The following is a 51,837-nucleotide window of genomic DNA, read 5'->3' on the forward strand; positions in this document are numbered from 1 at the left end:
CAGCGATTTCCGGTAAGCATATCCACATCAACGCAAGGCGGCTTCCTGGCGTCCGGCAATAAAAGGCTACATCACTAAAAAAGGGAACATGTATTGTTTGTCTCCGGCATCCACGCCTGCAGCCGGCAGGGCATGCTGCAGCCATATCCCATTGTCCCTTACCTTTAAATGCAAAACAATAATTATATGAATGTATCTCTTGAACAGGCTCAGAAGGCAATCCAGACAGCAGTTGCAAAGTCATCGGAACTGGGACTAAAAATGAATATTGCGGTGGTAGATGCAGGTGCGAACCTGGTAGGATTTGCCCGCATGGATGGCGCCTGGCTGGGCTCCGTTGACATTGCCATCAAAAAAGCAAAAACAGCGCGCTTTTTTGATATGAATACAGGGGAGATCGGCCAGTTGTCACAACCTGGCGGCGCTTTGTATAATATCGAACATTCCAATAACGGCCTGATCACCTTTCCGGGAGGCATACCCATCAAAAACAGCGAAGGATTAATTATTGGTGCTATTGGCGTCTCCGGAAGCACTGTAGAAAATGACCACACAGTGGCCCAGGCCGGTGTGGCCACCTTTTCATGATGTCATTACCAGTAAATAGCTGTTTGCCAATAACAGTATCGTTCTGAACAGCGAAGCACCAGGTATAACACCATGCTTTTCGTTTGTTCCCTGGTTCCTACGGAATCAGAGCATTTAATTGACACCCTATTTACACCCAAAAAGCCAATCTATGCCCCTTCATAGATTGGCTTTTTTTGCACCCTTACCGGTGTGCTGCAAAGCTTTGTGCAACCAATGTTTCAACAATGCGAAAAGGTTGATTACAATGTAAAGTGCAGAACCGCCACCTGTCCGCACCTATACGGTAAAGTGGGAACAAAGTAGGGATATCCCCGGCTTATACTGGGGATATGGTGGGAACAGGGTGGGAACAGACTGCAGAATAGCATCCTGGATGAAGCCATAAAAACAGGGAGGCATGGTCCCGTGTAAGCTAATACCAATGCCATTTACCCCATTGAGTTTTTCTTTTTGACTTAGGTAAGCTTTTACTCCAAGACAAGCTTTATCTTGACCGCCTACTCTTTTTGTCGGGCACATGCTAAAATTTTCGCTAAATACCCTCCTAACAGCAGCACCAACTTCCCGCCCGACATAATACAATTATTTAATATAGCATATTTATCACATACCTACCTTTGGGCTCCACATCCAAAAACCTTTAGCTCCATACACAACATCCATCCCGTATTCTTTACCATTCAAATACACACATGAGAAAACTTTACACAGCACTTCTGCTGCTTTTTACAGCAGCGGCACCGGCCGCCATGGGCCAGGTGGTCATCAACGAAGTTTATGGTGGCGGCGGCAATAGTGGCGCCGTGCTTCGCAACGACTTTGTTGAATTGTACAACAATAGCACCACCGACCTGCCAATCGGCAACTGGGTGCTTACGTATTATTCAGCCACCGGCACCTCGGCAAACAACTTCACCATTCCCGCCGGTAGCACCATCAAGAGCAAGGGGTATTTCTTGATAGCACTTGCAGGCAGCACCCTTACCACCTTTCCCGCCCTGCCTACACCAGATGCAACCGGGGGAATAAACCTGTCGGGAACTGCGGGAAGGTTAGAATTGAAAAATGCAAACGCAGTAGAAACAGATCGTGTTTCTTATGGATCTTCAGCAAACAATGCCGAAGGCGCCGCACCTGCTCCTGCACCCTCGAACACCACCTCCATACAACGCAGCCCCGAGGGTTTCGACAGCAATGATAATGCTGCAAATTTCGTGATCAACAACCCACCTTCCCCAACCAACTCGGGACAGGCAGCTGCCACCATCACCCTTGCTGCAGTAAACCTTTCTGAGCCAGCTACGGCTGGCCGGTTTACCATCACACTAACAAGTGCTGCCACATCCGACCTCGTGCTTTCGTACCAGTTGGGTGGCACCGCCACACTGGCAACTGACTACTCCGCCACTACAGCAGGTGTACCCCTTGCTGCAAATGGCACCATTACGGTACCGGCAGGAAATACCAGCATTGAAGTATTGTTATCACCGGTTGATGATAAGACGACAGAAGGCACTGAATCCATCACCTTTAGCCTGGGTACCGTAACAGGATACACCCTCGCCAACAACCCTGCTACCGCACAACTGAACGACGATGATGCACCCCTTACCCGGATACATACGGTGCAGGGTTCAGGCACTACGGCCACCGCCGGCCAGTTCCGGTTTGAAGCCATTGTTACCAATGTGCTGCCCACCTGGAGCCCCGCAGGTTTTTTCATCCAGGAAGAAGACGCCGATGCCGATGCCGACCCGCTGACCAGCGAAGGCATTTTTGTGGCCAGTACGGCAACGGTAGCCCCCGGCGACAAGGTGCTGGTGAGCGGCACCGTTCAGGAAAACAGCGCTACACCTTCCTTTGGGCAGGCCGTAGTTACTGCCCCTACTATAACCGTTGTTGCCAGCGGCAATGCCCTACCCAATCCAGTGTCGGTAAGCCTGCCCATTACAGCTCCTACCGACCTGGAACGTTTTGAAGGCATGCGTGTGGCCTTCAACCAAACCCTTACCGTTACCAATAATTTCGAACTGGGCAACCGCGGCTTGCTTACCCTTTCGGCCGATGGCCTGGTGTACCAGCCCACACAAGTGGTAGACCCTAACGATGGCGATGCCAGCGGCACCACATCGGCAGGAACCAGTAATGCTGCGGCGGTAAACGCATTTTCGCTGTCCAACCAATTGCGCTCAATTGTGCTGGACGATGGCCGCAACCCTGCTCCCACTACCCTGCCCTATGTAAACGGTGCAGGCACCCGCACTTTGGGCAGCACCACCACTACCCTTGCAGGCGTGCTGGGTTTTGGCTTCAGCAGCTACCGCGTACTGCCCGAAAACATCGGAGCCATCCAGTTTACCGATGCGCCCCGTCCTTCCTTCCCCGGCTTTGGTGCAGGCGCCAATGTAAAAGTGGCTTCTTTCAACGTGCTCAACTACTTCAACGGCGATGGCCTTGGCGCCGGCTTCCCTACAGCCCGTGGCGCCAACTCGCCGGCGGAATTCAACAGGCAGCGTACCAAGATCATCAATGCACTGGCCGAAATCAATGCCGATGTACTGGGATTGATTGAACTGGAAAATGATGGTACGGGTGCCAACTCTGCCATCCAGGACCTGGTGAATGGCTTAAATGCGAAGCTGGGTGCAGGCACCTATGCTTTTGTAAACGACGGCGCCAGCATCCAACCTTATAATACCGATGCCATCCGCTCCGCTATTTTGTACAAACCCGCTGTAGTAAGCCCCGATGGTGAGGTACTGCTTTCCAATAATACGGTGTTCAACCGCCCACCTATTGCCCAGAACTTCAAAGTAAACGGCAGCGGCAAGGACTTTGTGTTTATCGTTAACCACTTCAAGTCGAAGGGTTGCGGTGGCGCTTCCGGTGCCGATGCCGATCAGAACGATGGCCAGGGTTGCTACAACGCCACCCGGAAAGAGCAGGCTGCGGCTTTGATCGCTTTCATCAACGAAACCATTGCACCGGCAGTGGGCCACGACCGGGTGCTGACCGTGGGCGACTACAACGCCTATTTTGAAGAAGACCCCCTGGATGTGTTGCGTGCCGCAGGCTTCAGCGTACTGGGTTCGGCAAGCAGCAAGTCGTACCAGTTTAGCGGGCAGGTAGGCTCGCTCGACCATGCCATAGCCAGCGCCAGCCTGGCTGCAGATATCACCGCGCTCAACAAGTGGAATATCAACTCACCCGAACCGGTGTACCTCGATTATAACGATGACGTAAGAGATGGCAGTGAAGCCGTTGCCGATGTAAATCCCTGGGCCTCGCTGTACACTACCGAACCTTTCCGCTCTTCGGACCACGACCCTGTGTTGATTGGCATCAACCTGCAAGTGGCCGACCAGGATGGTGATGGCATACCCGATGCGCAGGACAACTGTCCTGCCACAGGCAATGCGGACCAACTGGATACCGATAAAGACGGCATTGGTGATGTGTGCGACACCGACGACGATGGTGATGGCACAACAGATGAAACTGATTGCGCACCACTGGATGCCAGCATTCACCCCGGCGCTACCGAAGTATGTGATGGCAGGGACAATAATTGCGACGGCAAGGTAGACGAAGGTGTGGGCCCTGTTTGGTATAAAGACGCTGACGGCGATGGTTTGGGCGATAAAAATGAAAGCAAGCAAGCCTGTACCCAGCCGGTGGGTTATGTTGCCAACAGCACCGACAATTGCCCCGCTGTAGCTAACCCCGGACAGGAAGATGTGGACGGCGACGGCATCGGCAATGCCTGTGATACGGATAACGACAACGATGGCGTACCGGATGCCCAGGACTGCAAACCCCGTGATGCGGCCATTTACCCCGGTGCTCCCGAACTGTGCGATGGCATCGACAACAACTGCGATGGCCAGGTAGATGAAGGCTGTGCCAGCCTGCCCTTGATCAATATTGCCGATGCGGTGGTGTACGAACGGGAAGGTATCGCCCGCATCACGGTAAGGCTTTCGAAGGTGAGCAACCAAACCATCAAGGTAAACTTTACCACGGTGGATGGTACCGCCAGCAGCCGCAAAACCAAGGCATCGGAAAAGGACTTTACCGCTACCAGCGGCACACTGTCCATCCGCCCGGGTTTGATCAGCACCGTGATAACTGTTCCGGTATCTGCCGACAATACCGGCGAGTTGGATGAATACTTCAGCGTAGCACTCAGCAAAGCTTCCGCCGCCATTATTGGTGATGGCAGCAGCCGGGTAACCATTAAAGATGGTGTACCCCCGCTCAGCAGCATCAAAGCACGCAACGCACATACGCCCGAAGCCCCGCTTTCGGTACAGGTGCTTTCCAACCCCAGCACCAGCAATTTTACCTTGGTACTGTCAAGTGGCAGCGATGCACCGGTACAACTCCGTGTGGCAGATGTAACCGGCCGTTTGCTAGAAAGCCGCGGACAGCTGCGGGCCAATGGCAGCCTGCAAATTGGAGCAGGTTATGGCGCCGGCATTTACTATGTGCAACTGGTACAGAATGGAAAAGCAGTATCGTTGAAACTGGTGAAACAGGGTCGATAGTTGGATACTGTCTAAGGTTAATAAAAAGCGCCCTTTCATTTGAAGGGGCACTTTTTTTGATCCCCTCATGCGTTGGGGACATTTTCAATGAGGGAAAATTCTATTTCACGCAGCGGACGCGGAGGAGCAGAGGGGAATACCAGTCGCAGACAGAATTAAGACTGATACTTTTGCTTCGTGCATTACAGCGCTTGCAGCTATACGCCCGACTCAATATCCCTTGCGCAACATATCGGCAAAATCATTGGGCAAAGGACTTGCTTCAATTGATGCCGCTGCTTTTTCCACATCGTAATCAAAGCGTACAAATTCCACTGTAACATGCTCCTTTTCCCTTGAGGCAACATCAGGGTTGATAGTAAGCAGCACATAACAACCACGCGGGTCGCCATCCTTGGGTTTGCCTACCGAACCGGTATTGATGGCATGCCGCAATCTGCCGTCAGGCGCCTGCATTATGCGGTGATAAGGTTTGTGGGTATGACCAAAACAAAGGATATCGGCCTGTGCATCCTGCAGGATGCGGAGCAGGCTTTTCTCTTCCCGGTCTTCAAACAGGTATTCGTTGATGCGGCGGGGCGAACCATGCACCAGCAGCAGGCTATTCTTTTCGTTATGGAAGGAAAAATCCACCCGGATATGCGCAGGCAAACCACGCAGGTAGCTTCGTTCAGCTGCTCCCACCACTGCATCGGTATAAGCAATAGATTGGCTGCCGTTTTCCTGATCCTTTTCTGTTTTGTAGGCACAGCCACAATCGCCACGCATCAGGCCAATGCCTTCATCATAATTGCCCTTGATGGTGGGAATGCCCCGCTGTCGAATGGCATTGATCACTTCATTAGGCCAGGTATTGTAACCCACCAGGTCACCCAGGCAATAGATAGCATCGGGCTTTTTAGCAGCTACGCTTTCGAAAAAGGCTTCCAGTGCAGGCAGGTTGGCGTGTATATCGCTGAAAAGGGCAATTTTCATTTCGAAACAGTTTGGGGTTGCAGTTGTATGGGCGTATAAAATTTCCGGCGCAGCAAAAAGGCAAGGCGCACCAGTGCGATGAGTGCCGGCACTTCTACCAGCGGGCCAATTACACCCGCAAAGGCCTGTCCGCTATTGATGCCATATACGCCGATGGCTACGGCAATGGCCAGCTCGAAATTATTACCAGCGGCAGTAAAAGCAATGGAAGCATTCTGTGCATAATCGGCACCCATCTTTTTACCCAGGAAAAAAGACAACAGGAACATGATGGCAAAATAGATCACAAGGGGTAATGCAATCCGCAGGACATCCAATGGTATTTGCACGATCAGGTTGCCTTTCAGACTGAACATAACAACGATGGTAAACAGGAGCGCAATAAGGGTGATGGGTGAAACAAAGGGTATGAATTTGTTTTCGTACCAGTCCTTTCCTTTGCTGCGCAGCAGCACTTTCCGCGAGAGCAGTCCTGCCAAAAAAGGCAGTCCCAGGTAGATGGCTACTGTTTGTGCGATATCGCCCATGCTGATGGCGATGTCCAGGCCACGCACACCAAAATATGGCGGCAGTACGGTTACAAAAAGCCAGGCATAAAAACTATACAGCAATACCTGGAAGATGCTGTTGAGTGCCACAAGACCTGCGGCATATTCGCGGCTGCCTTCGGCCAGTTCGTTCCACACGATCACCATGGCAATGCAACGGGCAAGACCAATAAGGATGAGGCCCACCATGTATTCGGGATAATTGTGCAGCAGGGTGATGGCTAATCCAAACATGAGTATGGGACCAATCACCCAATTGAGCAGCAAGGATGCACCCAAAATTTTTGTATTCCGAAACACCTCGCCCAGTTGCTCATACCGCACTTTGGCAAAGGGCGGGTACATCATCAGGATCAGCCCGATGGCTAAAGGAATATTGGTAGTGCCCGTTGAAAAGGAATTGATGAAGGCCGAGGCGCCTGGAAACAAGTAACCAATAGCTACGCCCAATGCCATAGCAATAAATATCCAAAGGGTAAGATAGCGATCAACAAAGCCAAGGGTTTTGCGGTTGGCAGCAGGCGCACAGTTGTTTGCAGACATAATACTGAATATCGTTTTCATAATGGAGATTGGCTGTTAGTTGTTGGCTGTTAGCCATTGCAATGATCCATGCTGATGTACAACAAAAACCAACTGCTAAAGGCCAAAAGCCAATTGACTTCACCGTGCGCCATTTCCTCAATAGGTAACATACTTTTTAGGAACAACAGCCGGCTGCAGGATCGCAGCAGGGTTTTTCGGCATAAACTGTAACGCTGAAAATGCCCGTACCCGAGTGTTTAAACTCCGCCAATTGTTCCTGGTCAAGCAAACCAGATAGGATATCATCCGGGATGGTAATAGCTTTTTCTTTTTGCACCTGGATATTGGTAAAACCATTTTGCTTTACAAGTTCGAGATAGGCCTCCTTTTGAACAGCACCAGACACACAGCCCGCGTACATTTCGGCAGCTTCCTGCAATCCTGCAGGTAATTGACCTTGCAACACCACATCAGCAATACTGAAATGTCCGCCCGGCTTGAGCACGCGGTAAATTTCTTTGAAAACACCATCCTTATTGGGCACCAGGTTCAGCACACAATTGCTTACCACCACATCGGCTTTATTTGCGGCTACAGGCATCTGCTCAATATCACCCTGTCGGAATTCCACATTATTGAAGCCCAGTTTTTCAGCGTTGCCCCTAGCTTTTTCGATCATGGCAGGGGTAAAATCAATACCAATCACTTTACCTGTTGAACCTGTTTCGGCACGGGCAATAAAACAGTCGTTGCCGGCGCCGCTGCCCAGGTCAATTACCGTATCACCTTCCTTGATGCGGGCAAATTGTGTGGGCAGGCCACAACCCAGGCCAAGATCGGCATCCGGGTTATATCCTTCCATTTGCGTGTAGTCATCATTCATAATGTTGTACACTTCCGTGGAGCAGCAACCCGATCCACAACAGGAAGATTCATTAGTGGCCTTGTCCTGCAAGGCAATTTCGCCGTACTTCTGGCGTACCAGTTCTTTGAGTTGGTCAGGGGATTTCATAACCATGCATTGATTGTTTCATTGCAATATTGCGATTAAACGAAGCAAAAAAAATCAGCAACAGCCGCCCTTGGGTTCGTAGGCTACAAAGAACTGCTCCATACGTTTCTTGTACCGACCCCACACTTTTTCATCAATACAATAGCAGATGCTGGTGCCCTCCACGGTGCCTTTCAACAGGCCAACGGCTTTCAATTCTTTCAGGTGTTGCGATATGGTAGCCTGCGCCAGGCCCAACTCCGACACCAGGTCGCCACAGATACAGGTGCGGCTTTTCACCAGGTACTGCAGGATGGCGATGCGGGCAGGATGAGCCAGTGCCTTCAGCATTGCTGCAAGCTCGTTCTGTGCCGGGGTAAATATTTCAGACTTGGTAGCGCCCATACATCGTAATATTACGATTGATTTAATAAAGACCAAACTTTTTCCGCAATTTTTATTGACCCTGTTTCAACGGGGAAAGAAAAGCCTAATGTTTCAAGATTATAAGGCTGATACTATTAAAAAGCTGTAGACCTTCCGGTTCTGGCTCTCCAGACCTATGTCATGGGAACTTGTTTTGGCATCCCCCTCCTTTTTTCCTTTTACAGCTAGAACATGGAGCGATACCGAAACAAGTGCTACTGTGGCCCAGCATTATTGATCATCCATTTGTGTCAATTGAAATACCGGTAGCAATTGCTTTAGGAAGACTTTACGTATTGCAAACGCCAGGTTTGGACTGTAAAAGGAGCATTTCATTTTACATTTTTGCACACCAAGCTTAATGGCTTTATGTTACAGCCTCTTTGCAAAACCGAAAGCCTTGTAAACAAGATTTCCCTTGTTACACGCAACATGGAACTTCACAGCTTTAGGCAAAAGCAAATACCCTTCTTTCAAGAAACTAATTCGGAATTATAAGCATCGTTAATAAATGCAACTTGAACTTCTTGCTTTATTTGACTTTGATAACGAATACTTTTGGAGCAAGGAGTTGCGTATATTTAAGTGTTAGCTGCGATCCACACTTCGCTACAATCCGTAAATATTCACCATATTAAAGTTGTACTTTCGGGCAACTTTCATATTTTTGGCAGGTGAAAGGCTCAAAGCACAGATCAGTTATTTTCTATAAAAACCATTTTGAAGGTTTCTTCCTCCAACAGCGTGAAAAAGTAAAAGCTAAAATCATTTGGACGCTGACGCTCATTGAGGAAGTAGAGCGGATACCTGAATCCTATTTGAAGCACCTGGAAGGTACAGATGGACTTTACGAGATTAGGGTGCAAGCCGCTAGTGACATTTTCCGCATATTCTGCTTTTTCGATGAAGGCAAATTTGTTGTACTAGCAAATGGGTTCCAGAAGAAGACTCAGAAAACACCCAAGCAAGAGATTGAAAGAGCATTGAAAATCAAAAGTGAGTATGAAAGCGAAAAAAAGTAAAGTAACAACACTCGATCAATTCAAGGATAAGCATTTTGGCAAGAGAGGAACTGCCAGCCGTGAACAGTTGGAAGCAGATTATGAAACGTTCAAGCTAGGCGCATTACTGCACGAAGCTAGAATAGAAAAGGGCTTAACACAAGAAGAACTGGCCGAGAAAGTCGGCACAACAAAATCTTATATTTCCAAGATCGAAAATGATGTCAAAGAAGTCCGCTTATCAACACTACAAAAGATTGTTGAACTGGGTCTCGGAGGACGAATACAGCTTTCAATTAAGTTGTAGGGAAAAGGCAACGCACCTAACATGAACTGTGTTAAAAACCAAATGGTTTTTCAAGCTAAGATGCTTTTGTGATTTGGTTGGTACATAGTGGCTTTGGTAGCTATTGCAAATGCTTGTTTGAGCAGCTTGTTGCATACGGCAATCAGTGCCACTTTTCCTCTTTTCCCTTTTGCTTTCAGCCGGTCATACAACTCCTTGCACGCCTCATTGTGTTTGATAGCAGAAAGGCTACACATGTACAGCACATTTCTGAGATAACCATTGCCCATCTTACAAATACCCTTTCTGCCCCGAACCGAGGTGCCGCTGGTATGCTCCCTGGAAGCCAGGCCTGCAAGAGCAATCAGTTGCCGATGACTCTGAACCTTTGTAAAGCCTTCTGTGTAAACGATCAGCAAAGCAACAGCCCTTTTGCCTAGGCCGGGAATGGAACTGATGCACCTGAGCTGCTCACCCTGCCAAACCTGTAACAAATCCTGTAGCTGGTGCTCCAGTTTTCTGATCTCCGCCTTAACTGAGCGCAGGCTCTTTTGCAGGCTCTTGACTACCTCTGTACAAATTACAGGTACCTGCTCCAAGGAGTGCAGTTGGTTTTGGATCATGGTGGCCTGACGGGTATACAGGTCTACCAAACCCATGATCTGAGCGCATTTCAGGCTTTCCGCTGCCGGAAGTTGCCACTGGGCAGCTTCCCGTTCCACACCATAGCGATACAGCCAACGAGCATCTTTCTTATCGCTTTTGTTGCGCTCCAGTTGCATTTGGATAAAGCGTTTTACCCTGGTGGGATTCTCCACTCTGATATCACAACCTGCCTGCTGAAGGGAGAAAGCCAGGCGCAGGTAGTAAGGACCTGAGCTTTCCATTACAAAAGTTCGCTCGGCCCCAAGCTTACCCAGGAGCAGTTTATGCCCTTTGGGTGTGTTTTGAACTTTGAAGTAATGCTCCCGGTTTTGATCGTCATTGAAACAGATATCCAAGGTGTCTTTAGAAACATCGATGCCTGCTACCAGGAAGTGTGATTTCATGGTAAATTTGAATTAAGTAAGTAAATAGGGAATGTGGATTTACTTTCTTTCCAACGATCCTAATTTCATACGAGTTATAGCTCGCAACTATACTCAGTGGAACTGTTCGGAATAAGGAAAGTAAAAGGCAGCAGGGGACTATCATGTTAGACAAGCTCCAAGGCTTTATCGCATTGCAAGTCTTACTCCTGCTGCCCACATTCTTTAGCAGCAAGAAGATACAAAATCAAACATAGGATGGCATTTGCGAAAGCAGGGCTAAAATGCTACTTTTCGGCTTCAGCAAGAAATCAGCATTTCTACATAGGCTCTGCCGATGGAACACGGATTCCCTGCCTTCGCAAATGCCTTATACGTTAGCCGAAATGCAGGATGCACGTAAGAATTGGCATCACAAACGGTTACTTATTGGATAATATCATGGGAAGCATTTGGAAGTGCTTCCATCTTGTGCTAATTTATTGTCAAGATCTCATTAAGTAGAAACAATGAAATATGCACATTTGTATCTATTGTTGTTACTGGTTAATTTTTCTACCTCCGGAAAAGGGCAAGATAAAGCTGACTTACCACCAGATACTATCAAGGCCGTCAATATGGACGTAGTTACTTCCTACGGACCTAAGACATCTGTTCGTGGCATCAGACAAGATAGAAAGGGCAACATCTGGCTCGCATCAGAAGAAGGAATTATACGGTACGATGGAAAATCCTTTGCTAATATCACCAGGGACATAAATTCAGACCGCTATTTTTTTGTTCTGGAAGATAGAAAAGGAAATCACTGGTTCGCTGCTTATGGCACAGGTGTTTATTATTACGATGGGCAGTCCTTTCGACATTATACGACCAACCAAGGGCTTGCCAGTAACCGGATTTCCATCATTTATGAAGATAAAGGTGGCGATATCTGGTTTGGTGTCGATGGAGGAGTAAGCCGCTATGACGGAACTTCTTTTCAAAATTTTCCAACTGAAGGAGGTCAATTCAACAATGATGTCAATGCAATTATGGAAGATAAATCAGGGAAACTATGGTTTGGCACCAGGGGCCATACCTACGTTTATGATGGAAAATCATTTGCCGTTTTCACCTATAACGGCGAGCCCGTCAAGAATGTCTGGTCAATGATCGAAGATAGAAAAGGCAATATTTGGTTTGGTGGCGGCTCTGGGCTTTGGCGCTTTAATGGCAGTACACGCAGCCAATTCACCAAGAGTTTTATCAATAATATCTACGAAGATAAAAAGGGCAACATTTGGACAAGTGGATACAGTAGTAATAGCAACGGGTTTGGTCTTTCCCGTTATGATCATAAGGCCTTGTCCAGTATAAAGCCAACTGTAACTGAAATAGCACAATCACCTCATTTTTTTAGGATTTTAGAAGCTAAGGATGGAAGTATCTGGTATGGTGCAGTAGATGGTGTGTATCGTTATGATGGAAACACCATTACTGATTTTAAGGATAAAGTGGTTCAGAGACAATGAACCTATGGTCTGGTTTGCGGAGGCAGCAATATCTGTTGAAAGTATAAGTTCAGCTAACAGTATGTTTATGAAATAGTGGCTGGATGTCAAGCCTTCAACTTTAAACCGCTATTTGGCTTTTGTGGTTAATTGAACCGCATGTTTTCCAAATGCCACACCTTTCTAAACACTTTTTCCTTACCATTAAATGAAACTTAGCAACTGGTGCAGCAGTGTACCCGTATTCCGCTGTGTAATTTTACTTCGTGAAGAGCAGGGTTGCCAGGAGGTAACTAACTATGAAATGGTGCGGGATAAGGAAGTTATCTACACTTAAGCCCCACCGTGAATTCGTTGCGGGAGATTCCCATGAGAAGAAAGAAGCCCAGTGCTGTGAACCGGGCTCCATGCATTTTGACCTTACCGTGCTTTTTTCTTTGGATTCGCTTTCTTCTGTGCTGAGCTTTTCTTTTTAGTAGGCTTATTCTTCCTGGGTTCAGCTGTCTTGTTCGGCATACAATAAAATTTAAGGTTAGTGAATCATTTACTCCTGGCTGCAGCGTATTTCTTCCCGTTCTTCCATGTTGTACTTTCCGAAGCGGCAACTGTACAGCGAGCATATAAGTAAACAAAGATAGGCTTATAAGGAGTAATAAGATATTTGACCCAGGTGAGCCGCCCGGGCATATTGTAAACCTTTTCACGCCGTTGGTTGTGTGAAATAAGAAATAACTATGAGCTGAGTCCTTTTTTTCCAACAACATGATACCAATAGGACCATTTGTTGGTGAGCAAATCCAGGTGTTAGAGACTTTTAAAAAACAACAACCGCGGCTTTGCAAATAATCAGGGATCAAAATACTGGCGAAATTTCATTGCTTTTTCGAAATACCTCCCCCAATTCAGCAACATAAAATCCTTTTGAGCTACCTGGAAAGCACAAAAAAATACCCCTGCCTCGGCAAGGGTATTCCTTAAAAACTGTTTTGAATTTTATCGAACAGCAGTCTTTTCCATAAAGAGGTAACGGCCCCTGTTTTGTTCGGGTTGCATACGGGTGTTTACATCAATATGCATCACCGGTGCGGGGTTGGCACTTTGCACGGTGGGCCAGTTGGGCAGGCCTGCACCATTGGGGTTGCCGGTCTTTACGAAGTTGGCAAAATAGTCCTGCATCACTTGCGACACTTTCTTGTCTTCGGGTTTCCAGTTATACACTTTATTGAGGTGCAGGTTGCCCATGGCATATTCAATTTCCGCAGAGTGCACGGCACCCTTTGCAGCCGGAGGTTTGGGTGCGCCGGTATTGCGCTGCACCCCACCTGCAAGGCCGGGTGTGGCATCTCCCATTTCGGGAACCATCTCGGGGCGGGGCCTTTCGTAGTAGTACCGGTAAACGGGTTTACCGGTGCGGGCCTGCTCGCTGGTCCACTTCCAGGTGCTGAAGGAAATAAAGCGGTCGCTGGCCAGCTCGGTAGCTATCCGCTCCACATCGGCATCGGTGGCTGGATTGTACAACGCCAGTACTTCATCGGCATTGTTGGGATACATTTTGCGCACAGCGGCACTAAAGCTTTCCCTGGTCATCGGCTGTCCGCCCATCACCGCGCGGCCTCCGCTTTCCTCGCTGTTCCAGCCTGCCAGCAGGGGCACGGCTGCCTGTTCGCCGGCGGCAAAGATCTCGTAGGGACTTTTGGGGAAGAAATAGCCATCCACCACAGGGCTGAAGCGGAAGGGACCAAATTTGGTTGATGCCGCCAGCACGCTATCGGCAGGCAGTGCACGCAGGGCATCGAGTGAACCGGCTTTGAGCGCAGTACCAAAATCAACACCCACCTTTTCGCCGGCTGCCAGCGGAGTAGCGGAGAGGGCGCCCATGATAGAGCCGCTTTCGCCAATGGCGCCGGCAATCAGGTTGCGCGACAAGGGGGATGCCATCTGTGCACTCACCGAAATAGAACCTGCCGATTCACCTGCAATGGTAACGCGTTTGGGGTCGCCGCCAAAGACCGCAATATTTTGCTGCACCCACTTCAGCGCAGCAGCCTGGTCAAGCAGGCCATAGTTGCCCGAAGCTTTATTGGGCGATTCTTTTGTGAGTTCGGGATGGGCCATAAAGCCAAAAGCACCAAGGCGGTAGTTTACAGTAAGGGCCACCATGCCTTTTTTAGCCATACTCTCACCATCGTAGCGGGCTTCGGAGCCATCACCGGCCACAAAGCCGCCGCCATAGAAATATACCAGCACGGGCAGCAGTTCCTTGCCTTTGGATGCGGGTGCCCATACGTTGAGGTAGAGGCAATCTTCGCTCATGCCATTGGAGCGAAAACCCATATCACCAAAGATGGGCGCCTGCATGGCGCGGGGACCAAACTGTGTGGCCTTGCGCACACCAGTCCAGTTGGCAACAGGCTGGGGCTCGCGCCAACGCAGTTTACCCACCGGGGGTGCGGCAAACGGAACCCCCTTGAAGGCACGGATACCGCTTTGCTCAAGGGAGCCTTCCACTACACCGTTGGCAGTTTTTACCTGCAGGGTTTTGTTGGACTGGGCCATAATGGGAGCAATAAACAAAAAGGAAAATAAGGTAAGGGAAAAGAGTTTTTTCATGACCATGCAATTTCTGTGCGTTAGACTGACACAATGTAAAGCATTTTAGGAGTGTGCAGGTCAGGAACGGATTTAATTTTTCGCTTAATTAAAACCACGGAGACGGGGAGGCACTCGGTTGTTTCAGACTTCTTAATGGCAATTTTGATTATTAATTATTAGATTATTGATTATTGGCGTCATACGCAAACAACCAATAATCCATTAACAAAGACCTAGTTTAACCACTACCAAAAGGCAATGGGTTTAGTCGGTTAACCAAACCCATTGAACTTATTGAATCGATTGAACTCTTTAAACCAGCTAAACTAACCCTGTGCACCTCCCTGTCCTCCCTGTTTCCGTGGTTCAAAATCAATCTGCCAGGCTCCTGCTGATGCCCAGCTCCAGCCCGCGCAATTCGGCAAGGCCACGCAGGCGGCCGATGGCGCTATAGCCCGGATAGGTGGTCTTGTCCAGGTCGTCGAGCATCTGGTGTCCATGGTCGGGACGCATGGGGATGGAAACGCCACGACGGCGCATGGTTAGTACGATTTCTTTTACTACGGCATACATGTCCACATCACCAGCCAGGTGGTCGGCTTCAAAAAAATCGCCACCTTCCTCACGCTTGGTGGCCCGCAGGTGGAGGAAGTGTATGTGATCTCCAAAACGGCGGATCATGCTCACCAGGTCATTGTCGGGGCGGGCGCCATACGAGCCGGTACAAAAGCACAGGCCGTTAGCCGGTGAAGGCGCGGCTGCAATCAGTTCGGCGGCGTCCTGCTCGGTGCTCACAATACGCGGCAGGCCCAGGATGGGATAAGGCGGATCGTCGGGGTGAATAGCCAACTGCGCACCCACTTCTTCCGCTACGGGTACCACCTGCTGCAGGAAGTAGAACAGGTGTTCCTTGAGTTTGGCAGCATCGATGTGCTTATAGCTTTCCAGCGCGGCACGAACCATTTCGGGGGTAAACCGCTCATCGGCATTGCCGGGCAATCCCATCAGGGTAACATGGTACAAAGCCTTGTGTTCGGCCTCTGTCATGCCCTCGTATTTTTTGCGGGCGGCCTCCAGTTCTTCGGCAGCATAATCCTTTTCGGCACCGGGGCGTTCCAGTATAAACAGGTCGAATACCACGAAGGCCAGCCGTTCAAAACGGAGCGCCTTGCTGCCATCGGGCATGAGGTAATCCACATCAGTACGCATCCAGTCGAGCACGGGCATAAAGTTGTAGGTAATCACTTTTACGCCACAGGCAGCTACGTTGCGGATGCTCTGCTTATAATTCTCGATATACTGCAGGTAGTTGCCGCTTTGCTTTTTGATGTCTTCGTGTACGGGCAGGCTTTCAATTACATTCCAGCTCATGCCGGCGGCTTCAATTTCCGCTTTGCGTTTGTTGATCTCATCTTCCGGCCACACTTCGCCCACAGGTACGTGGTGTAGTGCCGTTACTACGCCGGTGCAGCCGGCCTGGCGGATATGCGCCAGCGGCACGATATCGTTGGGGCCGTACCAGCGCATGGTTTGTTCCATATGCATCGCTATCCAATTTTTAAGGTTGGTGAAAATAAAGTTTTACAAACAGGTGGAGCCAAAGAGTTGCGCAAACGATTTCGGAAATCACCTGACATCACCTCACAGGTTTTAAAAACCGGGAGGTGTAAAAAACCTGTTTGGGGTTCTGATTCTATTAGGCTTCGCCGAAGATAGTTTTGTGAGCTTTCTATAATGTAACCGATTGCACAATTATTTTTTTCGCAAACCTAATCCTCCTATTTTTAAAGCGTGGCCATGGCCGCAACCGATTGCACCATATTTGCAGAAAACCCTCCTACCCGCCGGAGCCATACCCATACGATGGAAAAAGAAATAACCATTTACGACCTTGCCGAAAAGCTCAACATTTCACCTGCTACCGTTAGCCGCGGGCTACAGGACCATCCTGCCATCAGCAAAAAAACCAAGAAGCGCATCCAGGAACTGGCCGAACAGATCGGCTACCGGTCCAACCATTTTGCCCGCAACCTGCGCAGCAAGCAAACCCATACTTTAGGGGTGATTGTGCCGCGCCTTGACTCCTATTTTGTAAGTACCGTGATTGCAGGTATGGAAGATGCAGCGGTAGGCCATGGCTATAAACTGATCATCAGCCAGTCGTCGGAGCAGGCGGCAAAAGAAGCCACCAGTGCCAAAACCCTGTACGACAGCCGTGTGGACGGCCTGCTGGTATCGCTTGCTGTGGACACCGAAAACCTGGAGCATTTTTATATCTATTTTCAAAAGAAAATACCCCTGGTTTTCTTCGACCGGGTGCTGGCACACGAGCAGTGCCTAGAGGTTTTGATCGATAACCGCAAAGCAGCCTACGAAGCCACCCGCCACCTGATTGACCAGGGCTGCCGCAGGCTGGTGCACATTACGGCACCGCCTAAACGCAATGTATATGCCGACCGCCTGGCAGGATTCAAACAGGCACTGGCTGAAGCAGGGATTCCCTTTTTTGAAGATCAACTCATTATAGGTAACCTGCGCCAGAACGACGGGCACAAAGCGGCGCAAAACATATTATCCCGCACCAGCAGGCCCGATGGTATTTTTGTTGCCAACGACTATTGCGCCGCCGCCTGCCTGGCCTCCCTGAAAAAAACAGGGGTGCGCATCCCGCAGGATATGGCCATCGTAGGTTTCAACAACGACCCCGTATGTACCGTAGTAGAACCCAACCTCTCCACCATCAACTATCCCGGTTATGAAATGGGGCATATCGCCGCCACCAACCTCATACAGGCACTGAACGGGAGCATGGATTTTGGCACTACCAATTCCATCCTGCTGCGGTCAGAGCTGGTGGTACGTGAATCTTCAAAACGAAATTGATTATTACCTATTCACCATTCCCTATTCATCACTCATCACTCATTTCCCGCCTTGCCATGATAAAAAGACTCCTGATCATTCTCCTCCTCAACCTTAGCCTCGCCCTTGCGCATGCCGAAGACGGCTATCGCCTTTGGCTCCGCTTCGACCCTATTGAAGCAGGCCTGCGTACCCGTTATACGCAACAAATCAAAGGGATTCATTTTGCGGGCAACAGTGCGGTACAGCAAACGGCCAAAACCGAACTGCTGCAAGGGCTTCAGGGTATGCTGGGCAAGGCTGTTGGTGAAACTAAAAACATGGCAGAGGGCGTACTGGTTGTAGGCTCGCCGCAGTCTTCGGAGCTGGTTGCTTCCCTCCAGTTACCCCAACTAAAGACTTTAGGCAAAGAAGGATTTGTCCTTACCACCACAACCCGCCAGGGCAGGCGGCTGACCGTTATTGCCGCCAATGATGATGCCGGCGTATTGTACGGCGTTTTCCATTTCCTGCGGCTCCTGCAAACAGGCCAGGATATCGATAAACTGGATTTAGTATCGGCGCCCAGACTACAGCGTAGGGTGCTCAACCACTGGGACAACCTGGACCGCACCGTTGAGCGCGGCTATGCCGGCTTTTCCATCTGGGACTGGCACCGCCTGCCCGGCTACCTCGATCCCCGTTATAAAGATTACGCAAGGGCCAATGCCTCCATCGGCATCAATGGCACCGTACTCACCAATGTGAACGCCAATGCCATGATCCTTACGCCCATGTACCTTGAAAAGGTGCGTGCCCTGGCCGATGTTTTTCGCCCTTATGGCATACGCGTTTACCTTACCGCCCGCTTCAGTGCGCCGGTGGAAATTGGCGGGCTCAAAACTGCCGACCCGCTCGACCCGCAGGTGCAGCAGTGGTGGAAGGACAAAACCAAAGAAGTATACCAGTACGTACCCGATTTTGGCGGCTTTCTGGTAAAAGCAAACTCGGAAGGACAGCCTGGTCCGCAGAACTACGGCCGCAACCATGCCGATGGCGCCAATATGCTGGCCGATGCCGTAGCTCCTTTTGGCGGCATTGTGATGTGGCGGGCTTTTGTGTACAGCAACGAAACACCCGAAGACCGGGTAAAACAAGCGTATACAGATTTCAAGCCCCTCGATGGCAAGTTCCGGCCCAATGTGCTGGTACAGGTAAAGAACGGCCCGCTCGACTTCCAGCCCCGCGAGCCTTTTCACCCCCTGTTTGGCGCCATGCCCCAAACACCCCTCATGATGGAGTACCAGCTGACGCAGGAATACCTGGGACAGGCCACCCACCTGGTGTACGAGGCGCCGCTTTTCAAAGAAATTCAAAACGCCGATACCTGGGCCAAAGGCAAGGGATCGACCGTTGCCAAAGTGATGGACGGCTCGCTGGAAGGGCATACCCTCACCGGCATTGCAGGTGTAGCCAATATCGGCAACGACCGCAACTGGACGGGTCACCTTTTCGGGCAGGCCAACTGGTATGCCTTTGGCCGCCTGGCCTGGGATCATACCCTAACATCTTCCGGCATCGCCACCGAATGGATCGGCCAAACTTTTTCCACCAAGCCGGCTGTTCTTGCCACCGTCCGCAACATCATGCTGCAGTCGCACGAAGCGATGGTAAACTACATGACCCCACTGGGGCTGGCGCATATTATGGGTTATGGCCACCACTACGGGCCCGCACCCTGGTGGGATAAGGCGCCCCGGCAGGACTGGTTGCCCGTGTATTTTCACAAAGCCGATAATATGGGCCTGGGTTTCAACCGCACCGCCACCGGCAGCAATGCACTGGAACAGTACCACCCCGAGGTACGGAGGCAATGGGAAAACCCCGCCACCTGTGACGAGCGTTACCTGCTGTGGTTTCACCATGTAGGCTGGAAGCAACCGCTCCGCTCGGGCCGCAACCTGTGGGAGGAGCTTTGTTTCAAATACAACGAAGGAGTGGACTCGCTGCACGGCATGCAGTCACAATGGGCCGGCCTGCAAAAGGAAATCGACCCCGACCGCTTTGCACATGTACAAATGCTGCTGGGCGTACAGGAGCAGGAAGCTACCTGGTGGCGCGACGCCTGCCTGCTGTATTTCCAGACCTTTTCCAAAATGCCCATACCGGCACGCTACCCGCAACCGGCCAAAACATTGGATTATTACAAAAGCCTGCGCTTTCCCTATGCGCCGGGGAATTGATCCGGAGTTTCAGGGGTTAAAGATTTCATGAGTTTCGGGTAATGGCGTCTTGCGCTGACCCCGGTTTGATAAAATATTGTTTCGCAGCATGCCACCCAACTCAACTATGCCGGTGGCAGCACAACCACTATTTGATTTATGAACGAACAACAAAAAACAGCCATTGTAACCGGGGGCGGCTCGGGCATTGGGCTGGCTATTGCACAAAGCTTTGTATCGGCGGGCATCCGCACCATCATCATTGGCCGCGATGAAGCCAAGCTTTCTGCAGCAAAAGAACAACTGGGCGAAGCATGTATCACGTTTCCAGCCGACCTAAACATTCTGGATGCCATTCCGGCACTGGTGGCCAGCATCATCGACCAGTACGGGCCGATAGACATCCTGGTAAACAATGCAGGCATCAACCTGAAAAAAGAATTCACGGATGTAAGCGATGAAGAATTTCAACGCATACTCACCACCAATGTTTCAGCTGTATTCAGCCTGTCGCGGGAATTGGTAAAGGACATGTTGCAAAAAGGAAGCGGTGCCATCATCAACATTTCTTCCATGGCCTCGCAGTACGGCATTCCCAAAGTAATTGCCTACTCGGCATCGAAGGGCGCCATTGAAGCCATGACCCGCGCCATGGCGGTGGAATTGTCGCCAAAAGGTATTCGGGTCAATTGTATTGCACCGGGGTTTATTGCAACCGATATGTCGGCAAAGGCGCTGAACAACGACCCCGAAAGAAAGCAAAAGGTATTGTCGCGCACACCCATGGGCGACCTGGGCAGCCCTGCCGATATTGGGACTACGGCCTTGTTCCTGGCATCTGATGCTGCGAAGTATATAACTGGCGTGGTGCTGCCGGTGGATGGTGGTAATTCTATTGGTTTCTAAATTCTCCAGGCGGAATAAAACAATTGCTTTAGTTCACGCTAATTAAAGCCATTATGAAAGCTAAACTCTTATGCTTACTCCTGCTTTCGGGCAAGCTGGCCACCGCCCAGGAATGGGTGAGTAATACGGCAACAAAAGGCGGTTTTGCATTGACCGGCACTACCATTCTCGTTGACAGCACAGATGCACCACTTGTATTAAAATCAGCCTCCCTTTTGCAACAGGACATTTTAGCCGTTACTGGTTACAACCCCCCGATCACAGCAAGCCTCAACAGGGCCGGGAAAAATACAATCGTGCTGGGTACCCTGAACGCAAAACCACTACTGCAACTGCAGCAAAATGGCAAGCTGAAAACCCAGGGTATTAAAGGACAATGGGAAGCCTACCAGGTACAAACCGTTGCCAATCCATTTTCCGGGGTAGAAAAGGCCCTGGTGATTGCGGGCAGCGACCGCCGCGGTGCAGCATACGGCGTATTTGAATGCTCCAAACAAATGGGCGTATCGCCCTGGTACTGGTGGGCCGATGTGCCGGTGAAAAAACAGGCACAGCTTTTTGTACGACCCGGCACCTACACCGATGCCCCCAAAGTAAGATACCGGGGCATTTTTATCAACGACGAAGCACCGGCGCTTGCCAACTGGAGCCGGGAAAAGTTTGGTGGGTTTAACCACCAGTTTTACGAAAAAGTATTCGAGCTGATCCTGCGCCTCAAAGGCAATTACCTATGGCCCGCCATGTGGGGCAGTGCATTCTACGATGACGATAAATCCAATATCAACAGTGCCGATACTTTCGGCATTGTCATCGGCACCTCGCACCACGAGCCCCTGATGCGGGCACACGACGAATGGCGGCGCTATGGCACGGGCAAATGGAACTACGACAGCAATGCCGTGCGGTTGCAGGATTTCTGGCGCAAGGGTATGCAACGGGCCACCAACGAAAAGATCGTGAGCATCGGCATGCGTGGCGATGGCGACGAGCCCATGAGCCGCGAAACCGCTACAGCCTTATTAGAGCGCATTGTAAAAGACCAACGCAGCATCATCAGCGAAGTAAGCGGCAAACCTGCATCCGAAACCCCGCAGCTATGGGCTCTGTACAAGGAAGTACAGGATTATTACGACAAGGGCATGCGGGTACCCGATGATGTAACCCTTTTGCTGTGCGACGACAACTGGGGCAACATCCGCAGGTTGCCCAAATTGGGCGAAGCACCCCGCAAAGGCGGCTATGGCATTTACTACCACTTCGACTATGTGGGCGGGCCGCGCAACTACAAATGGCTCAACACCAACAACCTGGCCCGCGTATGGGAACAGATGCACCTGGCATGGGCGTACAACGCAAGACAGATATGGATCGTCAATGTGGGTGATATCAAACCCATGGAGCTGCCTACTTCGTTCTTCCTCGATTATGCCTGGAACCCCGAACGCATCGGCGCTAAGGATTTGCCTGCCTACTACAGCCAATGGGCTGCCGGCCAGTTTGGTACGGAACAGGCACAGGACATCGGCCAGGTGCTGCAACAATATGCGCAGCTGAGCGCACGGCGCAAACCCGAACTGCTGCATGCAACTACCTATAACCTTATCAACCAGGAATGGGATCGCGTGGTGAACGAATGGAGCCTGTTGCGCAGCAAGGCCGAACGCATCGGCAAAACCCTCGCGCCACAATACGGGGACGCTTATTTCCAGCTGGTGCTTCACCCGATTGCAGCCTTTGCCAACCTCCACGAAATGTACCATGCCGTTGCCCTCAACCAATGGCAGGCAGGACAGCAAATGACCTTTGCCAACAAGCATGCGGAACGGGCAAAGGAATTATACGCCAGGGACTCACTGATCACTTTGCAGTACCACCAACTGAAGGGCGGCAAATGGAACCACTTGATGAGCCAGACCCATATTGGTTATACCTACTGGCAGCAGCCCCTGGTAAATAAGATGCCCGAACTGCGCTATGTAAATGCAACCGTAGCAGGAGATGGCCCGGTACTGATAGAGCCGCGTGTGCTTTCGGCAATGGACCTCATTCCGGCCGGCACCAAGGGCCATGTTTTTTATGAACAGGACGGCGTGGTAAGCATGGAGGCCAGCCATTTTACAACAAACGAAAACAAAGGTGCGCAGCAGTGGCAGCTCATTCCCGGCATCGGCCGCACCGGAGATGGCTTAAGCCTTTTTCCTGTTACCGCACCAAAGCAAGCCGTGGGCAAAGGCCCCGTACTGAGCTACGAATGGTATGCGTATGACAGCGGCGCTGTAAAGCTGCACACTTTTGTGTCGCCAACACTTAACTTCCAGCATAGCGAAGGGCTGCAACTGGCTGTTAGCATCGACGATGAAGCACCCCAGTTGATTACCATCAACAGGGAAGACGAAAATGTGCGCACCTGGGAAAGCTGGGTGGCAGCCAATATCATTACCAAACAAACAGCACACAAAATTGCCAAGCCTGGCAAGCATATACTAAAGGTTTGGGCTGTTGACCCCGGCGTGGTATTGCAAAAACTGGTGCTTGATTTTGGCGGCATGCAGCCAAGCTACCTGGGACCGGAGGAAACGAAGAAGTGATTGGGGAATGGTGAATAGTGAATGGGGATTGGGCATTAGGTATTAGGTATTGGGTAATAAAAATTGATCATTAGATCCGCGCTATTAATAACATTTGGAAAAAGCCTTTTGGCAAATAATTGGAATTAAAGCGCATGGCTCCGTAGTAGCCATCTCTTGGTAGAAAACCAACAAGTGGAAGAACCCGGCTCCAGTGAAGCCGCTCCTGTTATAGAGCGGCAATTAAACGGAATCCGTCCCATCGATGGCTCGGGAAGCAATGTTTATAGAAAAGCAAAACAATCAAAGAGCAATATGCAAGTACAAAACAAAATGATCTGGACGGGCCTCTGCGCTTTTGCGGCACTGAGCGGCTCGGCGCAAGAGAAGAAGCCCATTTCGCAGCCCCTCGTTTCGCACATTTATACGGCCGATCCATCGGCGCATGTGTTCAATGGCCGCATTTACATTTATCCTTCGCACGACACGGCCACCGGCACACCCGAGAACGATAACGGCGATCATTTCAACATGATGGATTACCGCATTCTCAGCATGAATAAAGTGGGTGGCAAGGTTACCGATCATGGCGTAGCCCTCAGTGTAAAAGATATTCCCTGGGCGGGCCGCCAGCTATGGGCGCCCGATGTGGCCTTTGCCAACGGCACGTACTATCTCTATTTCCCCCTTAAGGACAAACAGGATGTATTCCGTATTGGCGTGGCTACCAGCAAAAAACCTGAAGGTCCGTTTAAAGCAGAAGCAGAACCCATCAAGGGCAGCTATAGCATCGACCCAAGCGTATTCAAAGACCCCAAAAGCAGCGATCACTATATGTATTTTGGCGGCATCTGGGGCGGACAGCTCCAACGTTGGAACAACAACCAGTACGATCCCAACGGGGCGCTGCGCCAACCCAACGAGCCTGCCGTGCTGCCCCGCGTGGTGAAGCTGTCGAAAGACATGAAAAGCTTTGCCGAACCCGTTCGCGAGCTGCAGGTGCTGGACCAGAACGGCAAACCATTTACCGAAGGCGATAACACCAGGCGCTTCTTTGAAGGCCCCTGGATACACTATTACAATGGCAAGTATTATTTCTCCTACTCTACCGGCGATACGCACAACCTGGTGTATGCTACATCCGACAACCCTTATGGGCCCTTTACCTACCAGGGCGTGATCCTTACACCGGTTCAGGGCTGGACCACCCACCACTCCATAGTTGAAAAAGACGGCAAGTGGTGGCTCTTTTACCATGATGTGCAGCTGAGTGGCAAAACCCACCTGCGCAACGTGAAAGTAACCGAGTTGAAGTACAACGCCGATGGCAGCATCCAGACCATCAACCCTTATCAATAAGCCTTACAACCCGCAGCCACTAGCCAATGGTTGCGGGTTTATTTTTTGACCAAGCCCCTACATTGCCTGCAACATGAAACCTGCACTCCTGCTTTTTTCCGCTCTTGTTTTACACCTGTTTGGAACTGCCCAAATCAAGCTGCCGCGGCTTGTCCGCGACAGCATGGTGCTGCAACGCGACACCAGGATCAACCTCTGGGGTTGGGCAGGAAGTGGTGAACAGGTAAGCATTCAGTTTAACGGTAAAAAGGTGCGCACCAAGGCGGGCACCGATGGCAAGTGGACGGCAACGCTGCCGCCCATGAAGGCCGGCGGGCCCTACACCATGGAGCTGAGCGCCAGCAATAAGGTGATCCTGAAGGACATTCTTATTGGTGATGTATGGCTTTGCTCGGGGCAGTCGAATATGGTACACAATATGGGCCTGCACAGCGAAACCTATGGTGCCGATATTGCTGCCGCCCATTACCCGCAGATCAGGCAGTTTTGGATACCTACCCTGTACAACCTGGAAGGCCCCCAACAAAACCTGCCCGCAGGCAGCTGGAAAAGCGCCAACCCCGAAGACGTGAAGCAGTTTTCGGTTGCTGCTTATTTCTTTGCCCGCCAGTTGTATGAGCAGTATAAGATTCCCATAGGTATCATCAATGCATCCGTTGGCGGCAGCCCTGTAGAGGCATGGACCAGCGAAGCTGGCCTGCAAGATTTTGGCCCCATTGCAGCAACCATCCAGCGCAATAAAGACACGGCATACATCCGATCGCAGAATATAGCTTCGGCACGCTACAACACCCTCAGCAACCAGCGCAGCAACAACGACAAGGGCATGACCGGCGCGGTAAAATGGTTTGAAACCGCTTACCAAGCTGTAGGCTGGCGGCCTATCAATATCCCAGGTTACTGGGAAGACCAGGGCATCAAAAATCTGGACGGCATTGTTTGGTACCGCAGGGAGATTGAAGTACCGGAAACTATGGCCGGTAAGACTGCGAAATTGTATATGGGTCGCATCGTGGATGCCGACCAGGTTTTTGTAAATGGAAAAGAAATTGGATCTACCGGCTACCAATACCCGCAAAGGCGGTATATGGTACCCCAAGGTTTGTTGCGCACAGGCAAGAACACCATCGTGGTGCGGGTAACCAACCAGGGTGGCAAGGGCGGTTTTGTTCCAGACAAACCTTATTACCTGCTGGCAGGCAACCAACAGATCGACCTCAAGGGCGTATGGCAGTACAAAGTAGGAACGGCATTTACACCAGTGACGGCCACTCCCGGCATCTCGCTGCAAAACCAGCCTACCGCACTGTACAACTCAATGATCGCTCCCCTTGTGCCTTATACCCTCAAGGGCATTTTGTGGTACCAGGGAGAAAGCAATGCCGGCAATCCTGCTGCTTACGCAAAACTGTTCCCTGCATTTATCCGCAACTGGCGGCAGCTCTTTGGCCAGGGGGCTCTTCCCTTCCTGTTTGTACAGCTACCCAACTTCATGGATGCCGACTACCTGCCCGCCGAAAGCGGCTGGGCCGCCACCCGCGAAGCGCAAGCCTCTGCCCTTTCCGAACCCAATACCGCCATGGCGGTAGCCATCGACCTGGGTGAGTGGAACGATATTCACCCCGACAACAAAAAAGATGTGGGAATGCGCCTGGCCCGTGCTGCGCAAAAACTGGTGTACCGTGAAAACATTGTTGGCTCCGGGCCTATGTTTGAAAAAGCGACCGTGCAGGAGGACAAGATCATTATTTCATTTACGGAAACAGGCAGCGGGTTGACTACTTCCGATGGGGAGGCGCCCGGCTATTTTGCCATTGCCGGTGCAGACAAGAAATTTGTTTGGGCCAACACCCGCATTGCAGGCAATACTGTTGTAGCCTGGAGCGACGAAGTACCGCTACCCCTGTATGTTCGGTATGCCTGGGCCGACAACCCGCATGGCGCCAACCTGTACAACAAGGAAGGGCTGCCCGCAGCCCCCTTCCGCACCGATGGTGATGCAGCAAATGAACAGGCTAAAAAGTAGCTGGTCAAACCTGGACACTACATCACAAGCCAACCCCAAACCCCTAACTCCAAACCCCAAACCTATCTAACGATCGCATATGAAAAGATTCTTACTGTACTCGGCACTTGCTCTTGCTACCCTGCCTGCTTTCAGCCAGGGCAATGGTCCCTGGCGGGGCAAAAAAGCCGCAGTCGTACTTACCTACGATGATGCCATCGACCAGCACCTCGACAATGCCTTGCCACTGATCGACTCGCTTGGGCTGAAGGCTACTTTCTATGTTTCCGGATTTTCCAACTCCATGCAAAAAAGGCTGAATGCCTGGAAGGCTGTTGCCACCAAAGGGCACGAACTGGGCAACCACACGATGTACCACCCCTGTATTGGCAACACTCCAGGACGGAGTTGGGTAAAACCCGATTATGACCTGAGCAAGTATACTGTACAGCGTATTGTGGATGAAACCCGCGCTACCAACCTCCTGCTGCAATCGATGGATGGAAAAACCAGGCGGACCTTTGCATTTCCGTGCAGCGATACCCACATAGGTGACTCAGCCTATATCCAGCCCATGCAGGGCGACTTTGTTGCAGCAAGGGCCGTACGCAACCAGATGCACCGCATTGGGGAAGTGGCCCTGTACGATGTGGATTGCTTTATGGTGAACAACCACACTGCCGAGCAGATGATTGCATGGGTAAAGGAAGCCGTGGAAAAGAACGCCCTGCTGGTGATCCTTTTTCATGGTGTGGGTGGCGGCAACTCGCTGGATGTGGCCCTCCCCGAACACCGCCGCTTTTTGCAATACCTCAAAGGAGCTGAAAATGATTTGTGGATCGCCCCCATGGTGGAAGTGGCCGATTTTGTGCGCGGTTACCAGCAAAGAGAGGCCGTCAACAAGGCCACGCAGGCCGACTACAACAAAATGCTTGCTCAACTCGGCATACAGGCTACCCGCCGGGGCCCATCGGGCAACCCGCAGGCGCCAGATGCCGCCAACAGTGATGAAGCGAAAGCAACCACCTATACCTCCATTCCCGACGCGCTGGTGTTGAAGAACGGCAAAAAAGTAACCAGTACCAATGACTGGTGGCGCAAACGCCGGCCTGAAATTGTTGCAGATTTTGACCGGGAAATCTATGGCCGGGTGCCTGCCAATATTCCTGGTGTTAAATGGGAAGTAATATCGGTAAAGGATACAAGCTATGGCAGCATTGCCGCAGTAGAGAAACAATTGCTAGGGCATGTAGACAATAGCATGTACCCGCAGATCAAAGTGGATATCCAGCTCACCCTCACTACCCCTAAATCGGCAACCAAGGCAGTACCCGTTGTAATGGAATACGGGTTTGTATGGCCGCCGGGCTTCCGTCCGCCGGCACCACCTGCAGGCACCACACCGCCCAAGAGTTGGCAGGAGCAGGTTTTGGAAAGAGGATTGGCAGCTGCCCTCCTTATTCCCACCAGTTACCAGGCCGATCATGGCGCAGGCCTTACCGAAGGTATTATTGGGCTGGTAAATAAAGGGCAGCCCCGCAAACCCGACGACTGGGGTACTTTGCGTGCCTGGGCCTGGGGTGCCAGCAGGGCCATTGATTATTTTGAATCCGACCCTGCTATTGATGCCAAACAGGTAGCCATTGAAGGATTGTCGCGTTATGGCAAGGCAGCCCTGGTTGCCATGGCCTATGAGCCACGTATCAAGATAGGCTTCATCGGCTCTTCGGGTGCCGGTGGCGCCAAGATCCTGCGACGCACTTTTGGTGAGCAGGTAGAAAACCTGGCATCCTCCGCAGAGTACCATTGGTTTGCCGGCAACTTCATCAAATACGCAGGTCCGCTTACGCCAAACGACCTGCCGGTGGATGCGCATGAACTGATTGCCTTGTGCGCACCCAGGCCGGTATTTATCAGCTCGGGTTCGCCACAGGTAGAGGGCAATTGGATCGACGCCAAAGGGATGTTTCTGGGTGGTGTACATGCCGGGCCGGTTTATCGCCTGTTGGGTAAAAAAGACCTGGGCACCGCAGCATTCCCAGCACAGGAAACCAACCTGGCCACGGGAGATATTGCATTCCGCCAGCACAGCGGGGGCCACACCACTGGTCCCAACTGGCCCTATTTCCTTGATTTTGCCTCCCGTTATTTTAAATAAACCTTGCGGGTTGCTTATAAGACCTATAAGGTTTTTAAAACCTTATAGGGCTCAGCCCAAGGCTTCAACCCTTTAAACCTTCAGGGTTTAAAGGCCTTCCCGGTCTGAAACCACACCTAACAGGTCTTGGAGACCTGTTAGGTGTTTCACCCAAAACTTAATAGGTTTAATACCCCCATTCAATGAAACAACTCCTTTCCCTCCTACTCGCAACGACTGTAACACTTGGCGCTTCCGCACAAACGACCAATGGCAAGGGCCTTAAAGACCTTTACAAAAATTACTTCACCATGGGTGTGGCAGTAAGTCCCCGCGCACTGAAAACCGATGAAGCCGGGCTGATCCTGCAGCACTTCAGCAGCATGACCCCGGAGAATGCCATGAAGATGGGTCCCATTCACCCAAAGGAAAACGAATACAATTTCAGGGATGCTGATTCCATTGTTGCTTTTGCACAACGCAACCAACTCAAGCTGCGTGGTCATACCCTTTGCTGGCACAGCCAAACCCCGTCCTGGATATTCAAGGACGATGCAGGCAATACCGTTTCCAAAGCCGTATTGCTGCAACGGTTGAAAGACCACATCTTCACCGTGGTGAACCGATATAAGGGGAGTGTATATGCCTGGGATGTGGTAAACGAAGCCATTTCCGACAAGCCCGACGAGTACCTGCGTCCTTCGCCCTGGCTGCAGATCATTGGTGAAGAATATATTGCCAAAGCCTTTCAGTGGGCGCACGAAGCCGACCCTAAAGCGGTGCTTTTTTACAACGATTACAATGAGATCAGCCCGGAGAAAAGAGCCAAGATGGTGCGGCTGGTAAAAGGCCTGAAGAGTGCCGGTGTGCCCATTCATGCAGTAGGCCTGCAAGGCCACTGGGCGGTGAACGAACCATCACGGGAACAATTGGAAAGCACGCTGCGCGATTTCGCCGCAACCGGTTTGAAAATGCAGATCACCGAGCTGGACATTTCCGTTTACCCCAAGGAACATGATGCACGACCTGCACGACCCGAAGACAAAGACACCGCTTTCTCAGCAATCCGCGAGCAACAACAAAGGGATGTGTACAAAATGAGTTTCGAGCTGTTTCGCAAATATCGCAAGCAATTGACCGGCGTTACTTTCTGGAACATTTCGGACCGCACCAGCTGGCTGGATAATTTCCCCGTGCGCAACCGCAAAGATTATCCCCTGTTGTTTGATAAAAACCTGCAGCCCAAAAAAGCCTATTTCGATATTGTGCAATTTTAAGTGCGGCCCATCTGGAAAGCAGTTTTACAGGAAAAAGATGTACAATCCCCGGCAGCATTTTGCGCCGGGGATTTTGTTTGATTTATATGTGGTTAGACAATACCCTACTAGGTAGCATGTAATAAAAACAGTATATTGAAGGGTGCAGTTACCTACCCCTCATACAACCAGGCCGGACATGCAGTTTGAACCTGTTTACGACTTCCTGATCCAAAAGCTGGAACTGGAACTTCCGAAGCATCTTTCCTACCACAATGCAGCACATACCATCGACGTGGTACAGGCCGTAGATTACCTCGGCAAGTCGGAAGGCGTAAGCCCGTACGAATTGCAACTGCTGGCTGCTGCCGCGCTTTTTCATGACTCCGGTTTTTTGATCAGCCCCGAAAATCATGAAGAGCGATCCTGTGTGCTGGCAAGAGAATACCTGCCTCACTACGGCTACAGTGCGGAAGACATTGAGCAGATATGCCTGCTGATTATGGCGACCAAGCTTACGCATACGCCGGTCAACAAACTGGAAAGCATTATTTGTGATGCGGACCTGTATTACCTGGGTACCGAAAGGTTCCAGGAGCGCTCCGAAGACCTGTACCGCGAGTTTAAAGCACTGGGTATTGTAAAAAACTGGCAGGACTGGAACCTGAAGCAAAACAACTTTTTGAAGACCCACCGCTTTTACACCCACACGGCGGTGAATGAGTATTCCTTCATTAAGATGCAAAACTTCCAGGAACTCAAAACCCGCCAGAAAGAAGCTTCCTGGAGCAGCAAGTACCACCAAACTAAAACACAAGTCCATGACGGCATCCTCATCGTACTAGGCGTATTGTCGACAGGGTTTGCACTCAAAGGGTTCCTGGTGCCCAACATGTTTTTTGATGGCGGCATCACCGGCATCTCACTGCTGCTGCACGAGTTGTACCATACCAACCTGGCTTATACCATCGTGCTGGCCAACCTGCCATTGATCATAGTTAGCTATTTTACCGTTAGTAAAAGATTTGCCCTGCGTACCCTGCTTTGTGTAAGCCTGCTGGGTATCTGCCTGCTGGCATTCCCCTATCCTACCATCACATCCGACAAACTGCTGATCTCCATTTTTGGTGGGTTTTTCCTAGGCCTGGGCATTGGTATGACCATGCGTGCAGGCTGTGCCCTCGATGGCGTGGAAGTGCTTGCATTGTATACCCTGCGGCGCACCAGTTTCACCATCACCGAAATCATTATGGCCATCAATGTCATGATCTTTGGATTTGCTGCCCTGCGCTTTGGCTTGGAAACGGCCCTGTATTCGGTGCTTACCTATTTCACGGCTTCGCGCACCATGGATTATGTGATTGAAGGCATCGAAGCCTATACCGGCGTTACCATTATTTCAGCCAAAAGCGAGATCATCAAAAGCAGGCTGGTAAACGAAATGGGGCGGAGCATTACTGTTTACAAAGGCGAACGGGGTTTTCTGCCGGGCTCCTATAAAGTGAGCAGCCAGGTAGATATCATTTTTACCGTGGCTACCCGTTTGGAATTGCGCCGGCTCAAAAACCTGGTGAACGAAATCGACCCCAATGCATTTGTATTTGCCAGCACCATCAAGGAAGCTTCGGGTGGCATCCTTAAACGCAGGCATGTCCATTAAGGAACCCCGGAGGAAGGAAATAATATTAAGCTGAAAGGGTAGCTATAAGTGAAAAATTCAGAGTTCAAAGTATATAGGCAAGCCGGCTAAGTAGTTTTGATTTTTATTTTTGATGGCTTTCAGGTTTCATTGATTCTCCTGTTTTTTGGTATTAGCATATCCGCAAAACTTAATCTAAAAGGAAAGGGTGCATGTAAACAAACAGGCACCCTTTCCTTTTGATTTTGCTCCAGGTTCAATCATCGTAACTGATGCTGGTTTTTTGCTGGAAAGCTTTTGCAAAAGAAACTGGCGCTTTTGCCACCAGGTCCTTGTCCACAAAGTACATATCGATCTCCCCTACATTCTTGGCACTGATCTTTCCGCGGTAGCTACAGGCAAACTCTCCCTTCACAATTTCGTAGGTTGCTGCCGAGATATTTACCCTGCCCGGTGTGCTATTGCTTTCCATACGGCTGGCTACGTTTACCGAACTTCCCCATATATCGTATGCATATTTTTTGCGGCCTACCACTCCTGCCACTACAGCGCCTACATTAATGCCGATCCGCATTTGCCAGGGCAATAATCCTTTCGCCAGTCTTTTCTGGTTATAGCTCAACATGAAAGCCTGCATTTCAAGGGCGGCCCTTACAATGCGGAAAGGATGATCGATATCGGGTGTAGGTATGCCGCCGGCACACATATAAGCGTCGCCAATTGTTTTGATCTTTTCCAAGTTGTACTTATCGATGATATCGTCGAAAGCCATAAAACACTCACTGAGGTCTTCTACAAGTGCCGAAGGCTCCATCTTGTCGGCGATGGAGGTAAATCCATTAAAGTCTGAAAAAAGAATGGATACCCGCTCATAGTTGCGCGGAGTGGCCTGTCCTTTCTGGCGCAGTTCCTGTGCCACTTCCGCCGGCAGGATATTGAGCAGGAGTCCTTCAATTTCATCTTTTTGTTTATCCAGCAACTGGTTGACCCGGACCTTCACCCGGTAGTTGCGGTACAGGATCACTGCAATCACTACCAAAAACACCAAACCAGCAATGGAGGCATTTTTAGCTATCCGCTGCCGTTTCAATTCCACTTCCTTCAGGCTGCGATCCTTCATCAGCAGGTTGATTTCCCCCTGCTTTTTTTGCAGGTCGAAATCGAATTGCAGCAAGGCTATTTTCTTGTCCCGCTCATTGTTGTACAGGCTGTCTTTGATGGATGCAAACAACTCATGGTAATAGAACGCATTGCGGTAATCGTTGGCAAGGGCATATGTTTTGGCAAGGCCATCGTATACATCTTTCAACTCGCGCAACATATTCACTTCTTCACCCAATGCTTTAGCCTTCAGGTAGTCGTTTTTTGCTGCGGGCAGGTTGCCCAATTGCGCATGTGCATTGGCCATTCCCAATAACGACTGGACCATGTCGTATTTGCCATTGAGGGTACGGGCAAATTCATAAGCTTCCTTGTGGTAAGCATATGCTTTTTGATAAGCACTATCTTTTGCGTAAAGCTTTCCCAATGAATTAAGTGCAGAAGGCTTATTCTCTACATCTCCTTTTGAGAAAGCATCCAAGGATTTTTGCAGGTAAAACAATGCCTTTCCTGTACTATCCTGCTGTCCATACAATTCTCCAATATTTCCAGACAAGGTACCAATGCCAAATCCATCTTGCAATTTCTCGCAAATGGCTAATGCTCGGGTGTAGTAGTCAATAGCCTTATTCCAATTTTCAGGCTTGTGCTCATATACAGCGCCTACATTATTTAAAGCCGTGTACACCCGCACTTTATCGCCGGCCTCTTCTGCAAGCCGCAGCGATTGGAGATAATGAGAAAGGGCTTTTTCATCATCGCCTTGATTAAAATAAATAGCACCAATATTACTGAGCATGTTCGCTACCCCTACTTTATCGCCTGCTTCGCTGAACAGACGCTTGGCGCGGCTCCAATAATCGGTTGCTTCAACATACTTACCTTGATTGTAATACACTATACCAACAGCTTTCAAGGCCAAAGCCTCTCCTTTTACAAAACCGTTGCTACGAGCCAGGTCATATGCTTTTCGTGCCAGATTAATAGCACCAGCAGGATCATTGGTGTACCGTTCCTTGGCTTGCTGTAAAAGGCTATTTACTTGCACTGTATCCACATCGGCTGCAAGGACTTGGAGAGTGCCAGTCAAACTGGCCAGGATGGTAATCCAGAAAAATACCTTGTTACACTTCATCCGGTCCATGTTTCAGATTTAGAATAAAAAATTATTTTGATCAACGGGGTAGCACCACAAAACGGCGTCGTATCACCTGTGTACCCGTTTCAATCCGTAAGAAATAAACCCCCGCAGCCAGCCCCGATATATTCAGGCGAACGCTACTGGCATTGCCTATAGGTTTGATATTCTGTACCTGTCCGTTGGCTGCCACCACCTGGAAGCGCAAATTTGGAGCGGGCTTTACCCCATTTACAAACAGCACATCTCGTGCAGGGTTGGGGAATACAGCGATAGTCACCTCGTCAATTGTTGGTGTAGTTTCTGTGGGAGCAATTGCATTGCGGCTCTTACACCGGGTAGAAGTTGAACTTGCTTCACTTGCCGAGGCCGTTTTTTGGTTTACATCAACGGTTACAAGGTTCCAGGTTATTTTTTTACCATCAAAAGGAACAGTAAAACGGCCATATCCCGGCTCAAAGAACTCAGGTGGCTGCCCACTGAAAGAACCTTCAGCAACAATTTGATTATCAGCCCCACGGAGCACCACTACGGTAGCTGCATTATCATTTTGATAAGCAAAGCGGGCAATAAAGCCAAAGCCTGATGGATGGTTACGAACAACCTCTACACATTCCAAAATAGTTTTCACTTTCTTGGTACCCGGTCCAAACGGATTAACATACAGCCTCCCATTCTTGTATGCTACCATATAATTATCCAGTTTGGGAGATTGCAAACCCTCGGGTTGGACTTCATACACACCTGCGGCCCCGGTATACTTCGGCGAAGTGTTAAATATGGGGGTACCTGGTACTACAGTTTGTGCATCGGTATACTGCCACCCCCTGGTGGTTGCTGTAAAGTGTACCGGCAAGGTCCCTTGTGTAACAATAATAGTATCGGCTGCGACCTCCAACGGCATTTTATTTATAGTGAGGGTACCTGCAATTGGGTTAATAAAATAATTGGCCGGAGCTACCAGGTTATAGCTTGCAGTTACCTGGTAGGATCCTGCAGCTATTTGACTCAACGGCACCACTTGCTGCAAACTATTGCGCACCACAAACTTAGGCGGGCCGGCCAGCACGGCAGCCGCTTTATCATCGTAACGATAACCAGTGACCTTAACTTCCAGCACAGGTGCCTTGCCATAGCTTTCTGTGGCATTGCTTACGGTTGCTGTGAGTGGCGCAGGTGTTACGGTCAGCTTTCCTACCTTGTACCGGACAATGAAATTAGTGTTGAGCACGGCGGCAGGTAACATCAGGTGGTTGCCGGAAGTAAGGCCCGTTACCATGTTTATGGGTTGAATACCAGTGAGCGAATCGCCTTCAGGAGCATTTACATCCGACTCATCTACCACAACTGCCAAGTTAGAAGAACTGCTGTCCACGGTGCTGCTGTTTACCAAAGCCCTCGATGAATTGACCAGCGCCCTGCTATTCACAAGGGCACGGCTATTAACCAAGGCCCGGGAACTATTTAATGCTGCCGCATTTACCAGAGCGCGAGAGGAATTGAGAGTGGTAGTATCCGGATTGGTGCGGTAAGCCACAAAACTCTCTGGTGCCACATCAATCACGTAGGTGGTATCAGGTACTGAATTTACAAGGGCACGTGACGAATTAACCAGGGCTCTGCTATTCACCAGTGCACGGCTGGAGGCCAGCATCGCCAAATTATTTAATTCAACAGCGCTTAATTCACTGCCATTTACAAGGGCACGCGAACTAAGGATTAAGGCATCTTTTGCAATCACCTCTTTATGCTGCCTTTGCAACGTATCAAACAAAAGCGCAGACCCCACCAACACCACAGCCGTATCAGGCTGGTAGTTGAAATTGAAATCCGTGATCTTTTCGCCATACACTACCGTTGTATCACGTGGGCTAACGGTAATGGGAAGCGGTAAGATATCGAGCACGCCATCAACGAAGCTGTATTCATTTACCTCCAGCAATCCGATGTCGGCAGGCAGGCTGTTGTCGAATGCGCTGACGGGCCGGATCCGGTACTTGTTTACATTGCTGCTTACCTGGCCGGTACTGGTAAAGCTTAAACTGCTCAATCCCAGCTGGCCGATCAACGGCGAAACCGGATCAACCAATTGCCCGTCTACAAAAACACTTGCGGTAAATGCAGGCATTTGCTCGCCATAGAGTTTGGTCTTATCATTTGCCACTACCCGCACTTTTTTCTTTACCGGCGCAAAGAAGTAGAAGGGTTCCGATGTACCGCCATCAAGGCCGCTGGGTGTTACCGCTCCGGTACGCAGTTGAATGGGCGGGTTGGCAGTAGCGCCAAAGGCAGGCAACAAAGCCGTGGCCGTTGTACTGTTAAGCACGGTTGTAGGCAGGGGTGTGCCCCTGAACAGTACCTGCGTATTGTTGGTCAGAAAATTACCTTCAATTACGATGGTTGCCTCTGCCGAGCCAGGGGTAATGGCGGCATTTTCCATGCGCACGGTATTGATCTGGGGCGTAGGCGCTGCAAAGCTGAATACCGAAAGATAAGGCTGGATAAAACCGCTGCCGCTGCTCAAATCAACACCTGCAGGGCCCATGTCCAGGGCCGCACTCCGCAAAAGCTGCCGTACCTGTTCGGGAGTAGGATTGCTGTTGAAAAACTTCCGGCGGGCTTGCATCAGCAGGGCCGCAGCACCGGCTGCATGGGGTGCCGCCGCCGATGTACCAAAGAAGTTGAAGAACCGGTCGCCGTCGATATTGGGAGCGCCCAGGTTTACAGTAGTATTGCCGCCATTGGGCGCTGCCAGGTCGGGCTTGCTGCGCACCTGCCCTTCAACGGGTGTACCGCCTACGGAAGAGAAAGAAGCAATGCTAGGCGGGTTCAAACCATAAGGCGGGGTGTTGGTATACAATACCGCGCCTATGGTGATGGCGCCGGCAGCATTGGCCTGCCCAACGATGGTGGAACTGTTTTGCGCATGCTCCAGCACCGAGCCTTCGCCGCGGAAGAAGATGTACTTGAAAGGCACCGCAGCCGAACCTGCGGCACGTACAATCAGCAGGTTTACCTCCACATCCGCATCCACTGCAAAAGGCATAATCTCCACAGGGTCGCCACGCAGGTTGTTGCGGTTAAAACCATAAATGATGCGGCCGCTGTTATCTGCCAGGTAGATATCGAGGTCGTTCTGTGCACCGGTGGCTGTTTGCCCCTGCGAGAAAAATGCATCCTGCCATTGCAGCACCAGGGTATAAATGCCTTTTTTCAACTGCACCTTTTGCAGGATATCGCCACCGCCAAAATTGTGGGCCTGCCCGCTTACACCGGCAGGGGCCGCGGCGGGGTTGAACACTGCGCCGTAAGAGCGGCTACCGAAATTTCCGGCTGCGGTAAAATAGGTAACCCCTGCCTGGCTTACCTCATCCACAGCATGGGCTATCTGGCCGTCGGTGAAAAACGGTTCGGTAATATGAGAGATATCGTCTACCACCACCTGGCAGCCTGCAGCGGCCAATTGCCGGATACCCAGCGCCATATCGCCGGCACTGCGCACCCCGGTGCGGAAAGCAAGGCTGGCTCCCGGAGCTATATCGTGAACAATCTGGAGCATCGCCCGGCCCTCATCGGTACCGGCCCCAAGGGGCAGGTCTTCCAACACCTGCACGCCTGTGGTATTGGCAAGGTTGCCCGGCCCCGGCAGGTCTTCATTAGCAAGGTCTACCGAAGCAGGATCGCCCTCCTTTGAATTATAGCTATCCGACAGTACGCCCACCTTCACGCCATGGCCGTCCAGTTTATACCCTTCGCGTACAAAATGCGACCGCATGGCGGTATCGCCCGCCGTTACCACGAGCCCGCCATTACGCACGGCAGGAAACAGCGGCCGTACAAAATTGACCAGCCCGGGCAATTTGTTGAGTTTGGGCAGGTTGGCAACAGGGAAACTACCGGTGATCACCAGGCTCTGGCTACCATTATAAACAGTATCGCTCAACCCATAATCCTGCCCTGTAAGCATTTCGTAAACTTCCCCGGCTTTGTCTTTTTCGGCAACAACCTCAATGCGTACCCTGCCGGGTGTCAACTGGAAAATAGTTTTTTCAGGATCCTGTACGGTTCCGGGATTTTGCACCAGGGCGGTAAGTTCGGGCCCTATTGGGTTTTTTACCTTTCCCACCGGTTCGTATAATGGGTCGATACAGGGCTGAAGAGGGGCCAACTGCACGGTATCGGTACCAACGGCCCCACATTGCGTATTGGTAACGTAGAGCACATAAGTGCCCGGGGCAGTGGCGATAATACTGGCTTTATTGCTTTCACCGCTAATGACGCCGCCACCAAAGGCCGCCCAGCGGTAACTTACGTTGGCTGTTGTCGAACTGCCAGTAAGCGTTACCGATTTGATGGAACAACCTATTAATTGGTCAGCACCGGCGTTGGCTGCAGGCACGGGACAGTTGAGGGGGGCATAGGTAATGCTGACACCGCTTTCCACCAGCACCTGGGTACCGCTCCATAAGGCACCGCTCACCTTGGCATCGCTGGTACCCGAACCAATACGGATGCCGCCATTAGGCGCATACACCGTCCCCAGCCACTGCGAGCGATTGCTACCCGAAGCACCATTACTCATCACCCAGGCATACCCACCCAGGCCTGTTCCATAACCCTGTGTTTCGGCATATATCTGGCCCGGGCTGCCGCCATTTACCAACTCTACATTAAGCTTCCCGATATTGGCGTCCCCCTGAACATAAATGAGGAAAACCCCGGAAGGGTTTTCTTTAAAATCAAATACAAAGCGGTTTACATTTCCGCTGTTGTTGATGGACTTGAAAGTATACTTTCCAGGCTTTGAAAAACGGAGCACCTGCCCCCCGCCAAGTTTCATTTCGTTATATACGCCCTCGTCGATATTGCCACCCGCCAGCACATTGGTAATGCTGCTTCCTGTCATGTCGGATGGCTTGGGAAGGGCAGGCAATAGCGGGGGCGTAAAGCTTTTTTCAAAAGCACCTCCTCGTGGATCTGGCCCCGTATAACTGCCCCCTTTAAGAAAATTGACGGTACCATTTACGGTGCCGCTTACCACTGTGGTATGGCCTACCACCTCCATATTTCCATTGATAAGGGCATTGGAACCAATTTGAACAGTATTGGCTGCCCCGCCACTGTTGGCAGCGCTGATATTGGCATTAACGGTATTGCTGTTGGTGAGCACTACCCTGCCACCGCTGTAGATATGGCTATTGATGGTGGCAGGCCCCGTAGAACTTACCAGGTGGTGGCTGCCTACTGCGCCATTGATGATGGCCGATGAAGAAGACAAAAAGACCCCGCAGCCGGGTGCGGGAATGGTGCCTGTGCCGCAATCGGGGCGGCCGGCGAAAATGACAAAATCGCGCATGGACAGTTGCTGCTGGGCAAATGCCGGTTCCGGTACGAGAAAGGAACAGATAATGGATGCAACAGCCAGGAATAAGCGCAAAGCTCCGGACAGGTAATGCATAACCCTGAGTTTGATGTTGGTTCGTAAGTATGCTTAGCGGGGGTACTGATCATTGTTCCGGCAGGTGGTAATTACCGGGTATGCACGCAAGGGAGCAATTAGGCTTTCATAAAATTGGGAGCGCAGGCAAGTAAGCAGAGGGGCGGATGGGACTGTTGCAGCAGTATGGGTGAATTTAGATACTTTTTCCGGAAGTAGCAGCAGGCAAAAGCGCTAAAACAAACAGTAAGCTGGCAAACGCTGCCTTGCAATCGTTCACAAGTGCAGCTATACTTTGTAAGCTTGCGTGTTACAATTATTGGTATTTACTATACATAAAATAACAAAGCAGCACCGGGGTGCTGCTTTGTTCATGGTCCACTCCTATATCAGGAAACATTCCTCGACGCTGCATACAGCTCGTACCAGTCCTGGTGATCGAGGTCGATGGTAAATGCCTGGGCAATATTGCGCATCCGCTGTTCATTGGTAGTACCAATCAGGGGCAATGCGCCCAACTTTACCAGCCATGCCACGGCAATGGATTCTGGATCGCTGTTGTACCGTGCTGCCACTTCCTCCAGCTTTTCCCGCACGTGGGTAGCCAGCATATCGGCGCCATGCGCAATGCGGCCACCTGCCAGCGGTGCCGATGCCAGCGGACGCATGTAGCGCTGCTTGATATAATCGAGCTGGCCATTGTCGAGAGCTGAAGTGTTAAGCAGGTTCAGTTCAATATGATTGGTAACAATGGGTATGCGCAGGTAAGAGGCCAGCAGCTGGTGCTGGAATACCGAAAAGTTTACCACACCGATATTCTTCACCTTACCTGAGTCGCGCAGTTGCTCCAATGCAAGTGCTGTTTCTTCGAGGTTGGAGATGGGATCGAGGTGGTTGAGCAAAAAAATATCGATGTAATCGGTATTGAGGTTGCGCAGCGATGACTCCACGCACGCACGGATATGCTTGCTGCTGGTATCGTAATGCTTGATGCGCACACCGGGCTGGCTTTCGTGCGGCACCCGCAGCCCGCACTTGGTAAACAGCACCACATCCGACCGTTTGAAAGACCTGCGCTTCAGGGCTTCACCAAACAATGCCTCGCACTGGTAGTTGCCATAAATATCGGCATGATCAAAAGTATTGATGCCCAACTCCAGGCACAGGTTAACGATGCGCTCCATATTCGCCGGTGCATCGGTTATATCATTCCAACGATAAAATCCATAAACTGCTTGTGATACCTTGGGGCCTGAGTCGCTTAAATAAATTTGTTGCATGCGCTTGTATTTTGATCTGTATGATTGCGGCTATTTTTCACTAAAGTTATGCCCGGCAGTAAAAGACAAAAATGTTTTTGCCAAAAGATACTGCTACAGAACGGGCAACCATTGAAAAACATTAGTCCCAACCATCCCCTCTTCGATAGCTTTTCAGCTCAGCCTGGTCGGTAATTTCCAGCCGTTGTGGTATTCGGGGGTAACCAGCTTATTGGCTTTTGCCGAATCAAAACTATTGCTGCCAGCGTTCCAAAAAATCTTTTCGCCGGTACGCTGGGCTATATTGCCCATGTGGCTGTTGATGGCAACCCGGGCGCCCGCTTCAATAGGACAGGCTAGCTGGCTGTACTGTCTTGACTTTACCACATCGATGAAATTGATCGTGTGCTTATCCAAACCATTATCGCTTTGCTTCTGCCAATCTACTACCGGTATCCTGGATTCGTTTTTCACCATTGCCGGTTTTACTTCCCAGCCGCTGCGGTTCAGCACCAGGGTTCCGTTTTCACCAAAAAATGCAATGCCGTGGTTTAGTCCAAATAAACCGGAACCTGCACCCATGCTGTGCTCCCAGGTCATCAGGAAATCGCCGTAATCGTAAGTAACGATCTGGGTATCGGGTGTTTCGCGGGCATCGGCAGGAAACATGTGCTTGCCACCAGAAGCAATTACCGATTTGGGTGCTTCCACCTGCATGCCCATCAGCACCATGTCAATGAGGTGCACTCCCCAATCGGTCATCAGCCCGCCGGCATAATCGTAAAACCAGCGAAACTCGTAATGAAAGCGATTCTTATTAAATGGCCTTTTGGGTGCGGGCCCCAGCCACATACTATAATCAACGCCCTGCGGCACGGCACTATCGGGTACAGGTTCCAGTGGCGTGGTACCGGTTCGGTACATCCAGGTCTTGGTCATGGTAATCTTGCCCAGCTTACCCGAATGCACATAGGCAATTGCATTTTTGAAATGATCCTGGCTGCGCTGCCACTGGTTTACCTGCACCATGCGGCCACTGCGTTTGGTGGCATCCACCATCAGTTGCGCTTCGCGGATGGAGTTGGCAGCGGGTTTCTCTACATACACATCTTTACCAGCGGCAACAGCATTGGTCATCTGAAGGCAGTGCCAATGATCGGGTGTGGCAATGATCACCACATCCACATCTTTGCGGTCCAGCACCTTGCGGTAATCGGTATAGGTATCGGGCCTGAGGTTGATCTTGTCGAGGTCGGCCTTGCGCTGCGCAAGCACGTTCTGGTCAATATCGCAAAGGGCCACACAACGCACTTCGGGGATTTTGAGCATGGAAGTAAGATCGCTCCACCCCATACCCTTGCAACCTATGAGGGCGGCATTGATCACATCGTTGGAACCAACGGGTTTGCGGTAAGCTGCCAGCAAATCCATTGGAACGGCGGCAAGCAGGCAACTACCTGCGGCCGTGAGCGCCGATTGGCGGAGGAAAGTTCTTCTGTTCAATGGCATAGTCGTTCGTTTGTGAAAAGGTAAACCATTCTGGCAGCCGCTGCCGCCAAAAATTCCGGAATCGATTGCGTAGTTTTTATACAGCTATTCCTTTGTATATCCTTCATATGGGTTAATTTCCACCAGTATTGAACAGTATTGCAATACTGTTCTACCGCTCACTAACAATTGCCGCAATAATGAAGAAAACCCTAACGCTTACCGCGCTGCTGTTTGCGGTGCTGGTAACCGTAGCCCGACAACCCCAACAAGCCGTATGGAAGCCACTATTCAATGGCAAAGATCTCAGCGGATGGAAACAGCTCAATGGCAAGGCCCGCTACACCATCGAAAATGGTGAGATCGTTGGCACTACCGTTTTTGGCGAGCCCAACTCTTTTATGGCCACAGAAAAAGACTACGGCGATTTTGTGCTGGAACTGGAATACAAAGTAGACAGCACCATGAACTCGGGCATCCAGTTTCGCAGCCTCAGCAAACCCGATTACCAAAACGGCCGGGTGCATGGTTACCAGTTTGAGATTGATCCTTCGCGCCGCCGCTGGACAGGTGGCATTTACGACGAGGCCCGCCGCGACTGGCTCTATCCCATGGACCTCAACCCTGCCGCCCGCAATGCGTTCAAACAAAACCAGTGGAACAAGGTACGCATCGAGTGTATCGGCAACCATATCCGTACGTTTATCAACGGCGTACACGCCGCCTATGTGATTGATGATGTTACCCCCCAGGGATTCATTGCCCTGCAGGTACATAGCATTGGCAAAAAAGAAGACGAAGGCCGCCAGATCCGCTGGCGCAATATCCGCATCCAAACCGAAGGGCTGAAGCCTTCGCCCATCAACGATGTATTCGTGGTAAACCTGCTGCCCAACAACCTGTCGGAGCAGGAACAACGCAATGGCGTAAGCCTGTTGTGGGATGGCAAAACCACCAATGGCTGGCGTGGTGCGCACAAGGATAAATTCCCGGAGCGCGGTTGGGAAATAAAAGATGGCGAACTGAGCGTGCAGCCTTCAGGTGGCGCGGAAAGCACCAATGGCGGGGATATCGTTTCCGAAAAACAATTTGGCGCTTTTGTACTCCAGTTTGATTTTAAACTAACCGAAGGCGCCAACAGCGGCGTAAAATATTTTGTTACCGAAAAAGAACAAAGCAGCGGCTCTGCCATTGGCCTGGAATACCAGGTGCTGGACGATGCCAAACACCCCGATGCCAAGCTTGGCGCCGCCAACAACCGCACGCTGGCATCGCTCTACGATCTTATTCCCTCAAACCGTGAACCCCGTGCCCGCCGCAAGATCGGCGAATGGAACCGCGGCATGGTGGTGGTGTACCCCAACAACAAAGTGGAACACTGGCTCAATGGCTGGAAAGTGCTGGAATACCAGCGCGGCACGCCCACTTACGATGTGCTGGTAGCCCGCAGCAAATATGCCAACTGGCAGCAGTTTGGTATGGCGCCACAGGGCCGGATCCTGCTCCAGGATCATGGCGACAAAGTATCGTTCCGCAGCATCAAAATACAGGAACTGAAAGCAGGCGAAGAACCGGCCTGCGACTGCAAATAAGTTTGGGATTTGGTGTTTGGTGTTTGGAGTTAACAGCCAAACCCTTAGCTCCAAACACCAAACTCCCAACACTAAACCCATAACTCCAAACTTCAAACCTTGTCATATGTCATCCCGCAGAGACTTTATAACAAAATCGTCCAAGGCCGCAGCAGGCCTGTACCTGGGCACCATGGGAATGAGTGCTAAAAGTTATGCCCGTATCCTGGGCGCCAACGACCGCGTTAATGTTGGCGTAGTTGGTTATAGCGACCGTTTCAGGCAATCCCTGTTGCCCTCTTTCCTCAACCACCACAAAGAACTCAACTTCGATATTGTAGCTGTTTCGGATATCTGGAAAATGCGCCGTGAGGAAGGCAGTGCGGCGCTCAAGGAAAAGATTGGCCACGATGTAAAAGCCTGCGTGAACAATGACGAGTTGTACCGCATGAAGGACCTCAATGCAGTGATTGTTGCCACGGCCGACTTCCAGCATGCCCTGCATACCATTGAAGGGGTGAAGGCAGGCTGCGATGTGTATTGCGAAAAGCCTTTTGCCGAAACCATGGACGATGCCAATGCCGCCCTTGATGCGGTAAAGGCCTCCGGAAAGATTGTGCAGATCGGTTCTCAACGCCGCAGCGGCCGCAACTATAAAAAGGCCGCCGATTTTGTACAAAGCGGCAAGTTTGGCCCCATCACCATGGTGGAACTTACCTGGAACGTAAACCAGCCCGGCCGCTGGCGCCGCCCTGGCCTGCTCGACAAAATCAGGCAGGAAGACACCGATTGGAACCGCTTTTTGATGAACCGTCCCAAGGAAGCCTGGGACCCGCGCAAATACCTCGAGTTCCGCCTGTTCTGGCCCTACTCTTCCGGCCTGCCCGGACAGTGGATGAGCCACCAGATTGATACCGTGCATTGGTTCAGCGGCCTGGCGCATCCACGCAGCGTGGTAGCCAATGGCGGCATTTATATGTGGAAAGACGGACGCCGCAACTGGGACACCCTCACTGCCGTATTTGACTACGGCCCGCAAAACCAGCAGGACGCAGGCTTCCAGGTAACCTTTGCCTCGCGCATGCACAACGGCGACGAACGCCCCGCCGAACTCTATTTTTCCAATGGCGGAGAAATGAACCTGATCACCAACAAGGTATCGCCCGCCGGCGGCCTGCGGGAAAACTTTGCATCGGCCATGAATATGAAGCCCAACCTCCTGCCCGAGATGAGCCTCGCAGTAGATGATGTGGCAGCCGTAGCTTCGGCCAATACCGGCGGCGACCCGCTGACCAGTGCGCACATGCGCAACTGGATGGAATCGGTTCGCGACCGCAAACAACCCAACGCTCCTGTTGAAGCCGGTTACAACCACTCCATAGCCTGTATCATGACCACGGCCGCCATCCGCACCGGTGAAAAGGCCACCTTCGATCCTCAAAAAAGACAGGTGGTTGCGGGGGGAAAGGTGTTTAAGTATTGAGCGCAATTGAGGAATGGACCATAGATGATGGACCATAGACCATCATCTATGGTCCATTATCTATGGTCCGATTTCAAGCTAACCTATTAGCGATAGAACTCGCCACATACAATCATGAAAAAACTATTACTCTTATTAAGCATACAGGCTTTGGCATTGGGCGGCTTTGCCCAGCAAAAAGGCTTCAGTTTTGCGGAGCATAAAGACAAACAGCAGGTAGACCTTTTGCTCAATGGCAAAATGATCACCGCCTATTGCTACTACGACTCGGCAAAGAAAGGGTTCCTTTGGCCCATCAACACCGTTGACGGCATTACCGTAACCCGTGGATACCCCTTTGCACCGCGTGCCGGTGAGCGCACCGATCATCCGCATCACCAGGGCTTGTGGATGAATTACGAAGCTGTGAACGGGCTGGATTTCTGGAACCACTCCACCGCCATTGCTTTCGACAAACGCGATAAGTATGGCACTATTCTGAACCACAAAATTGTGGATAAGAAAACGGGGCCGGAAGGCGCTACACTTGTTACCACTGCCGACTGGGTGCGCCCCGATGGACACGTACTGCTGAATGAAAGCACAACCCACCGGTTTACCACGAAAGGCAACCAGCTGTTTATTGACCGTATCACCACGTTGAAAGCAAACGACCTGGACGTGGTATTTAAAGATGTGAAGGATGGCTTTATTGCCCTGCGTGTAGCCCGCGAACTGGAACTGCCTTCGCAGCAGGCTGATGTATTTGTGGATGCCAATGGCATTAAAACGGCAGTACCTAAGATCAACAACGAAGGTGTAACCGGCAATTACCTCACCTCTGAAGGCGTGAGCGGCGATGCCTCCTGGAGCACCCGTGGCCGCTGGACGGCACTGCATGGCAAGAAGGATGGCAAGGACATCGTGATCGCCATTTTCGATCATCCTTCCAATGTGGGCTACCCCGCCTACCGCCATGCCCGTGGCTATGGCCTGTTTGCCATCAACCCGCTGGGCCAAAAAGTATTCAGCAATGGAAAAGAAGAACTCAACCTGACGCTGAAACCCGGTCAATCCACAACCTTCCACTACCGGGTGCTGGTATCATCGGGCGAACCGGTGAATGCAGCTGCACTCAATGGCATAGCAGATGCTTTTGCAAAAGAGCAGTGAGCTTGGTTGCAAAATGCAAGTTTCAGGATGTAGAAATTGACCAAAGTGGCACTGCAAAAATGAAACAGGTGATAGAAAAAAACTAAAACAGAGCCTGCAGCAATGCAGGCTTTTTTATACGGCCGGTTTGTTTGCAGGCGGATGAATCCTATACCGTTCGTTTCCTGCTGGACTGAGCCATTGATTATGATACCAGCAACAGCAATTGGCAACTTATTATTGGAATGAGCCCACGGTTTCAACCGTGGGAAAGTAGCACTCATGCAATTGATACCAAACCGTTTCAACGGTTTCAATAAGCCCCTGCATTCATCATGGTTGTGCAAACAGATGCGTTAAAGCTAACCGCTTATAACTTCTTCCACGGCTATCTTGAAATTGGCTTAAGCGCTGTACCTGCTTGTTGCAACAGTTCAAAAGCGCTTTTGCATCCGCGCTTTTTTCACCACGCCATAAACCACCAGACCTGCGCCTGCAAACAGTGCACCCAACAAAGGACCATAACCACCCGGCATCCAGTCGCCCACCATCAAACCCAGGGCAATGCCACCGGCAATAATACCCACCTGCGGCCAGAAATCACTCCGTGCAAGATTGGGGTCCATCCCTTTTTCAATGAGCGCAAGCCGCTCCCGGTTGCGGGCAGTGATGTACAGGTAAAAGATGGCTACAATACTCAACAGCACCAGCACTACCACTAAAACCATCAGGATGGGGGAAACGAAATTGTTGTTCATGGCATTTGTTTTTCGTTAGACAGTTGGCAGCAATGAAATGGTTACAAAAATTTTTTTGTAACCTTCGGTACCATTTATCTTGTCTAACAAAGGTGACCCAACAGGAAGAGCATATCATCATCAGCAAGGTGCTTGCCGGCAACAGCGAAGCTTTTGCATCGCTGGTATATGCCTGCCAAGATCTTGCGGTGATCACAGCTTACAATATCCTGCTCAACCGCGAAGATGCCGAAGAAATAGCACAGGACGCTTTTGTGCAGGCATACCAGTCGCTTGCCAGCTTCAAAAAGGAATCGCGGTTTTCATCCTGGCTTTATCGCATTGTGGTAAACAAGGCGCTGAACAAAAAGAGTATAAAAAGGCACTACACCATTGCCATTACCGAAACGGATGGCGGAACGGTGGCAGGCGATCTCGCAGGTGATTTTGTTTTTCCACAAGGAGCCGAAAACAGGAAGTACATACAGGCCGCCTTGCAACAACTCCAGTTTAACGAAAGGCTTTGCCTGACCCTGCACTACTTAAATGAATTTTCCATTCCCGAAATCAACCAGCTCACCAACCTGTCGCAGGCCAACATAAAAGTGCTGCTGCACAGGGGCCGTAAAAACCTGTACGGCATTTTAAAAAGCCTGCTCAAAGACGAACTAACCCAACTGAAACAGCCATGAAAAACGATGATCCAATAAAAAAGTTACTGGCCAACAGTACCGAGGGGGCCCCTCCAAACTTCCTGCAATCGGTGATGAACCGGGTGCAGCAAACATCAACCTATGTGCCCCTTGTGCCGGCCGGCATCCGCAATCATTTCCTGTTAGCTTTTGCAACCATTGCCGCGGCGATTGTAATCATCTGCATATTGGCGCTGCTTGCAGGCACCCCCATTCCCGGCTGGTTTGCAAACCTCCGTTTTAAAGAATGGGAAGGGCAACAAATTCTTTACTTTACCCTGCTGTTTTCCGTATTGGGCACCGGTTATTTTTGGATGCATTTCCGCTCAATCAGGAAAGGATCATAAGCAAATTCAGCAGCACCACTTTGGGTTAAGGCACTGCAAACAACAGCATGTTGCTTTCCTGAAATAAATCTTTTGCATGCCACACGACCTTCAACGATTCATCGATGCGCAGAAAAACGTTTACCAACAGGCATTATTAGAAATATCCGGCGGCCGGAAACAAAGCCATTGGATGTGGTTCATCTTTCCACAAATGAAAGGATTGGGCCGCAGCAGCAATGCGCAGTATTATGGCATCGGCAGTTTGGAAGAAGCAAGTGCATACATTGCACACCCGGTACTAGGCACCCGGCTGGTGGAGATTTCAAAAGCGTTGCTGCAATTACCACAGCATGATGCCCGTGCCGTGCTGGGCAGCCCCGACGACCAGAAACTGCGCTCTTCCATGACCCTGTTTGCACAGGTACCCGGCGCCGATCCTGTTTTTGGGCAAGTACTGCAAACTTATTTCGGAGGCCGGAAGGACGAACGCACGATTGAATTACTGCAGGCATAGACCATGGTCCATCGTCCATGGACCATGGTCTATGCCTGTACTTAACTGATTGCTTTAAATGGATGCGTATAGCCATCACGGTACTTGCGGGCCAGCAGGGCGGTGGCTTCTGCATCGTTTACCACTACTTTTTTTACCGGGTCGTACACCAGGGGCCGGCCACCCAGCTTCATGCTGATATTGGCGAGGATGCAACTGGCGGTGGAAATATGCCCTTCTGCAACATCGGCAACAGGCCTGCCGCCTTTCTCTATAGCATTTATAAAATTGCGCATATGCCGCCGCGTAGCCGATGCGGTATGCAGTTCGATATCTTTTTCTTTTAAATCTTCAGGATATTTTTCTTTTTCAAACAACGGCGTACCGGTAAGCTTTTCGCCTTTTTCATTGGGAATAAACTCGTATTTAAAAACACTGCATTTCAAGGTCCCCTTCTCGCCATACAGGATATAAGCCCAGGGATATTCGGGGTCGGCAGGCGGCCCCCAGGAGCGGTGCTGCCATACGCAGTTGAGATCGTCGTAAGCAAAAACGGCGTGCTGCGTATCGGAGGTATTGCTTTTGGCGGCTTTGTCCACATAAATGCCGCCGTGCGAGGTGATGGATTTGGGCCAGCCCAGTCCCAGCATCCAGCGGGTGGCATCAAACATGTGTACACACATATCACCCACGATGCCATTGCCATATTCCATAAAAGCACGCCACCAGCCCCGGTGCGGCATGCCATCAAAAGGACGCAGCGGCGCAGGGCCCGTCCAGGCATCGTAATCCAGATGGGCAGGCACGGGTTGCACCGATGGATTGCTGCCGTTGCGCATGTGGTAGTAGCAGCACATGTCTACATGGTGCACCTTGCCCAGCATACCGCTGTCGATGATCTTCTCCTTGGCTTCCACCAGGTGCGGCGTACTGCGGCGCTGCGTACCAATTTGCACCACGCGGTTGTAATTGCGGGCGGCAGCCAGTATGGCCTCACCTTCCAGCACATCTACCGAAATGGGTTTTTGCAGGTAAACATGCGCACCAGCCTTGATGGCATCAATGGCCTGCAGGGCATGCCAGTGGTCGGGTGAACCAATTAATACGATATCAGGTTTTGTTTCCTGCAGCAGCTTGCGGTAGTCCGTGTATTGCTTGGGTTCTTTTTTTGATGCCTGTCTTTGTGCCACCAAACCTGCAGCTTCGGCAAGCATATTTTTATCTACATCGGCAAGTGCCACCACATCTACCGGCGCTACCTGTATCAGTTTAAACAAATCGCTTTTACCATACCAACCAGAGCCGATAAGGGCAACACGATAAGGCGGTGCGGCAGCAAAGCGCTGCATGCCACTGGCTCTGATGGCTGTAAGGGATAATGCGGCGGCGGCACCTTTGAGCAGGCTGCGGCGGTGAACAGACGGCACGGGCATATAGCAAACATTTAGACTACGTCTAAAATAAGCAAAGCATCAGAAAGGCCGGCCACAATCTTATTGCACATACACAAAATGTTGCGGCAGTAGAACAGCTATCAACAACTTTGCTGCGAAATGGGAACTGCCACAGCGATATGCATAATAAACTTTCTCCAAACAACGGCAAGACAGGGAGCCCTATAAAGCAAGGATCAAACAGCAGATCAACTCCTATTCGCGAGGTCACATGATGCAACAAAAAACGCCATTTCAGGCGCAGGAAATGCTAGAGCTACTGGCGAATACTCGTTTTAAAGCTTCCTAGCCAAACACATCAGGGTCAGCGCACTGCCATCATGCGCAGGATTTCGCCCAGACAGCAGATTGCCGATAAGATATTTTAACTCCGGCTTACCCTTAACACCGTTGAATACCGCTGCCCCTGAAGTATGGTTATGCGGGAAGACATTTACCCGGAAACCCAGTGGCTCTAGTGTATTATGGAAAAAAGCCTTGGTAACACCATGCCCGGGCTTGTGGTGAATTTCGGATGCCAACGCCCATCTCTGCTGGTTATCGGCCTTATGAAAACCCCTTTTGGCAATCTTGTACAAAAACAAACGAGCATCCCACAATAAACGCGCAGGGCCTCTGTAATTCCAGGCACTCAGTTGGGGGTCGTGATCCGTTACCAGTAACCCACCGGGTTTTACCAGACGTGCTGCTTCTTTGAGCACTGCTTCCATATCCTCGCAGTGGTGAATGGCAGCGTTCAGTACTGCCACATCGGCAAACGCCGATTCAAAAGGGAGGTTGGTAGCATCTGCAAGAACAGGAACATAACCATACTTCTGGGCAATCTGGAGCGAGGTGGCTGCAACATCCACGCCTATCAGTAGTTTAGGTGCTCCGCCAAGCGATGCTGCAATATTACCCGGTCCGCAGCCAATGTCAACCACAATCTTGCCATCCCAATTACCCACAGCAGCCTTCCACCTGCTAATGAATTCATCGCTCCGGTGGCAATACTTGAGGTACTCGTCGGCCCACGCATAATTACCAAAGTAGTAGGCGTTAGCCTTCAATCCTTCGGTCCAGTTTACAACGGGGAATTCGAGGCAGGATGCCGTTTCGTTTAGATTGATACCGGTTTTGAGAAAAGGCTTGACATTGTTGTACATGATTGAATGGCTTTATAGAAATATAAAACCTATCGCCAACAATTCATTACTATCAAAATCAATATTCATTTTACGGTTACCCGCCACAATTAGTAGCTATACTTGCCTGTACCCTGGCAGGATGTGCAGGAGTATAAAGCAATACAAATGCTGCAGTTCTGGAAATAGAGCAAAGAAACTGCAGGCAGTCCTGCTGGTTGGGCTGCGGGTGGTGCAACCAGCGGAGAATACATGCAATACAAGTATACAAGGCGCATACGAAGCGTATACATAACTATTAACAAAACAACCAGGTGCAGAGAACAACCCATCACAAAAAATGGTATGCAGCGTGAAGCGAATACCCTTAAAACGAAAAAGACCCGCATTGCTGCAGGTCTTTTTTGGTACCGCGTACGGGATTCGAACCCGTATCGCCTCCGTGAAAGGGAGGTGTCCTAGCCCTTA

General features: G+C 50.7%; 34 protein-coding genes. 20 read left to right on the forward strand and 14 right to left on the reverse strand.

Translation table 11 applies throughout. The annotated features are described in order from the left end of the window. Positions 1–186 precede the first annotated feature (186 nt). A complete protein-coding gene (locus BUE76_RS17500) occupies positions 187–588 on the forward strand; it encodes a GlcG/HbpS family heme-binding protein (RefSeq protein ID WP_073043247.1) in 402 nt (133 codons plus the stop codon). Positions 589–1,283: 695 nt separating this feature from the next. Next, complete coding sequence (locus BUE76_RS17505; RefSeq protein ID WP_073043249.1) at positions 1,284–5,138, forward strand: ExeM/NucH family extracellular endonuclease; 3,855 nt, start codon at positions 1,284–1,286, stop codon at positions 5,136–5,138. Positions 5,139–5,348: 210 nt separating this feature from the next. On the opposite strand, the gene BUE76_RS17510 is transcribed toward BUE76_RS17505, so the two are convergent. The 4 genes from BUE76_RS17510 to BUE76_RS17525 all read right to left on the reverse strand — a co-directional run bounded on the left by BUE76_RS17510 (position 5,349) and on the right by BUE76_RS17525 (position 8,582). Further along, the gene (locus BUE76_RS17510) at positions 5,349–6,113 is read right to left on the reverse strand and encodes a metallophosphoesterase family protein (RefSeq protein ID WP_073043251.1); all 765 of its coding nucleotides are present in this window, start codon (positions 6,111–6,113) and stop codon (positions 5,349–5,351) included. Next, on the reverse strand, positions 6,110–7,204 hold the full coding sequence (arsB, locus tag BUE76_RS17515; protein ID WP_073043253.1) for an ACR3 family arsenite efflux transporter: 1,095 nt from the start codon (positions 7,202–7,204) through the stop codon (positions 6,110–6,112). The genes BUE76_RS17510 and arsB overlap by 4 nt, the downstream gene beginning before the upstream one ends. Before the next feature lie 157 nt (positions 7,205–7,361). Beyond that, positions 7,362–8,198, reverse strand: a complete 837-nt coding sequence (locus tag BUE76_RS17520) for an arsenite methyltransferase (protein ID WP_073043601.1) — start codon at positions 8,196–8,198, stop codon at positions 7,362–7,364. Between the two features lie 54 nt (positions 8,199–8,252). Continuing rightward, complete coding sequence (locus tag BUE76_RS17525) at positions 8,253–8,582, reverse strand: ArsR/SmtB family transcription factor (RefSeq protein WP_073043255.1); 330 nt, start codon at positions 8,580–8,582, stop codon at positions 8,253–8,255. A 695-nt stretch (positions 8,583–9,277) separates the two neighbouring features. On the opposite strand from BUE76_RS17525, the gene BUE76_RS17530 reads away from it, so the two are divergent. Together BUE76_RS17530 and BUE76_RS17535 are read left to right on the forward strand one after the other, a co-directional pair. Further along, complete coding sequence (locus BUE76_RS17530; RefSeq protein WP_073043257.1) at positions 9,278–9,625, forward strand: type II toxin-antitoxin system RelE/ParE family toxin; 348 nt, start codon at positions 9,278–9,280, stop codon at positions 9,623–9,625. Further along, on the forward strand, positions 9,606–9,911 hold the full coding sequence (locus BUE76_RS17535) for a helix-turn-helix domain-containing protein (protein ID WP_073043259.1): 306 nt from the start codon (positions 9,606–9,608) through the stop codon (positions 9,909–9,911). Before BUE76_RS17530 ends, BUE76_RS17535 begins: the two co-directional genes overlap by 20 nt. Before the next feature lie 50 nt (positions 9,912–9,961). Here BUE76_RS17535 and BUE76_RS17540 read toward each other — a convergent pair whose 3' ends face one another. Beyond that, on the reverse strand, positions 9,962–10,939 hold the full coding sequence (locus BUE76_RS17540; RefSeq protein WP_073043261.1) for an IS110 family RNA-guided transposase: 978 nt from the start codon (positions 10,937–10,939) through the stop codon (positions 9,962–9,964). A gap of 488 nt (positions 10,940–11,427) precedes the next feature. Between BUE76_RS17540 and BUE76_RS17545 the strand changes: the two genes are divergently transcribed. Then, positions 11,428–12,429 (forward strand): ligand-binding sensor domain-containing protein, encoded by a 1,002-nt coding sequence (locus BUE76_RS17545; protein WP_073043263.1) that lies wholly within the window; start codon positions 11,428–11,430, stop codon positions 12,427–12,429. A gap of 972 nt (positions 12,430–13,401) precedes the next feature. Here BUE76_RS17545 and BUE76_RS17555 read toward each other — a convergent pair. After that, positions 13,402–15,018 carry a carboxylesterase/lipase family protein gene (locus BUE76_RS17555; protein ID WP_073043267.1) on the reverse strand — a complete coding sequence of 539 codons (1,617 nt, stop codon included), beginning with the start codon at positions 15,016–15,018 and terminating at the stop codon, positions 13,402–13,404. A gap of 354 nt (positions 15,019–15,372) precedes the next feature. Continuing rightward, the gene (gene uxuA, locus BUE76_RS17560; RefSeq protein ID WP_216820677.1) at positions 15,373–16,539 is read right to left on the reverse strand and encodes a mannonate dehydratase; all 1,167 of its coding nucleotides are present in this window, start codon (positions 16,537–16,539) and stop codon (positions 15,373–15,375) included. 258 nt (positions 16,540–16,797) lie between these two features. On the opposite strand from uxuA, the gene BUE76_RS17565 reads away from it, so the two are divergent. The 9 genes from BUE76_RS17565 (at position 16,798) to BUE76_RS24785 (ending at position 31,953) form a co-directional block, all read left to right on the forward strand. Next, entirely contained in the window at positions 16,798–17,883 is a 1,086-nt protein-coding gene (locus BUE76_RS17565) for a LacI family DNA-binding transcriptional regulator (RefSeq protein ID WP_245798353.1), read from the forward strand. A gap of 56 nt (positions 17,884–17,939) precedes the next feature. Further along, positions 17,940–20,084, forward strand: coding sequence for an alpha-glucuronidase family glycosyl hydrolase (locus BUE76_RS17570; protein WP_073043270.1), 2,145 nt, complete (start codon positions 17,940–17,942; stop codon positions 20,082–20,084). 138 nt (positions 20,085–20,222) lie between these two features. Further along, positions 20,223–20,969 (forward strand): SDR family NAD(P)-dependent oxidoreductase, encoded by a 747-nt coding sequence (locus BUE76_RS17575; protein ID WP_073043272.1) that lies wholly within the window; start codon positions 20,223–20,225, stop codon positions 20,967–20,969. Between the two features lie 53 nt (positions 20,970–21,022). Beyond that, complete coding sequence (locus BUE76_RS17580) at positions 21,023–23,557, forward strand: glycosyl hydrolase 115 family protein (RefSeq protein WP_073043274.1); 2,535 nt, start codon at positions 21,023–21,025, stop codon at positions 23,555–23,557. Positions 23,558–23,851: 294 nt separating this feature from the next. Next, complete coding sequence (locus tag BUE76_RS17585; protein WP_073043276.1) at positions 23,852–24,895, forward strand: glycoside hydrolase family 43 protein; 1,044 nt, start codon at positions 23,852–23,854, stop codon at positions 24,893–24,895. A gap of 73 nt (positions 24,896–24,968) precedes the next feature. Beyond that, positions 24,969–26,921, forward strand: coding sequence for a sialate O-acetylesterase (locus BUE76_RS17590; RefSeq protein WP_073043278.1), 1,953 nt, complete (start codon positions 24,969–24,971; stop codon positions 26,919–26,921). A 79-nt stretch (positions 26,922–27,000) separates the two neighbouring features. After that, positions 27,001–29,058 carry a polysaccharide deacetylase family protein gene (locus BUE76_RS24015; RefSeq protein ID WP_083596515.1) on the forward strand — a complete coding sequence of 686 codons (2,058 nt, stop codon included), beginning with the start codon at positions 27,001–27,003 and terminating at the stop codon, positions 29,056–29,058. Between the two features lie 182 nt (positions 29,059–29,240). Further along, positions 29,241–30,314, forward strand: a complete 1,074-nt coding sequence (locus BUE76_RS17605) for an endo-1,4-beta-xylanase (protein ID WP_073043280.1) — start codon at positions 29,241–29,243, stop codon at positions 30,312–30,314. A 178-nt stretch (positions 30,315–30,492) separates the two neighbouring features. Continuing rightward, positions 30,493–31,953 (forward strand): YitT family protein, encoded by a 1,461-nt coding sequence (locus BUE76_RS24785; protein WP_216820678.1) that lies wholly within the window; start codon positions 30,493–30,495, stop codon positions 31,951–31,953. Between the two features lie 235 nt (positions 31,954–32,188). Here BUE76_RS24785 and BUE76_RS17615 read toward each other — a convergent pair whose 3' ends face one another. The 4 genes from BUE76_RS17615 to BUE76_RS17630 form a co-directional block, all read right to left on the reverse strand. Beyond that, a complete protein-coding gene (locus tag BUE76_RS17615; protein ID WP_076026741.1) occupies positions 32,189–34,168 on the reverse strand; it encodes an adenylate/guanylate cyclase domain-containing protein in 1,980 nt (659 codons plus the stop codon). A 40-nt stretch (positions 34,169–34,208) separates the two neighbouring features. After that, positions 34,209–39,629: a S8 family serine peptidase gene (locus tag BUE76_RS17620; protein ID WP_073043284.1), complete on the reverse strand. Its 5,421-nt coding sequence runs from the start codon at positions 39,627–39,629 to the stop codon at positions 34,209–34,211. A gap of 368 nt (positions 39,630–39,997) precedes the next feature. Further along, positions 39,998–40,888: an aldo/keto reductase gene (locus BUE76_RS17625; RefSeq protein ID WP_073043286.1), complete on the reverse strand. Its 891-nt coding sequence runs from the start codon at positions 40,886–40,888 to the stop codon at positions 39,998–40,000. Positions 40,889–41,041: 153 nt separating this feature from the next. Next, the gene (locus tag BUE76_RS17630) at positions 41,042–42,376 is read right to left on the reverse strand and encodes a Gfo/Idh/MocA family protein (protein ID WP_073043288.1); all 1,335 of its coding nucleotides are present in this window, start codon (positions 42,374–42,376) and stop codon (positions 41,042–41,044) included. A 179-nt stretch (positions 42,377–42,555) separates the two neighbouring features. Here BUE76_RS17630 and BUE76_RS17635 point away from each other — a divergent pair, with 179 nt between their 5' ends. The 3 genes from BUE76_RS17635 to BUE76_RS17645 all read left to right on the forward strand — a co-directional run bounded on the left by BUE76_RS17635 (position 42,556) and on the right by BUE76_RS17645 (position 46,561). Beyond that, positions 42,556–43,947, forward strand: coding sequence for a 3-keto-disaccharide hydrolase (locus BUE76_RS17635; RefSeq protein ID WP_073043290.1), 1,392 nt, complete (start codon positions 42,556–42,558; stop codon positions 43,945–43,947). 106 nt (positions 43,948–44,053) lie between these two features. Continuing rightward, a complete protein-coding gene (locus BUE76_RS17640; RefSeq protein ID WP_073043292.1) occupies positions 44,054–45,409 on the forward strand; it encodes a Gfo/Idh/MocA family protein in 1,356 nt (451 codons plus the stop codon). 114 nt (positions 45,410–45,523) lie between these two features. Beyond that, on the forward strand, positions 45,524–46,561 hold the full coding sequence (locus BUE76_RS17645) for a DUF6807 domain-containing protein (protein WP_073043294.1): 1,038 nt from the start codon (positions 45,524–45,526) through the stop codon (positions 46,559–46,561). A 413-nt stretch (positions 46,562–46,974) separates the two neighbouring features. On the opposite strand, the gene BUE76_RS17650 is transcribed toward BUE76_RS17645, so the two are convergent. Next, the gene (locus tag BUE76_RS17650; RefSeq protein WP_073043296.1) at positions 46,975–47,298 is read right to left on the reverse strand and encodes a hypothetical protein; all 324 of its coding nucleotides are present in this window, start codon (positions 47,296–47,298) and stop codon (positions 46,975–46,977) included. Positions 47,299–47,390: 92 nt separating this feature from the next. Between BUE76_RS17650 and BUE76_RS17655 the strand changes: the two genes are divergently transcribed. The 3 genes from BUE76_RS17655 to BUE76_RS17665 all read left to right on the forward strand — a co-directional run bounded on the left by BUE76_RS17655 (position 47,391) and on the right by BUE76_RS17665 (position 48,812). Next, positions 47,391–47,969, forward strand: a complete 579-nt coding sequence (locus BUE76_RS17655; RefSeq protein WP_073043298.1) for an RNA polymerase sigma factor — start codon at positions 47,391–47,393, stop codon at positions 47,967–47,969. Then, positions 47,966–48,316 carry a hypothetical protein gene (locus tag BUE76_RS17660; RefSeq protein ID WP_073043300.1) on the forward strand — a complete coding sequence of 117 codons (351 nt, stop codon included), beginning with the start codon at positions 47,966–47,968 and terminating at the stop codon, positions 48,314–48,316. The genes BUE76_RS17655 and BUE76_RS17660 overlap by 4 nt, the downstream gene beginning before the upstream one ends. Before the next feature lie 76 nt (positions 48,317–48,392). After that, positions 48,393–48,812, forward strand: coding sequence for a DUF1810 domain-containing protein (locus BUE76_RS17665; RefSeq protein WP_073043302.1), 420 nt, complete (start codon positions 48,393–48,395; stop codon positions 48,810–48,812). A gap of 41 nt (positions 48,813–48,853) precedes the next feature. Here BUE76_RS17665 and BUE76_RS17670 read toward each other — a convergent pair whose 3' ends face one another. Both BUE76_RS17670 and BUE76_RS17675 read right to left on the reverse strand, forming a co-directional pair. Beyond that, the gene (locus BUE76_RS17670; protein ID WP_073043304.1) at positions 48,854–50,224 is read right to left on the reverse strand and encodes a Gfo/Idh/MocA family protein; all 1,371 of its coding nucleotides are present in this window, start codon (positions 50,222–50,224) and stop codon (positions 48,854–48,856) included. A 296-nt stretch (positions 50,225–50,520) separates the two neighbouring features. Further along, the gene (locus BUE76_RS17675) at positions 50,521–51,390 is read right to left on the reverse strand and encodes a class I SAM-dependent methyltransferase (RefSeq protein ID WP_073043306.1); all 870 of its coding nucleotides are present in this window, start codon (positions 51,388–51,390) and stop codon (positions 50,521–50,523) included. Between the last annotated feature and the right edge of the window lie 447 nt (positions 51,391–51,837).

Source organism: Cnuella takakiae, assembly GCF_001953305.1.
Taxonomy (GTDB): Bacteria; Bacteroidota; Bacteroidia; order Chitinophagales; family Chitinophagaceae; genus Flavisolibacter; species Flavisolibacter takakiae.

What these genes read in the sequence shown, in the direction of transcription:
- BUE76_RS17500 (WP_073043247.1), top strand. Translation starts at nt 187, where the DNA reads ATGAATGTATCTCTTGAACAGGCTCAGAAGGCAATCCAGACAGCAGTT.
- BUE76_RS17505 (WP_073043249.1), top strand. Translation starts at nt 1,284, where the DNA reads ATGAGAAAACTTTACACAGCACTTCTGCTGCTTTTTACAGCAGCGGCA.
- BUE76_RS17510 (WP_073043251.1), bottom strand. Translation starts at nt 6,113, where the DNA reads ATGAAAATTGCCCTTTTCAGCGATATACACGCCAACCTGCCTGCACTG.
- arsB (WP_073043253.1), bottom strand. Translation starts at nt 7,204, where the DNA reads ATGTCTGCAAACAACTGTGCGCCTGCTGCCAACCGCAAAACCCTTGGC.
- BUE76_RS17520 (WP_073043601.1), bottom strand. Translation starts at nt 8,198, where the DNA reads ATGAAATCCCCTGACCAACTCAAAGAACTGGTACGCCAGAAGTACGGC.
- BUE76_RS17525 (WP_073043255.1), bottom strand. Translation starts at nt 8,582, where the DNA reads ATGGGCGCTACCAAGTCTGAAATATTTACCCCGGCACAGAACGAGCTT.
- BUE76_RS17535 (WP_073043259.1), top strand. Translation starts at nt 9,606, where the DNA reads ATGAAAGCGAAAAAAAGTAAAGTAACAACACTCGATCAATTCAAGGAT.
- BUE76_RS17540 (WP_073043261.1), bottom strand. Translation starts at nt 10,939, where the DNA reads ATGAAATCACACTTCCTGGTAGCAGGCATCGATGTTTCTAAAGACACC.
- BUE76_RS17545 (WP_073043263.1), top strand. Translation starts at nt 11,428, where the DNA reads ATGAAATATGCACATTTGTATCTATTGTTGTTACTGGTTAATTTTTCT.
- BUE76_RS17555 (WP_073043267.1), bottom strand. Translation starts at nt 15,018, where the DNA reads ATGAAAAAACTCTTTTCCCTTACCTTATTTTCCTTTTTGTTTATTGCT.
- uxuA (WP_216820677.1), bottom strand. Translation starts at nt 16,539, where the DNA reads ATGGAACAAACCATGCGCTGGTACGGCCCCAACGATATCGTGCCGCTG.
- BUE76_RS17565 (WP_245798353.1), top strand. Translation starts at nt 16,798, where the DNA reads ATGGCCGCAACCGATTGCACCATATTTGCAGAAAACCCTCCTACCCGC.
- BUE76_RS17570 (WP_073043270.1), top strand. Translation starts at nt 17,940, where the DNA reads ATGATAAAAAGACTCCTGATCATTCTCCTCCTCAACCTTAGCCTCGCC.
- BUE76_RS17575 (WP_073043272.1), top strand. Translation starts at nt 20,223, where the DNA reads ATGAACGAACAACAAAAAACAGCCATTGTAACCGGGGGCGGCTCGGGC.
- BUE76_RS17580 (WP_073043274.1), top strand. Translation starts at nt 21,023, where the DNA reads ATGAAAGCTAAACTCTTATGCTTACTCCTGCTTTCGGGCAAGCTGGCC.
- BUE76_RS17585 (WP_073043276.1), top strand. Translation starts at nt 23,852, where the DNA reads ATGCAAGTACAAAACAAAATGATCTGGACGGGCCTCTGCGCTTTTGCG.
- BUE76_RS17590 (WP_073043278.1), top strand. Translation starts at nt 24,969, where the DNA reads ATGAAACCTGCACTCCTGCTTTTTTCCGCTCTTGTTTTACACCTGTTT.
- BUE76_RS24015 (WP_083596515.1), top strand. Translation starts at nt 27,001, where the DNA reads ATGAAAAGATTCTTACTGTACTCGGCACTTGCTCTTGCTACCCTGCCT.
- BUE76_RS17605 (WP_073043280.1), top strand. Translation starts at nt 29,241, where the DNA reads ATGAAACAACTCCTTTCCCTCCTACTCGCAACGACTGTAACACTTGGC.
- BUE76_RS24785 (WP_216820678.1), top strand. Translation starts at nt 30,493, where the DNA reads ATGCAGTTTGAACCTGTTTACGACTTCCTGATCCAAAAGCTGGAACTG.
- BUE76_RS17615 (WP_076026741.1), bottom strand. Translation starts at nt 34,168, where the DNA reads ATGAAGTGTAACAAGGTATTTTTCTGGATTACCATCCTGGCCAGTTTG.
- BUE76_RS17620 (WP_073043284.1), bottom strand. Translation starts at nt 39,629, where the DNA reads ATGCATTACCTGTCCGGAGCTTTGCGCTTATTCCTGGCTGTTGCATCC.
- BUE76_RS17625 (WP_073043286.1), bottom strand. Translation starts at nt 40,888, where the DNA reads ATGCAACAAATTTATTTAAGCGACTCAGGCCCCAAGGTATCACAAGCA.
- BUE76_RS17630 (WP_073043288.1), bottom strand. Translation starts at nt 42,376, where the DNA reads ATGCCATTGAACAGAAGAACTTTCCTCCGCCAATCGGCGCTCACGGCC.
- BUE76_RS17635 (WP_073043290.1), top strand. Translation starts at nt 42,556, where the DNA reads ATGAAGAAAACCCTAACGCTTACCGCGCTGCTGTTTGCGGTGCTGGTA.
- BUE76_RS17640 (WP_073043292.1), top strand. Translation starts at nt 44,054, where the DNA reads ATGTCATCCCGCAGAGACTTTATAACAAAATCGTCCAAGGCCGCAGCA.
- BUE76_RS17645 (WP_073043294.1), top strand. Translation starts at nt 45,524, where the DNA reads ATGAAAAAACTATTACTCTTATTAAGCATACAGGCTTTGGCATTGGGC.
- BUE76_RS17650 (WP_073043296.1), bottom strand. Translation starts at nt 47,298, where the DNA reads ATGAACAACAATTTCGTTTCCCCCATCCTGATGGTTTTAGTGGTAGTG.
- BUE76_RS17660 (WP_073043300.1), top strand. Translation starts at nt 47,966, where the DNA reads ATGAAAAACGATGATCCAATAAAAAAGTTACTGGCCAACAGTACCGAG.
- BUE76_RS17665 (WP_073043302.1), top strand. Translation starts at nt 48,393, where the DNA reads ATGCCACACGACCTTCAACGATTCATCGATGCGCAGAAAAACGTTTAC.
- BUE76_RS17670 (WP_073043304.1), bottom strand. Translation starts at nt 50,224, where the DNA reads ATGCCCGTGCCGTCTGTTCACCGCCGCAGCCTGCTCAAAGGTGCCGCC.
- BUE76_RS17675 (WP_073043306.1), bottom strand. Translation starts at nt 51,390, where the DNA reads ATGTACAACAATGTCAAGCCTTTTCTCAAAACCGGTATCAATCTAAAC.